Genomic DNA, 53,752 nt, shown 5'->3' with positions numbered 1-53,752 from the left:
CCAGGCGCTGGCGGCGATCTTCCTCATCGCCAACATGGTGCAGATCGCCGCGTACTCGCGCCGCACGGAGGTCGAGATCATGCGCATGGTCGGCGCGACCCGCTGGTTCACCCAGGCGCCGTTCGTGCTCGAGGCGGTCATCGCCGCCGTCATCGGCGGCCTGCTGGCCGTCGCGGGGCTGTTCATCGGCAAGGCCGCGGTCATCGACCCTGCCATGGATGGCTTGTACCGGGCGCAGCTCGTCGCCCCCGTCACTGCGACGGACATTTGGTTGGTCGCGCCGATCATCGTCGCCGTCGGCGCCGTGTTCGCAGGCATCACGGCCCAGCTGACGCTGAGGTTCTACTCGAGGAAGTGACGCGGCCCGGCTACTCGGGCTGCTCGGTGACGATGATCGGTTCGTCCTTCGTCACCACGATGGTGTGTTCCCGCTGCGCGGAGCGGCTGCCCGGCGTGCGCAGCGTCCAGCCGTCGTCCTCGTCTTCGTCAGCCCAGGTGGCGGTCTCGGAGACGAACGGCTCGATGGCCAGCACCATGCCCTCCCGCAGCCGGGTGGTGGCGGTGCGGTCGGCGTAGCCGAGGATCTGCGGCGGTTCCCACAGGTCGGCGCCGACGCCGTGGCCGCAGAGGTTCCGGACCACGTGGAAGCCGTGGCGGCGGATGACGCGCTCGCATGCGGAGCCGATGCGCCACACCGGCTTCTTCGCCCTCGCGGCGGCGATGCCCGCGGCGTTGGCCTCGTGCGAGGCGGCGACGAGCGCGAGTACCACCGGGTCGGCCTCGCCGACGGCGAAGCTCTCGCCGTTGTCCGCCCAGAACTCGCCGAGCCTTCCGGAAATGTCGATGTTCACGATGTCGCCGGAGCGCACGATCGTGTCGGGGGAGGGGATGCCGTGGGCGGCGACGTCGTTGATGCTGATGCACGTCGCGGCGGGGAATCCGCGGGTCGGCGGTGCGGGCGCGACGCCGAGGTCCTCCATCATCTTCACGCCGATCCGGTCGAGTTCCGCGGTGCTGATGCCGGGCTCGGCGGCCTTCTTCATGGCGTGCAGGGTGGCGGCGACTGCCGCGCCGGCGGCCTTGAGGCCTTCGAGCTGGTCGGCGTCTTCGATGATCATGGGCCATCTTTCGGTTGGGCGATGCGGAGACGTTCAGACTATCCGCCGCCCGGGCAATCTCACAGGCGCGGAAGTTCCGGGCGCCGCGGCTCGGCGGGTAAACTTCCGGTCATGACCAACGACGACGTGCAGCGCCCGCCGAAGCTCAAGAAGAAAGCCTACGAGAAGGAGCTCAAGCGCCTGCAGGCCGAGCTCGTCGAGATGCAGCAGTGGGTCGTCGAGACCGGCGCGCGCGTCGTGGTGATCATGGAGGGCCGCGACGCGGCGGGCAAGGGCTCCGCCATCAAGCGCATCACGCAGTACCTCAATCCCCGTACCTGCCGCATCGAGGCGCTGCCGGCGCCGACGTCGCGAGAGTCGGGCCAGTGGTATTTCCAGCGCTACGTGGAGAAGCTGCCCACCGCCGGTGAGATCGTCATCTTCGACCGCTCCTGGTACAACCGCGCCGGCGTGGAGCGCGTCATGGGCTTCTGCACGTCGCAGGAGTACCGCCGTTTCCTGCATCAGGCGCCGATCTTCGAGCGCCTGCTGGTCGAGGACGGGATCATGCTGCGCAAGTACTGGTTCTCGGTGTCCGACGAGGAGCAGGTCCGCCGCTTCGAGTCTCGCCGCGAGGACCCGCTGCGCCGGTGGAAGCTGTCGCCGATGGACCTGGAGTCGATCACGCGGTGGGAGGACTACTCGCGCGCGAAGGACGAGATGTTCATCCACACCGACATCCCGTCGGCGCCGTGGTACACGGTGGAGTCGGAGGACAAGAAGCGGTCGCGCATCAACGTGATCAACCACCTCCTGTCGACCATTCCGTACGAGCACATCGAGCGCGAGATGCCGGAGATCCCGGAGCGCCCGGCGTCGGAGGCGTCCTACGAGCGCCCGCCGCGGACCGAGTTCCGGTACGTGCCGGACGTGGCCAGCAAGTTCGAGGAAGACGCGCCCAAGGCGAAGAAGTCCGCCAAGAAGGGCGGGAAGTCGGGCAAGGCCAAGGCGGAAAAGTCGAAGTCCGGCAAGAAGTAGCCCGGCCCACCGGCCAACGGGTGGAAGTAGGGGTCCCGCCGGCTAACGGGTGGAAGTAGCCCGGCCCACCGGCTAACGGGTGTAGTTTCCGCGAATCGCGGTTAACTTTCTGTGGCGGGGCACATGTGTCGTGTGCCACACTGGTCGGCATGACTGATTCGGTGATCAAGGATGTTTCCGGCCGCACGGGCCGACTGACCCTCAACCGCCCCAAGGCGCTCAACTCGCTGGACCTGGGCATGGTCCGGCAGATCAACGAGGCCCTCGACGCCTGGCGCGACGATGACGCCGTCGAGCAGGTCGTCGTGGTGTCGGAGCACCCGAAGGCCTTCTGCGCCGGCGGCGACGTGCGCCAGGTGCGCGACGCCCAGGTGGCGGGAAATTCCGCCGAGGGTGATGCGTTCTTCACCGAGGAGTACGAGATGAACGCCGCGATCGCGGAGTTCCCCAAGCCGTACGTCGCGGTCATCGACGGCATCGCCATGGGCGGCGGCCTGGGCGTGTCGCTGCACGGTTCGCACCGCGTGGTCACCGAGCGCGCCTCCGCCGCGATGCCGGAGATGGCCATCGGTTTCCTTCCCGACGTCGGCATTTCGTGGTTCTCCCAGCACGTCGCCACCGCCTCCGGCCACCCGGAGCCGGCGATCGCGCGTTTCCTGGGCCTGACCGGCTACCGCCTCGACGCCGCCGACCTGCTGTGGGCGGGCTGGGCCACGCACTTCGTGCCGCAGGATTCGCTGGAGAACTTCCTGCGCGCGGTCGACGCCGACGGCATCGAGGCGGCGCTCGTCGAGTTCGCCGAGGATCCCGCCGAGGCCGGCGAGTCGAAGCTCGCGGCGTTCGCGCCGTGCGCCCGCCAGGTCTTCGGCTTCGACACGTGGCGGGAGATCGAAAACGCCCTCGACGGCGGCAAGTGCTCCGGCGAGGAGCGCCGCGTGATCAACGACCTGCTGCGCTCGGCCGCCCCGACGTCGCTGGTCGCCGGCGCCGAGCTCTACGCCGCCAACGCGGCCGAGGGCGTCGATCTGCGCACGGGCCTGCGCAACGAGTACAACGTCGGCCGCATCCTGCGCCACGACCCGAACTTCGCCGAGGGCGTCCGCGCCGTGCTGGTGGACAAGGACCGCAATGCGCAGTGGCAGCCGAAGACGACCGGCGAGGTCGATCCGACCCCGTACCGCCGGGCGGTGGGCCAGTAGCCCCGAAGTAGCCTGGAGGGCATGCCCGAAGGTCATGTCATCCATCGTCTCGCGCGTGATCTGAACGCGCGGTTCGCGGGTCGGCCGCTGTCGGTGACCAGCCCGCAGGGGAGGTTCGCGGCGGAGGCGTCGCTTCTCGACGGCCATGAGCTCGCCCGCGCCGAAGCCTGGGGCAAGCACCTGTTCGTCGAGTTCGACGTGCCGCGGCCCGACGCCATCGTGCACATTCACCTGGGGTTGATCGGGCGCCTGAGGTTCGAGGGCCCCGATGACGTCGGCGGCCAGGTGCGGCTGCACGTCTCCAACGGCGAGGAGTCGGCGAATTTGCGGGGCCCGCAGTGGTGCCGCCTGGTGACCGATGAGGTCCGGGCGGCGGCGATCGGGAAGGTGGGGGAGGATCCGCTGCGCGCCGACGCCGACCCGGGTGCGATCGTCGGCCGGGTGCGCCGGTCGCGCCGGCCCATCGGCGCGCTGCTGGTCGACCAGAAGCTCTACGCCGGGGTGGGCAGCATCTACCGCACCGAAACCCTGTTCCGCCTGGGCATCCACCCCCTGACGCCCGGCGCCGAGCTGAAACCGGCGACGCTCGACGCGATGTGGGTCGATCTGCGTGAGCTGATGGAGGACGGCGTGCGCGTCGGGCGCATCGACACCGTCCGCCCGGAGCACACCCCGGAGGCGATGGGCCGCGAGCCCCGCGAGGACGACCACGGCGGCGAGGTGTACGTCTACCGCCGCACGGGCCAGCCGTGCCACGTCTGCGGCACCCCGGTGGCGGAGACGCAGATCGAGGGCCGGCGGGTTTTCTACTGCCCGTCGTGCCAGGCGTCGTAAAGCCCGCGTTCGAGCCATGCGCGGTCAGCGGTGCCGGCCTCCAGGCTGGGCGAAGTCGTCGGCGATCATGGCGGCCAACTCCCGGTAGGCCAGGCGCGTGGCGGGGCGCAGCAGGTCGATGTCGATGTCCGCTCCGCGCGCGATGTGCGGGTCGTGCGGGATCACCTGCACGGCCCGGCAGCGCTGCCCGAACAGGTCGCGCAGGGAGTCCGCGTCGGCGCCGACGTCGGTGAGCTGGTTGACCACGACCACCGTCGACGACACCAGGTCCGCCCACCCGTGCGCGGACAGCCAATCGAGCGTCGCCCACGCCGACCTCGCGCCGTCGAGCGCGGGCGTGGCCACCAGGACCAGGCAGTTCGCGTGCGCCAGGATCGCCCCGACTGTGTCGTGGACGATGCCGGTCCCGCAGTCGGTCAGCAGGATGTTGTAGTGCCTGCGCAGGATGCCCAGGGCGCGGTCGTAGTCGGCGGCGGAAAACGCTTCGCTTATCGACGGGTCCCGTTCACTGCCCAGGATCTCCAGCCGCGAGGGCGCCTGAGTGGTGTACGAGCGCACTTCGGCGTAACGGTCGGTCGACGGGGCGCGGAGAAGGTCGCGCACCGTGGCGGGGTTCGGATCGGCCACCCGGTGGGCGAGGGTGCCGAAGTCGGGGTTGGCGTCGATGGCGATGATCCGGTCGCCGCGCAGCGACGCGAACGTCGCGCCGAGGCCGATGGTCGTGGAGGTCTTGCCCACGCCGCCCTTCACGCTGAGCACCGCCACGCGGTAATCGCCGATGACGGGGCGGCGGATGCGTTCGAGGAGCTCGCGCTCGTCGCGTTCGGCGGGCGACTCGCCGGGGTTGAGCCGCCCTCCCGACGCCCGGTGCACCGCCGCGCGCCAGCCCCGGCCGGGGCGGGGCCGTTCGGCGACGAGGCCGGCGATGTCCCCGACGGTCAAGGGCCTGCCGTCGAAATCGGGTGCGTCGTCGCGCGCGCTTTCCCGCGCGCCCTCCTGTGCTTGCCGCGATGGTCGCCGGGTGGGCAGCGCATGCGTGCGCACGGTCGGGTCGAAGATGATCTGCTGAGACGGCGCCGACGCGCCGTATGAGTCCCCCCTCATGCCCGGCAAGCTACCCCAGGCCCCGGTTGTGCGCGACCGCAGTGCTCGCGTCAGCCCCGTCAGAGCAGGGCGACGATGACGACGAGCACCGTGTTGGCGGCATCGAGCAGCCCCACGGTCTTGGGCTGCCACGGGCGTTCGCGCCGGGCACCGGTGACGGGCATGAGCACAGCCCGCGCGAGCAGCACGACCGCCACGGCGATCGCGAGCGGGTGCACCGGGTCGCCGTCGGTGATCCGCACCGCCGCGATGGCCGCCGCCAGCATCGCCACGTGATAGGCGACGGACCCGATGAACCATGGCTTCGACCCGCGCTCGCGGATGAGCGTCTTCACGTACGGCACGGTGCCCGCGAAGAACGCCAGGTACACGCCGAACGCCGCCCATGCCCGGCCGTCGAGGCCCCCGCCCGCCCATGCGGCGACCGGCAGGATCAGGCACGCCGCGACGACGGTGGACAATCCCGACAACAGGGACCGCGGGCGGCGCTTCCACGCCTCGTAGACGGCCACCGCCACCAGCGGGGCGAACGCCGGAACCCACGTGAGCAGCCGCCAGTCGAACAGCAGCGTCGTCAAGCCCGCCGCCGCGGTCAGTGACCCGTAGACCAGCACCGGCGGCCGGTTGCGGTCGCGGAAGCGGGAGCGGATCCACACGCTGCCCGCGAAGAACGTGAAATAGCCCAGCCACCAAGTCAGCAGCAGGGGAATCGCGGTCCATGAGGGCGCGAGGATCACGCCGGTGACCGCGGGGACGGTGACCATGAACCAGGCGCCGTGCTGATCGGGCACCCAGCCCGGTGCGCGGCGGCGTGAGCGGGGTTTGGCCATGCCCCACAGCCTACTAATGCGAATGGCAAATGGGCATTAAAGTGAGTTTTTCCACCCATTCGGGGACCGCCGCCGCGCATCGCTGCTAACGTCGTCGGCACAAGTTCTCAGGGCGGGGTGGAATTCCCCACCGGCGGTGACGCCGGGCCATGCGTGGCCCGGACGAGTCCGCGAGCGCTCCCGCGAGGGAGGTCAGCAGATCCGGTTGGAACCCGGAACCGACGGTCATAGTCCGGATGGGAGAGAAGGAGATTCACCGTGGATTCCGTCATGTCCGCGCTCGCCGGTTTTCTGACCGCGCAGCTGACCATCGGGGGCGTGCCCATTTTGGTGCGCGAGGTCGTAGGCAACGTATTCGGGCTGGGTTCGGCCTATTTCGGCATGCGCCGCCTCGTCTGGGCCTGGCCGGTGGGCATCGCCGGCAACATCCTGCTGTTCACCGTGTTCCTCGGCGGCGTTTTCCACACGCCGCAGGACCTCGACCTCTACGGCCAGGCCGGCCGCCAGGTGATGTTCCTGGTGGTCAGCGTCTACGGCTGGTGGCGGTGGGCGCAGACGCGCCGGGCCGCGGCGGGCGGGGAGGCCTCGCTTTCCGACGCCGCCGTGGTGCCCCGATGGGCGTCCGCACGTGAGCGGATGGCCATGCTCGCCATCGCCGTGGGCGGCACCGTGGTGTGCGCGAAGATCTTCGGCGCCCTGGGGTCGTGGGGCCCGTGGGCGGATGCGTGGATCTTCGTCGGTTCGATGCTGGCCACGTGGGGGATGGCGAAGGGCTGGACCGAGTTCTGGCTCATCTGGATCGCCGTCGACGTCGTCGGCGTGCCCCTGCTGTTCCTCGGCGGCTACTACCCGTCGGCGGCGCTGTACCTGTTCTATGCGGGCTTCGTCACCTGGGGTTTCGTCACCTGGCTGCGGGTCCAGCGCCGCGTCGGGCGGCGTCAGGAACGCACGGCGGCGGCTTCGTCCAGCAGCCTGTCCAGCGTGACGACGACGCCCGAGTCCGTGTTCGACGGCGCCAGGTAGTTCGACGCGGCCTTGATGTCCTCGTGGGCGTTGGCCATGGCGAAGGACATCTCGCCGGCGGCCATCATCTGCAGGTCGTTGAGGAAGTCGCCGAAGACGGCGGTCTGCGCCGGCGTGACGCCGAGGCGCTCCTGGAGCTCCGCGACCGCGTGGCCCTTGTGCCGGCCGGGAACCATCATGTCCACCCAGCACTGGCCCGACACCGCGACTTCGAGGCGGTCTCCGACCACGCTCTTCATCAGCGGCGCGGCGTCGACCTCGGAGCCGCGCGCGTCGTAGACGGCCAGCTTGATCGCGCCGTCGTTGACCTCGTGCAAGTCGTCGACGACGGCCCGCGAGTGGTAGTACTTCGCGGCCTCGTCGTTGAACCCCGGCTGGTCGATCTCCACGTAGGCGACCTCCGGGTGGCAGACGATCAGGCCCATCGGGCGGCCCTCGGCGCGGGCGGCGCGCACGGCGTCGATGACCTCGTCGACGACGGCCGGGTCCATGCCGTCGGCGGCCGACAACTCCCCGTCGCGGACCACGACGTTGCCGTTCTCCGCGATGAAGGAATCGACGGTCGCGCCGGATTCGGTGCGGACGCCGCCGAACATGTCGCGCAGCGTGGCGTACTGCCGGCCGGACGCCGGGGCGAACGTGATGCCGCCGGCCTTGAGCCGGTCGAGGATCCGCGGCAGATCGGCGGGCAGGTTGCCGTCGCCGTCGAGAAGCGTGCCGTCCATGTCCACGACCACCAGGCGCAGATCCGCCGGGGCTGCGGGGAAGTCGGAGGGCCGGGGATGCCGGGTGGAATCGGGGCGAGTGGGTGTTTCGCGCATGACCGCGACACTAGTCCCCGAACCGTATCGGGCATAAGCGGGCATCGGCGGCGGAGGTCATGTCCGGTGCCCGCCCGGAGTTCCTCCCCCCCCCGAACGCTCGCGCGCCCATCTCTCCGGCGGCGCTAGTCCTCGGGAAGCGGCGGCGCTAGTCCTCTGGCAGCGGCGGCTCATGGCGCAGGTCGCGGGCCTCGGCGCGGCGCACCTCGCGGGGCTCGTCCTCCCGCTTGCGGCCCGGGCGGTTCAACGGCCACGAGCTCAGGCCCGGCAGCTTCTCCAGGGCCTCGCGGCCGGCGTCGAGCGACCGGCGCAGCACCTCGCCGCCGACGTCGCGCGTGCGGTCGAAGGCGTCGGTGGCCAGATGCTCGGCCTTGCGCAGCAGCTCCTCGCGCTTCTCCTCGCGGCGGCGCTTCAACTCCGCCGCATCGGACTGGCGGTCCCTCTCGCGGGCGAAGGCCTCCGCGTCGCGGGCCTCGGCGTCGGAAAGCCGCTTGGACGCGGCGGCCGCGGCGTCCCAGCTTTCCTCCAGGCTCTCGGCGAGGTGGAGCATCGCGTCGATGCGGCGCTCCATGTCGCGCATCTTCTCGCGGTACCCCGCCTGGATGTCGTAGCGGCGCAGCAGGCGGCGGGCGCGGGCGGCGTCGTCGCGCCACGACGCGATGGGGCCCTCGACGATGGAATCGTCCGCGATGAAACGGTGCTCCCACGGGTCGACGTCGGGCGACGACAAATTCGAGCGCAGGCGCTCATCGCGATCCAGCACCTCCTGCACCAGCAGGCGTGCGCGCTCCTCGGCGTGGGAGGCGCGGGCGGAACGGGAATTGTCGGATCGGAAAGTCACGCGGCCCATCCTACGGACGGGCGCGGACAACGTGGGCCGATCGGGTGGGGCGCGGGTCGGTGCCGCCGCATGCCCGCTCCGCCGCCTCACGCAGCTAACCCACCCTGAATTGGGCAACCCACCCGCTGTAACGGGTGGGTCTGCGCATTCGGGGTGGGTTGGCGGGAGGTGGGGTGGGAGGCAGACCCCGCCGGGCGCTGCCGCCGGACCAGCCTCGCCGGGTGCTGCGCCTAGAACAGGCCCGTCGGGTCGGTGGCGTAGCTGACCAGGAGGTTCTTGGTCTGCTGGTAGTGCGAGAGCATCATCAGGTGGTTCTCGCGGCCGATGCCGGACTTCTTGTAGCCGCCGAACGCCGCGTGCGCCGGGTACACGTGGTACGCGTTGCACCACACGCGGCCAGCTTGGATGGCGCGGCCGGCCTTGTACACGTTGTTGTTCGACCGCGACCACACGCCGGCGCCGAGGCCGAACATGGTGTCGTTGGCGATCTTCACGGCCTCGTCCAGCGACTTGAACGTGGTCACGCCGAGCACCGGGCCGAAAATCTCCTCCTGGAACAGGCGCATGTCGTTGACGCCGGAGAAGATGGTCGGCTCGATGTAGTAGCCGCCGGACAGGTTGCCCTCCAGCTTCGCCTGGCCGCCGCCGAGCTCGAGCTTCGCGCCCTCGGTCTTGCCGATCTCGATGTACTTCAGGATCTTGTCCAGCTGCTCCTTCGACGCCTGCGCGCCGACCATGGTGTCGGTGTCCAGCGGGTCGCCGCGGCGGATGTTGGACACGCGCTCGATGCCCAGCTGCACGAACTCGTCGGCGATGGACTCGTGGACCAGCGCGCGCGACGGGCAGGTGCACACCTCGCCCTGGTTGAGGGCGAACATGGCGAAGCCCTCGACGGCCTTGTCGCGGAAGGAGTCCTCGGCGTCCATGATGTCCTCGAAGAAGATGTTGGGCGACTTGCCGCCCAGCTCGAGGGTGACGGGCACGAGGTTGTCGGCGGCGGCCTTCATGATCGTCGAGCCGGTGGTCGTCTCGCCGGTGAAGGCGACCTTCGCGATGCGGTCGGAGCCGGACAGCGCGGCGCCGGCTTCCTCGCCGAATCCGTTGACGATGTTGACCACGCCGTTCGGCAGCAGATCCCCGATGATGCCGATCAGGTGGAGGATCGAGGCCGGCGTCTGCTCGGCGGGCTTGAGCACCACGCAGTTGCCGGCGGCCAGCGCGGGGGCGAGCTTCCAGGTGGCCATGAGGATGGGGAAGTTCCAGGGGATGATCTGCCCGACGACGCCCAGCGGCTCGTGGAAGTGGTAGGCGACCAGGTCGTCCTGGATCTGCGACAGGCGGCCCTCCTGGGTGCGGGCGGCCGCGGCGAAGTAGCGGAAGTGGTCGATGGCCAGCGGGATGTCGGCGGCGAGGCACTCGCGGATGGGCTTGCCGTTGTCCCACGTTTCGGCGACCGCGATTTCCTCGAGGTGCTCTTCCATGCGGTCGGCGATCTTGTTCAGCACCTTGGCCCGCTCGGCCGGCGGCGTCGACCCCCACGCGGGCGCGGCGGCGTGGGCCGCGTCGAGGGCCTTCTCGATGTCCTTTTCGTTCGAGCGCGCGACTTCGGTGAACACCTCGCCGGTGACGGGGGAGATGACCTCGAAGTAGTTGCCGTCGACGGGGTCCTGGAACCCGCCGTCGATCCAGTTGCCGTAGCGGGGCTCGAACGACATCTTCGCGCCGTCGGATCCGGGGTGGGCGTAGGTGGTCATCGGTGTTCCTCCTGGTGGTGGGTGTGCCGCGGGGTCGGGCCGTCGTTGGTCGGGGCCCGTGGCGGCGGGGATCGTGGGGATGCGCGCGTGCCGCGCGGATCGCCGCAAAAAGTGATCCGCGCCACACGGTGCGTTGCCATCCGAACCTAACCACGGTCGGGGGTCGCGTCAATGCTCGCCGTCGTTCGCCGCCGCCGCGCCTGGTCACCGATACCCTGGCCGCATGCTGACTTCCCCCGAACTGCTCGCCCCCGTCGATCCCGGCGCCCCGTTGCTGGTCGTGGCCACCCGCGAGGAGGCCGAGCATCTCGGCGCCGACGTGCCCGTCCTGCTCACGGGAATCGGCCGCATCAACGCCACGGCCGCGCTGGCCGAGACGCTGGCCCGGGGGCCGCTTCCGGCGTCGATCCTGAACGTGGGCACCGCCGGTTCGCTTCACGACGGCCCGGCGTCCGGGCTCCACGGCGTCCACCGCATTTCCAGGGTCCTGCTCCACGACTTCTCGCACTCGGCGGTGCGCAGGCTGGCCGGCGCGGACGCCTATCCGCCCATCGACGTGGATGCCCGGGACGATGGGGTGCGCGGCGAAGGGCCGTCGTCAAGCGAAGGCGCGCCGGGGAAGGTGCTGGCCACCGGCGACCTGTTCGTGGAGGACTCCGCGACCCGCGCCCGCCTGGCCGAGACGGCCGACCTCGTGGACATGGAGGGCTACGCCATCGCGTGGGTGGCGCGACGGTTCGGGGTGCCGGTGGAGCTGATCAAGCTGGTGTCCGACCCCGCCGACGAATCCGCGGGCGAGCTGTGGACGGAGGGCGTCGCGGAATGCTCGCGGGTGCTGGGTGAGCACCTGGGGCGGCGGTTCGGCGGCCGCGCCGGGCGGTGATGCGGCGATGAGGGGCGACGGCATGCCGGGGCCGGGCGGCGGCCGCGAGTCGCTATGGCGCCGGGCCGTCCGGGAAGCGAAGCAGGCCGCCGGCGACAGAACGACGTTCCGCCCCATCCCGCTGTTGGTGGTGGCGTTGATCGTGTGGGCGGTCATCGCGTGGTCGAAGGGGATGGATGCCGCGCTGCCACTGCTCGCGGCGGTGATCGTGCTCGCGTACCCCGTGATGCTGCTCATTTGGGGGATCGTTTTCGTCGCCGTGTTCGGGGTCTCGCTGGTGCTGCTCCCGGTGGGCGACGCCGTCGACGCACACTTCGCGCGCCGGAGCAGGAACCGGCACGTGCGGCGAGACTGACGGGTGGTCGGGGTAACCGGTGGTTGGGGTAACTGGCGCCAGGCGAGGTCAGCGCCCGCGGGCGCGCTTCGCGATGGCGCGCTTCAACCCGCCGACGATCAGTTTGTCCCCGAGCGCCGGCGGCAGCAGATCGAGCAGCGCGCGACCCCGATGGTGGGCGACCTTCACCCGGATGGGCGGCTTGGCGGCGACGGCCGCGTCGAACACCGCGTCGGCGAGCAGGGCGGGGTCGGCGGCCTCGCCGTCGGTGCGGGCGGCGCTCTCACCCGCCACCGCCATTAGGTCGGCGAACGGGGAACCCTCCGGGGTGGCGTCGATGAACGCCTGCCGGATCCCCTTCGTCATGTTCGTGCGGAACGGCCCCGGCTCGATGATGGTCACGCCGATGCCGAGCAGGGCGAGCTCGCGTCGCAGAGCATCGCCGTAGGCGTCCACCGCATGCTTCGACATGGCGTACAACCCGTTGGTGGGCATCGCCTGCTGGCGGCCGGTCTCCGAGGAAATGACCAGCACCTGCGGCGAACGGCCCTCCCACCGCGCGGCCATGAGCAGCGGCAGCGCGGCCCGATGCACCCGCGCCTGGCCGGTGACGTTGAGGTCGAGGATGGCGGTCATGCGGTCGCCGGGGATGTCCGTCAGCGCGCCGATGCCCAGGGCGCCGGCGAATGCGGCCACCGCGTCGAGGCTGCCGCCGGTCAGCCGCGCGACCTCGTCCATGGCGTCGGCGACGGAGGCGTCGTCGGTGACGTCGACGACTAAACCCGTCACTCCCCGGGTGCGCAGGTCCTCCGGGAGCTCATCGCGGTCGGCGCCGAAGACCGCCCACCCCTCGTCCGCGAACTTCCGCGCCGTCCGGGCGCCGAGCCCCGACGCCGCCCCGGTGATGAAAATCGACCTCATGGCACCAGGGTACGGAGGGGCGCGGCGGCTAGTCCGCGACCAGCGTCTCCAGCGTGAACTCCGGGTGCTCCTTCTCGATGAACTGCAGCTTCCACTTGTCGCCGAACAGCGCGATAAGCGCCCCGTCGGAGCGGGTGAAGATCTCCACCCCGCGCTGCTTGGCCAGCGCCGGCGCGGTTTCGGCGTCGGTGCGGCGCGCGACGGAGTAGGGGATCGGGTCGGCGACGGTCTCGACGTTGTACTCGACCTGCATGCGCGCCTGCATGACCTCGAACTGCATGGGGCCGACGGCGGCCATCACCGGGGCGGCGTCGCCGCGGGCGTCGTTGCGCAGGATCTGCACCACGCCCTCGGCGTCGAGCTGTTCGATGGCCTTGCGGAACTGCTTGTACTTGCCCAGCGACTTCGCCCGCAGGGTGCGGAAGTGCTCCGGTGCGAACTGCGGCATCGGCTTGAACTGCACCTTGCGGCCCGCGTAGATGGTGTCGCCCGGCGCCAGCGACCCGGCGTTGACCAGGCCGACGATGTCGCCCGGGTAGGCGGTTTCGACGGTCGACCGGGTGCGGCCGAACACGGTCAGGGCGTACTTCGTCGAAAAGCTCCGGCCGGACTGGGCGTGCGTGACCTGCATGCCGCGGTCGAACTCGCCGGAGACGACGCGCATGAACGCCAGCTTGTCGCGGTGGTGGGCGTCCATGCCGGCCTGCACCTTGAACACCACGCCGGCGAAATCGTCTTCGGGGTTGCGGATCTCGTCGATCGCGCCCTGCCCTCCGGCGGCCGCGGCCTCGATGGCGGCGGGGTCGGATTCGCGGGCGGCGGGCGCCGGGGCGAGTTCGCAGAGGGTGTCCAGGATCTGGTGGACGCCCCAGTTGAGCATCGCGGAGGCGAAGATCACCGGCGAGGTGTCGCCGGCCAGGTACAGCTCCTGGTCGTGGTCGGCGCCGTCGGCGGACAGCAGCTCGGATTCCTCGGCGGCGGTTTCCCACGTTTCGCCCTGCTCGGCGGCGGCCTCGTCGGGGGTCAGGTGCGTTTCCTCCGCGATGGTGGAGCCGCCGGCGGTGCGCTCGAAGCGGATGAACTCCTCCGCCTCGCCGTCCTCGCCGCGGCGCAGCAGGCCGCGGAAGTCGCCGGCCTCGCCGACGGGCCAGAACAGCGGCGTCGGCTGCAGGCCGATCTCCTCGACGATCTCGTCCATGAGCTCCAGCGGCGCCTTGCCCGGGCGGTCCCACTTGTTGATCACCGTGACGATCGGGATGCCGTTCGACTTGCACACGCGGAACAGCTTCAGGGTCTGCGGCTCCAGGCCCTTTGCGCCGTCGACGAGCATGACGGCGGCGTCGACGGCGGTGAGCACGCGGTAGGTGTCCTCGGAGAAGTCCGCGTGGCCGGGGGTGTCCACCAGGTTGATCATGTACGGCTCGCCGTCGTGGCCCTCGGGCGCGTACTCGAACTGCAGCGCCGACGAGGCGATGGAGATGCCGCGGTCCTTCTCCATGTCCATCCAGTCGGAGACGGTGGATTTGCGGCCGGCCTTGCCGTGCACGGCGCCGGCCTCGCTGATGACGTGCGCGTGCAGCGCCAGCGCCTCGGTCAGCGTGGACTTGCCGGCGTCGGGGTGCGCGATGACCGCGAACGTGCGGCGGCGTGCGGCCTCATCGGCGAGGGTGCTCATGGGTTCCTTTGCTGGTCGTTTCCCTGCGGGTGGCAGGTGGTCAAGGATAGTCGCGGTGCTTTGCGACGCCGACGCCGCTCCCGGTTCAGACTTCGTCCCCGCCGGACCCGCTCTTGCTGAGCCGCTCGGCGTAGGCGCGGATCTCGTCGTCCGGGTCGAAGCGGCGGTCCTGCAGTTCCTCCGGCCACGTGTCGGGGTCGGGGTTCTTGACGGCGGCCGCGTACGGGGCGAACTCCTTGACCGACCGGAACCGGATGGCGGTGGCCGCGCCGGGGTCGTCCGGGAGGGGAGCGGAGACGCTGACGTCGTGGACCGCCCGCGGCAGACCGGTGATGGGGTTGGTCGGCCATTCCACGCCGAAGGTCACGGTCGGCGCGGCGTCGACGGCGGCCGGGTCGGACGGGAACAACAGGAATTCGACCAGGCCCGAGTCCGGCGCGAAATACCAGCCGTGCTCGTGGAGCAGCGCGCGCAGTTCCAGCGCCGCCTTCAGGCACCGGTCCATGCCCGTGCCCTCGTAGGCGTCCAGGGCCTCGTCGACCTCGCCGAGTGCGTACTCGCCGTCCAGCAGCGCGGCGACGACGTCCGCGTCGCCCGCCGGGATCGACGCGGTGGCGAGGACCTTCGGCGCTTTACCTTCGTCGTTGCGGGTCATAGTGGGCAGTCTATCCGCCGCGGCGGACCGGCCCGAACGCGCTTCGGCCCATGCGCGAACGGCGTGACCGGTGGCACGATGGGGGTGGACGCGCCGAGCGGCGCCGACCGGCGGCTGCGGAGGCCGTCGCAAAGCCCCCGCACCCGCGCCGGACCAAGACGGATGGAATCGGAAGGAAAGGGCATTTACATGAGCATCAGCGACATCGGACCCAAGCCGAACGCCTTCGACATCGAGACGGAGACCCGCGACAACGCCAACTACCGCACGGTCGCCTGGACCGGCAAGTACCTGCAGGTCACCCTCATGTCCATCGAGCCGGGCGGGAACATCGGCCTGGAGGCGCACCCCGACACCGACCAGTTCCTGCGCGTCGACGCCGGCAAGGGCGTGTGCAAGATGGGCCCGGCCGAAGACGACCTGAACTTCGAGCAGGAAATTTCCGACGGCTGGGCCATCGTGGTGCCCGCCGGCGCCTGGCACGACGTCGTCAACACCGGCGACGAACCCCTGCGCCTGTACTCCGTTTACGCCCCGTCGCACCACGCCCAGGGCATCGTGCAGGCCACCTTCGAAGACGCCGAGCGCGACGAGGAATCCGGCGAGGACGTCCCGCCGGAGTGGACCGTCCAGCCCGAGAACCAGGCGGACGACAAGCACGCCTGATTCCGCCGAAGAACGGCGCGACCGGCCACCCGCGGGGCGGCCGGTCGTCGTGTTTGGGGAGGGGTTGCCCGGGTTGGGAAAGAGCGGGGCAGGGGTCGGGGAGGTTACTCGCGGCGGCGGAACCGCGCCACGGACAACGGCATGAACACGGCGGCGATGGCCACCGAACCGATGATCACCGCGGGCACCGGGTGCTGCATGGTCCACACGTCGGGCACCGGGCCATCGGGCAAGTTGCCGAAAAGGCTGCGGGCGGCCTGGACCAGCGCGGACACCGGATTCCATTCGGCGATGACCCGCAGGACAGTCGGCAGGGTCTCCGACGGCACGAATGCGTTGGAGATGAACGTCAGCGGGAACAGGATGATGAACACCGCGTTGTTCAGCGTCTCCGGCGTCGACACCATCAGGCCGACGAACACCAGGACCCACGAAAACGCCCACGCGAAGAACAGCAGGATGGCCACGCCCGCCAGGAAATTCGGCAGACCGTCGTGGAAACGCCAGCCGACGGCGAGGCCGGTGAGGATCATCACCGCCATGGACACCGCGTTGATGGCCAGGTCCGTGAAGGTGCGGGCGAAAAGCACCGCCGACTGCGACATGGGCAACGTGCGAAAACGGTCGATGATCCCCTCCTTCAGATCCTGCGCCATGAACGTGCCCGAGAACGTCGCGCCGAAGACCACCGTCTGCGCGAAGATGCCGGCCATGAGGAAGTCCGTGTAATTCGACCCCGGCACCTGAATCGCGCCGCCGTAGACCTGGCTGAACAGCAGCACGAACATGATCGGCTGGAACAGCGCGAAACCGATGACGTCGGGGGAGCGCCTCAGGCGCGAGAAGTTGCGGCTCATCACCGCGGCGACGTCGCCGAACCAATTGCTCATCGCGCATCCTCCCCGCGGTCGCCCGTCATGGACAGGAACACTTCGTCGAGCGTGGGACGGCGCAGGCCGGCGTCGTGAAGCTCGATGCCCTCCACCTCCGACAGGAACCGCGTCAGCGACGCCGCCCCGTCGGCCACCGGGGCCTTCAGCGACGGGCCGTCGACCGTCACCGGTCCGATGGCGTGGCGGGCCAGCGCATCGCGCAGCGCGGCGACGTCATCGCCGCGGGCGGCCGTGACCTCGACCTGCTGCCCGCCGACGGTCGCCTTCAGTTCGTCGGCCGTGCCCTCGGCGATGATGTGGCCGTGATCGACGACGCTGATGTCGTCGGCGAGCTGATCGGCCTCCTCCAGGTACTGCGTGGTCAGCAGCACCGTCACGCCGCGGCTGACCCGATCGCGGATGACGTCCCACAGTCCGATGCGGGCCTTCGGGTCCAACCCCGTGGTCGGCTCGTCGAGGAACAGCACCTTCGGTTCCGCGACCAGCGCGCCGGCGAGGTCCACGCGGCGGCGCATGCCACCGGAGAAGCCCTTCACAGGTCGGTCGGCGGCGTCCGCGAGGTCGAAGGCGTGCAGGAGCTCGTCGGCGCGCTCCTCCACGCGCGAACGGCTCAGGTGGTACAGGCGGCCGATCAGGCGCAGGTTCTCGCGGGCCGTGAGCTGCTCGTCGACGGCCGCGTACTGGCCGGATGCCCCGATGACGTCGCGCACCCTGGAGGGCTCGGCGAGCACGTCGATGCCCGCCACGCGCGCCGATCCGGCGGTGGGGCGGATGAGGGTGGTCAGGATTTTCACGGTCGTGGTCTTGCCGGCCCCGTTCGGGCCGAGAATGCCGCGCACCGTGCCCTCCTCGACCGCCAGATCCAGCCCGTCGAGCGCGCGGACCTCTCCGGATGCTGCGGAATAGACCTTGGTCAGGCCCTCCGCCTCGATGATTGGCATTGGCGTCCTTCCTTGGCATCGGACGCCGATGTGACGCGCCGATGCGGTTCGCGCCCGATTTGGGGGCGCCGGGGAAGGGTACATGCATTTCCGGATCGGCGTCATCGCCCACCGGCCCGATGCCCGTTTCGGGCGCCGCGGCACACCCGATGGGGCGTGCCGGAACGCGACGACGTAGTTTTAAAGGAGGACTCTTCGAACCGAAAAGTACCTCGCAGCCCGTGAAACGAGCTCCCCGGGGGCCGACCGCGGGCCCCATTGACTGCCCCCATCAACGCCCCTTGAACCCAGGAGGATCCATGGCGACGCCGGCACCGATCAACCACAGCGACTGGAACGAGCGAGTCGTCCTCGCGGAGAAGATGATTCCGCTGCTCGGCCAGCTGCGGCGCGAGAAGAACGTCGTCACCTCGATCTTCGGCCGCCTGCTGGAGAACCCGACCGAGACGTCGATCATCAAGTCGCACCGCTACGCCCGGCGCATCACCTCGCAGGAGCTGCCGCTGTCACAGACCCTGCCGATCATCGAGCAGCTGGTGCAGATGGACCTGGGCACCGCCTCCATCGACCTCGGCGCCCTGGCCACCAAGTTCGAGGAGGAGGGCGGCGACCTCGCCGAGTTCCTCGCGCGCGAGCTCGCCGACGTCATCGGCACCGCCCACGAAACCCCGCAGTCCGACGTCGTGCTCTACGGCTTCGGCCGCATCGGCCGTCTGCTGGCCCGCATCCTGCTGTCGCGACAGGCGCTGTTCAACGGCGCCCGCCTGCGCGCCATCGTCGTGCGCAAGAACGGCGACGAGGATCTGGTCAAGCGCGCCTCGCTGCTGCGCCGCGACTCCGTGCACGGCGCGTTCGACGGCACCATCACCGTCGACCGGGACAACGACATCATCTGGGCCAACGGCACCCCGATCCAGGTCATCTACTCGTCCGACCCGGCCACCGTCGACTACACCGCCTACGGCATCGACGACGCCCTGGTCATCGACAACACCGGCCGCTGGCGCGACCGCGAGGGCCTGGGCCAGCACCTGAAGTCCAAGGGAGTGTCCAAGGTCCTGCTGACCGCCCCGGGCAAGGGCGACATCCCGAACATCGTCTACGGCATCAACCACAAGGGCATCGACCCGGAGGAGAAGATCCTCTCCGCCGCGTCCTGCACCACCAACGGCATCACGCCGGTGCTGAAGGTCGTCAACGACAAGTGGGGCGTCGAGCACGGCCACGTCGAGACGGTGCACTCGTTCACCAACGACCAGAACCTCATCGACAACTTCCACAAGGGCACCCGTCGCGGCCGCGCCGCCACGCTGAACATGGTGCTCACCGAGACCGGCGCCGCGAAGGCCGTGTCCAAGGCCCTGCCGGAGTTCGAGGGCAAGCTCACGGGCAACGCCATCCGCGTGCCCACCCCGGACGTGTCCATGGCGGTGCTCAACCTGACGCTGGAGACCGAGGTCGACCGCGACGAGGTCAACGAGTACCTCCGCGAGGTTTCGCTGCGCTCCGTGCTGCGCCAACAGATCGACTACATCCACTCGCCGGAGGTCGTGTCCACCGACTTCGTCGGTTCCACCCACGCCGGCATCGTCGATGGCCTGGCCACCATCACGCAGGGCAAGCACCTGGTGCTCTACGTCTGGTACGACAACGAGTTCGGCTACTCGAACCAGGTCATCCGCGTCGCCGAGGAGGTGCTGGGCACCCGCCCGCGCATCTACCCGAAGCGCAAGCACCTCGTCGACCTGTAAGTCAGCGGCTCGTCAGTCGCCGGCACCGCAATTCGCCGACCCGAAAGCCGTCGACCCGTAAATCGGCGGCCCGAGGGTCGGCGCCCGCGGCAATCGTCGACGGGCGGCGCCCGGGGCAATTAGGTGAACCTGACCGTAGTGATGTTGTTTAGGTGGAACGTATGCTTTCATTGAGGGCATGCACACTTCCTTGATCAATGTTCGGTGGTCCGCCGGGCGGGTCGCCGCGGCACTCGCCCTCGCGCTCGGGCTCGTCCTGTCGCTCGTCGCCTGCTCGTCGGACTCCGGGGGAGAAAAGACCGGAGACGGCGCCGGGGCCGGCTCCGACCAACTCCGCGTCGTCGCCCTCGATTGGCGCTACGAGGAGATCCTCGTCGCCCTCGGCGTCACACCGGTGGGCACCGTCGAGATCGGCAAGTCCGCCGAACCGCAGACGCTGAAGGGGAAGCTCGACGGCGCGACGTCGGTGGGGCAGGCCAAGCAGCCGAACCTCGAGGTCATCCAGTCCCTCGAGCCGGATCTGATCCTCGCCAGCCCCACCCGGCATGCCGCGATCCTCGATCAGCTCAAGGGCATCGCGCCGACGGAAACCTACGCGGACACCTCCTATGTCGACGTGCTCAACGCGATGGACGCCATCGCCGCGAAGCTCGGCAAGGAGAAGGAAGCCGGCGAGGTGCGCTCCCGCATCGACGGCAAGATCGCCGAAGCGAAGAAGGCAGTGAAGCCGGGCACCCGCGCCGCCGTCATCGGCTGGTCGAAGGACACGCTCTACACGTGGATCGCGAAGTCCTTCTCCGGTTCGCTGCTCACCGCCGTCGGGTACGAGTACGGCTACGACGGCGAGAAGTCCGCCATCGAGTCGAAGACCGACGTCGCCGAGCTGACCGGGGACAAGCTGCCGGGCATGAAGCTCGACGTCGCGTACCTCTACAACGACACCGAGGGCTTCCGCGCCAGCCCCTACGGCGGGGTCGTGGACAAGGTCATCGACGTTGAGCAGGACACGTGGTCGCGGTCGCGCGGCCCGCTCGCGGCGGAAGCGATGCTCGACCAGATCATCGCCGAAGCGAAGTGACCCCGGGGCCACGCACGCCGGCGCCCCGCCCCTCCCGTTCCCGCCCGTCCGGCTCCGCGAAGTTCTCCTCGGGGCCGGCTAACCGCCCGTCCCGCCACCGTGCGGCGGGCATCATCGCCGCGCTCGCCGGCGGAGCGGGACTCATCGCCGCCCTCGCGTGGGGGCGGCTTTCGGCCGTCGCGGCTCCGGAGGGTGCGGAATGGCTCGGCGCCGAACTGCACTCGGTCGCCGTCGACCGGCTGACGGCGACGGTCGTCGTCGGCGCCTGCCTGGGCATCGCGGGCGTCCTGTTGCGCACGGCCACGAAGAACCCGCTGGCCGACCCGGAAATCACCGGCGTCAACTCCGGCGCCGCCTTCGGCGCGGTGTTGGCGACGACGGTGACCGGCTCCGTCGGCGGCGCCGCCCTGCTGCCCGGCGCACTCGCCGGGGCGGTCGTCGCGGCATCTGCGACGATCACCTTCGGCATGCGCGGGAGGGCCGCGACGTCCTCGGCGATGGCCGTGCAGCGCATGGTGCTGCTCGGCATGGCGGTCTCCGCGCTGTTCAGCGCGTTGACGGCGATCATCCTGGTTCTCGACGAAGCCCAGCTGTCTACCGTGTTGTCCTGGTTGTCGGGGCGTCTCGGCGGAGTGCGCATGGCCGACGTCGTCCCGGCGATGATCGTCGCCGCCGTCGTGGCCCCCGCCGTGATCGCGGGTGCCCGCGGGCTCGATGCGCTCGTCGTCGGCGATTCGGTCGCCACCGCGGTCGGGGCGCGTCCCCGGCTGACCCGGGTGCTCGCCGTGGCCGCGGCGGTGCTGCTCATCGCGCCGTGCGTGGCCGCCGCGGGGCCGATCGGTTTCCTGGGGCTCATGGCGGCCGTTGCCGCGCACCGCGTGTGCGGCCCCCGCCATCGCTCGGCCGTGCCCGTCGCCGCGGTGCTCGGCGCGGCCGTCCTGCTCGTGGCCGACACCGTCGGGCAGTGGCTGTGGGCGCCGGCGGAAACTCCGGTGGGCATCGTGACGGCCCTGATCGGCGTCCCCGTCCTGCTGTGGGGCATCGGCTCCCTGCGCGGCACCCGCAACGGCGGCGCCCCGAACCGCGCGGCATCGAAACGCGCGGCGTCGAATGGCGCCACGCCTGAAACCCCCACGCTTCCGCGCCCGCTGAATGGACGCTTCGCTTCCGGGGAGGGATCGGCATGATGGCGAGGACGGCTTCGTCGCAAAGCACGCCCCGCACCCGCGCCCGCACGGCCGCCATCGTGGCGGTGCTCGTCGCGGCGCTTGCGGCCGTGGTCGTGCTGGCGCTGGGCATCGGGGCGGTCCAGGTGCCGCCCGGCGATGTGGTGGCCAGGCTGGTCGGCGGCGACAACTTGATCTGGAAGTACCGGCTGCCGCGAATCCTGGTCGGCGCGATCGCCGGCGTCGGCATGGCGGTGGCGGGGTGCCTGCTGCAGGTGGGGCTGCGCAATCCGCTGGCGGCGCCGGACACGGTCGGCATCACCGCGGGCGGTGGCCTGGCCGCGGTCGCGGCGTTGCTGGGCGCGGGCGCGCTGCCGGCGCAGGCGCTCACACCCGTGGCTTTCGTTGGGGCGCTGATCGGCGCCGGGGTGGTGCTCGCGCTTGCCGGGCGCGGCATCGGCGACCCCGTGCGGCTGGCCCTGACCGGCGTGGCGGTGTCCGTCGGGCTGGCCGCTGCGACGCAGCTGCTGCTCGTGCGCGCCGCCCCCGAGGCGGGCGCCGCGATGACCTGGCTGAAGGGCTCGCTGTACGCGCGGACGCTTTCCGACGCCGCCGTCGTCGCCCCCGTCGTGGCCTTCGGCCTGGTGGCGGCGCTGATCGTGTCGCGCCACCTCGATGCGCTGCGCCTGGACGACGCCGTGATGGCGGGCATCGGCGTGGTCCCCGTGCGCTGGCGCGTGGTCGCGGTGGTGCTGGCCGTCGCGTGCGGCTCGGGTGCCGTGGCGGCGGCCGGGGTGCTCGGGTTCGCCGGCCTGATCGTGCCGCATGCCGCGCGGCTGCTTGTCGGCGGGCCGCTGTCCCGGCAGATCCCGGTGGCGGCGATGCTCGGCGCCACGCTGGTGGTCGGGTGCGACGCCGTCGGGCGATGGCTGTTCGCGCCGACCGAGATCCCGGTCGGCGCGCTCATCGCCATCGTCGGCGCGCCGTATTTCGTGTTCCTGTTGTTGAGATTGACGAAGGTGTGACGTGATCGTGAAAACTCCGCGGAATCGGAAAGCCCCGGAAAAGGGCCTGTCCGGCGTCGGCCTCGTGGTCGGCTACGGCGGCGAACCGGTGCTCGACGGGGTCGACGTCGCCATCCCCGACGGTCGCGTGACCGCGCTGATCGGCCCGAACGGGTGCGGCAAGTCGACGCTGCTGAAGACCCTGGGCCGCCAGCTGCGGCCGTCGGCGGGCCAGGCGCGCCTGGGCGGGGCGGACGTCGGCGCATCGTCGGCACGCGCGTTCGCGCGGGAGGTCTCCTTCCTGCCGCAGCAGCCCGTCGTGCCGGAGGGCATCACGGTGCGGGAGCTCATCGCCTTCGGCCGGTACCCCTTCACCGGCGCGTTCGCGGCGCTGTCGGAGGTCGATCACCGCGCCGTGGAATCCGCCGCCGCGCGCGTCGGGGTGGCGGAGCTTCTCGACGCGCCCGCCACCGCGCTGTCCGGCGGCCAGCGGCAGCGGGCGTGGATCGCCATGACCGTCGCGCAGGAGGCGGGGATTCTGCTTCTCGACGAGCCGACGACCTACCTCGACCCCGCCCATCAGCTGGCGACGCTGGAGCTGGTCCGGGGGCTCAACGCCGAGGGGCGCACCGTGGCGATGGTCCTCCACGACATGACGCAGGCGGCCCGGTTCGCCGACCACGTCATCGCGATGTCCGGTGGCGCCATCGTCGCCGAAGGGGAGGCGGGGGAGGTGCTCACCCGTGACCTGGTGCGCGACGTTTTCGGCGTCGATTGTCTGATGGTGCGCGATCCGGAAACGGGAAGGGAATTGCCGATTCCGCATGTCAACCTTCTTGTTAAAGGTTAGCCTCACCTTCATGGTTTTCGATCTGGAGTCCAATGCACGTGAACACCGACGAAGACTCGTCGGTTCGACGAACGGTGATGGAGCGGGGGAGGAAACGGGGGATGGCGGCGCGGATCCCGGCGCGCGTGCCGAGATCGTCGAGCGCCTGCTCACCGCGCTCGACCGGGAAAGGTTGCTCGCCCCGCCGCTGACGGAGCGGGAGGCCGATGAGTTCCGGGCAGCCGGAGAACCGGCGGAAATCGTCGGCGAACTCGCGCGAGCGGGAAGATTCGCCGGCCCTGTCCCGAATCTGCCTCGGCTCCTCGAAGAGCTCTCCGATGGGGTGACGGGATTGGCGCGGGCACGGGCCGGTCTGCGCGAACGGTGGGCCGTCGCAAAGCAGGCGAATACCGCCGGTCGAGCCTCGCAGGAATCGGGCTTCGATGCGCTGGTCCGGGAATGCCGGCGGCGGTGCCTTCCCGGGGACCGTGGGCCGTCGGCCCTCCTGGCGCGTTTCGAGCAACTCGTGGGGGAGGGGCACCCGGCCCACCCGTGCGCGAAGACGAGCCTCGGGCTCGGCGACGGCTACCGCGACGTGCTGCCGGAGCAGGTCGAACGGGTGACCCTTCGATTCGCCGCCGTCGACCCGGCGAAGGTCGTCGAGACCGGAAGGCCGATCCTCGAGGCCCTCGGAGCGAGGCTGCCGGCGCTGGCCGGTGCCATCCGGGAGGAACTCGACGCCCGGAACATCGCCGGATTCGCGGTCATCCCCGTGCATCCATGGCAGTGGGAGCAGGTCATCTCCACGGAATTCGCGGCCGAGATCGACGCCGGCCGCGTCGTTTTGCTGGACGCGACGGCGTCCGCCGAACCGCTGATGTCGGTGCGCACCGTGCGGGTGGGCGCCGACGACGGCTCGGGTGCGGTCCACGTCAAATTGGCCCTGGAAGCCCAACTCACGGGAGCCATCCGCGGCATCTCCCGCGGAGCGCTGGCGGGGCCGGCGGTTTCCGGCTCCGTGCGGCGAGCCCTCGCCCTCGACCCCGGCTTCATCCCCCGCACCGGCGACGACGCGCCCGCGTTCCACGTCGCCGACGACATGGCCGGCGTCGGGTTCCGCGCGGAGGAGGGGATCCGGGCCCATTGCTTCGGGGCCATCGTCCGCGATGATCCCGCGGCCCCGGCCATTGGGGAAGACGTGCCCCTGCCGATCGCCGCGCTGCAGGCGTCCAACCCGCTGACCGGGCGTCCGATCCTGATCGACGTCTTCGAATCGATCCGCGGGCGTGCGGCCGTGCCCATGACTGTGGCGGAGGTCGCCGAGGCATGGTTCGCGGCGCTTGCCGACGTCCTCGTCGCGCCGTCCATCGCGCTGCTCGCCCGGTGGGGCGTGGCGCTGGAGCCGCATCCCCAGAATGCGGTTCTCGTTTTGCGCGACGGCATGCCCCGGTGCGCGGTGGTCAGGGACAACGGCGGCGCCCGCGTGGTGGCGGGGTCGCGATTGGCCGGAGCAACGGCGGCCGACGAGTTGATGAGCAGCCTCGAGGGGACGGCGCTCGTCGCCGGCGACCGCCGCGCCGCGGTGGACAAACTCTCCTACCCGCTCCTGATGAACACGATCGTCGGACTGGCCCGCGTGGCCGAAGACGCGTCCGTTCCGGCGTCCGTGCCATACGGGGTGGTCGCGGAACGCATCGCCGAAGAAGCGGCGCGGTGCTCCGGAGCGTTTTCCGGCCTTCCCGGCGATGGCCGTCTCGGCGACGCGGAGGCGGTGTTCGAGGCGATGCTCGGACCGGAGCTGCCCCTGAAACGGGTGCTGGCCATGCGCCTGAGCGGTGCGGTGACCGACCAAGAGTACGTCCGCGTCGACAACCCGCTGCATGGGGCCGCCCCGGCCCGGCACCGGGCCGACGACGGCGAGGCGCGCCGGATCGTGGCGGACCGGCTCGAAACCAGCGCGCGAATCGAGGGCGTGGCCCCCGATCGTTTGGCCGCGCTGGCCCGGGACACGTCGAATGCGTCCGACAACCTCGCCCTGACCGCAGCCGCCGTCGATCGGCGGCTGCGCGGAATGCGTCTGCGGGAGAAGGCGGCCGGCGGCGCGGGGCGGCACTGGGAAACGCTGGGGACGGCACCGAAGCAGTTGGCCGGCCCCCTGGCCGATTCGCTCGTCGTCGCCGGCCACAACGTGCACCCCCTGGCGAAACTGCGCAGGGGGTTCTCGCCGGCGGATTCGGTCCGCTTCGGCCCGGAGCACGGGCCCGTCGTCGAGCTGCTGCTGGTCGCCGTGTCGGAAGGACTGGTCGAAGAGGTCGGGGTCCGGGGCGTCGAGGGCGAATTGCGCCGCTGCTACCCGGACCTCTTCGACGCCGTGGACGCCGAAATCGGTGCGCGCGCTCCTCACTTGATCGGGGCATCGCGGATCATCCCCGTTCACCCCTGGCAGTACTCGTCGATCATCGCGTCCGAGTTCTCCCGCGAAGTCGAGGAAGGCCTGATCGTGCCCGCCACGACGGCGACTCTTCCGGTCCGTCCGACGATTTCGCTGCGGACCTCGGTTCCGGTGGCACCCGGGATCGATGGCAGGCGGCCGATGATAAAGACCGCCCTCGACGTGACGCTGACGTCGACGCGGCGGTCCATCTCGCAGGAGTCGGCCCTGGGTACCCCGGCCGTCGCGGATCTGGTCCGCACTCTCGCCGACTCCGTCGCCCGGCGGGAGGAACGACCGACCATCATCGTTCCGGAGATCGCGGGCGTCGCCTATCGCGGACCTCGGGACGAACCGGCCGTCCGCCGCGGCCTGTCCTGCCTGATCAGGGAAGATCCCTCCGCGCTGGCGGGCGCGGATGAGATCGTCGTCGGCGCGAATTCGCTGCGCGGGCTTCCCGCGGGCGAGGAAAGCCCGGTCGCGGCGCTGGCGGAGTCGGATCCACGTGGTTGGCTGCGCGCCTACGCCCGGGATCTGCTGGGACTCGCGCTTCCGTTGATGTGGCGGCACGGCGTCGCCCTGGAAGCGCACCTGCAGAACACGATGGTGCGCGTGGCCGTCGACGGGGGAGCCGTGCGGTACCGGGGGCTGATGCTCCGCGATTTCTCGGGGTTGCGCATCTTCCCGCCGCGGCTCCGCGAATCCGGGTTCGCGGTTCCCGCCCGCGACGGTGCGGTCACCGTGACCGACGATGTGGCGGAGTTCCGGCGCAAGGGGCATTACGCCCTGTTCTTCGGCAACCTCGACGGGATCGTCGAGGAGTTGCGGAGGGTCTTCGGCGGTGACGCGGCCCAGTGGTGGGCCGTGGTCCGCCGGGTGGTCGACGATCTTCTGGACGAGCACCGCGGTCACGTGCCCGACGGCGACGCGGAGGCTCTCCTCGGCCCGACGCTCGACCAGAAGGCCTTCGTCACCATGGCCCTCGGAACTTCGGGCGGCGACGATTACGTCGCGGTGCCGAACCCGCTGCTGGCCCCGTCCCACGAACGCGAACGTGCGGGGGTCGTCGGCCGATGATGCTGCGTCGCAGGGCCGATGGCTCCGCGGCGCCGCTGAAGCGGTTGCTCACGTCGGCGGCCGCGGTACGGTTCGCGGGTGCCGCGGAGTTGGTGGTGCTCAATTGGTGGGTGCTGGCCGTCACCGGTGATCCCCGGATGATCGGGGTGGCCACGGCCGCCCGACTGGTGCCGCTTCTCTTCGCCGGCCCCGTAGCCGGGGCGATCGCCGATCGGGGCAATCCCGCGCGACTGCTCTTGTGGATGGGGTGCGCGGCGACGGTGGCGACGGTCGGCATCGCGGCGATCATGGCGGCGGCTCCGGCTGTTCCCACGGACCCGTCCTCTGCCGCGCCTGCGGCGGCCACGGCGGCCACGGCGGTCGCTCCTGCTGCTCCGGCCGCGCCGTGGGCGTGGGCGGCCATCGGGATCATCGGTGCGCGATCGTTGCTCACGGCCCCGGAACCCGCCATCCGGCAGATCGCGGTCACCCGCGCCACCGGCGAAGGGGGCATGGTCCGCGGCATGTCCGACTTGGCGACCATCGGCACCCTCAGCCTGATCGTCGGGCCGATGGTGAGCGGCCTGCTGCTCGCGGCCTCGGGTCCGGTCGCCGCCATGATGCCCGTGCTCGTCGCGCATGCCGCCGGCTCCGCGGTGATCCTCGGTTCCGTCGAGCGGGCCGCTGCGCGCGGCGGCGGGTCCGTCGTCAAGCGCGACCGGGAGTCGCCGCGGGGTCTCCGTGCCGCGCTGCGTGCGGAGCCGCTCCTGGGGCCGCAAATCGCATTGGCCATCGGGCCGATGCTGGCCGTGTTCCCCTACACCGCGATGATCCCCGTGGTGTTCGCCGATGGGGCATTCGGGGCGAGGGGCGTCGGTGCCGCCGCGGGGTCGGCGAGCGCCGCCCTCGGCGCGGTCGCGGCGACGTTGTGGCTGCGGAAAAGGAAGGTCCGCGACCCCGGCCGGTGGGCCGCGGTGTCCGCCGCGGCAGTCGCGGTCCCGGTGCTCGTAGCGGGCGGCGCGCTCGTCGTTGCGGGGCAGCCGCCGTCGAAGGGCCATCTGCTCGCGGCGCTGGCCGCGTTCGCGGTTCTCGGCGCGATCGGGCAGATCTACCGGACGACGAACCGGTTGGCCGTCATCGCCCTCAGCCCGCCGGACAGCCGTGGCGCGGTGCTCGGTTTCGCGTCGGCCGATCGCGTGCTCATCCCCGCGGGCGCCATCGTCTGCGGGGCGATCGCGGCGGCCGCGGGGCCCGGGATGATGCTCATCGCGATGGCGGTCGCGGACCTGGTCCTCGTTGCGGCGGTGGGTGCCGTGATGCTGCGCCGGGGACGTTCGGCGGGGCACCGCCCGTGAACGAACGGCGCACCTGAACGTCGGGCGCCCGGCCGCCCCTGAACCCCTACCTCCCGCTGAACGCCGACCGCCTCCGAGCCCCTACCGCTGGTGCACCTGGTTCTGCGCGGCCTCCAGGCCGTGGCGGGCCAGCAGGTCGACCGCGTCGGCGGCGTCCTGCAGCCAGAACGGCAGGTCGCGCCGCTCGGCGGTGGAAAACGGGCGCAGCACGAAATCGGCCGGGTCCTGTCGCCCCGGCGGGCGGCCGATGCCCACGCGCACCCGCAGGTAGTCCTTGGTGCCCAGCGACTTCGACGTCGACCGCAGGCCGTTGTGCCCGCCTTCGCCGCCGCCGCGCTTCAGGCGGATGACGCCGGGGTCGAGGTCCAGCTCGTCGTGCACCACGATGACGTCGCCGGGCTCGACGTTGAAGAACTTCGCCAGCGCGCTGATCGGCCCACCGGAGACGTTCATGTACGTCCGCGGCTTGGCCAGGATCACCTGCCGCTCGACTGCCTCGTCGCCGGCGCCGACGGTCCAGCGCGTCTGCACGATTTCCGCGTTGGAGCGCTTGTGCGCCGAGAACGTCGACGGCATGGGCAACGTCCGATCGGCGAGTTCGTCGAGCACCATCTGCCCGACGTTGTGCCGCGTGTCGGCGTACTTCGGGCCGGGATTGCCCAGGCCGACGACGAGGATCGGCGGGGCGTCGGAGGGGGCGGGGGAGGGCTTCGAGCGACCGAACATGTCCGCCATCATCCCACAGCAGCTTTACGACGACCCCCGCGGGCGATGCCCATCCGGTTCCACGGCGGCTTCTCCCGCGGTTTCCCCGCCAGCCCCCGGCCCGCCGTCGACCAGCGCGGGGAAAGGATCATTGCCCATGGCGTACCCGATGGAGCTGTTCAGCAGCGCGGTCAGCGGGACCGCGAACAGCGCGCCGGCGAGGCCGAACAGGTAGGTGCCGGCCGCGACGACCACGATGACGGCCAGCGGGTGGATGCTGACGGCGTGGCCCATCAGGAACGGCTGCAGCACGTGGGTCTCCAGGAAGTGCACGCCGACGACGATCGCCAGCATGATCAGCGCGGCCATCGCCCCCTTGTCCACCATCGCGATCAGCACCACCACGGCGCCGGAGACGATGGCGCCGACGATGGGCACGAAGGACGCCAGGAACACCAGAATGGTCGACGGGATGACCAGCGGGATGCCCATGATCCAGGCGCCGATGCCGATGCCGGCCGCGTTGATGGCGGCCACGCCGATCTGGGTGCGGCTGTAGTTGCCCAGGCTCACCCAGCCGCGCCGCATGGCCTCGTGGAATTCGGCGCGGGCGCCGCGGGGGACGAAGCGCAGGCAGAACCGCCAGATCCGGTCGCCCTGGTGCAGGAAGAAGAACAGGGAGAGCAGGCAGATCAGCATTCCGGCGATGACGTCGACGGCCGTCGCGCCGATGCTCAGCGCCCCGGACGCCAATGCGCCCGACGATTGCCCGGCCCAGTCGCGGATCCCGGCGGTGACGTCGGTGCCCGGGTCGATGGACAGGTGCAGCGGGCCGGTGCGCAGCCACGCCATCACCTGGTCGATGCCCTCGCGGGCGCCCTGCCGCAGCTGCCCGAATCCCACCGCCAGGCGCTCGGTGGCCAGCGCGAAACCGCCGACGAAAACGCCGAGCAGCACGAACACCGACGCCAGCGCGGCCAGGGCGCTCGGGAACCGCAGCGTCCGCCGCAGGAACCGGGCCAGCGGCGAGAGCATCGCGGAGAACAGCACCGCCACCGCCAGCGGGATGATCACGATGAGCAGCTTGCCCACCACCGTCCCCGCCACCCACGCCGCGCCCGCGATGAGCACCGCGCACGCAGCCCACGCCGCCGCGAGGACGACGGGATAGGGGAGATCGCGGGCCAGCCGATCGCGCATGCGGTTCATGAGCGGAAATGCTACGCCCGCCCGGGCAAACATGGAGCGGACGTTCTCCCACGCCGTCGCCCCCGCCCCTCGGACACGGCGAAGCCCCCGCCGGAACCGAATCCGGCGGGGGCTCGTCGCAAAGCAGGGGCAACCGGTCGGGGACCGGCGCGGGGGAGGAATTACTCCTCGCCCTCGCCCTCCTCGGCCTTGGGCTCCTCGGGCAGCTCGGCGTCGCCCATGCCCTCGATGTCGGCGTCGACGTCGCCGGCCGGGTCCTCCTCCGGCTCGACGATGTTGAAGATCAGCAGCTCCGGATCGTCGGCGAGCTCCAGGCCCTCCGGCAGGGTGACGCCCTCGGCGTGGATCTGCGCGCCCACGTCCAGGCCCTCGACGGACACGGTGATCTCTTCCGGGATGGACAGCACCGGGGCGAGCACCAGGATGGTGTCGGCGTCCTGCATGAGCAGGGCGTTGCCCGGGGCCAGCTCGCCCTCGGCGACGACCGGGACCTCGACCTCGACCTTCTCGCCGCGGTGGATGCCCAGCAGGTCGGCGTGGTCGATGTTGAGGGTCAGCGGGTTCTGGTCCAGGGCCTTGACCATGGACAGCTGCGACTCGCCCTCGATGTCGAGGTCGAGGACGGCGTTGACGCCGTAGTTGCGGATGACGCCGTGGAACTCGATCGAGTCGACCAGGACGTGCTTCGGGGCGTCCAGGTCCTTCGAGTAGATGACCACCGGGATGTCGCCGGCCACGCGGGCGCGGCGGGCGGCGCCCTTGCCGAACTCGGTGCGCTCGCGGGCTTCCAGCTTGATGATGTTGGGCTTCGCCATATCTGACTCCTGCAAATCGTCGGGGTTCGGGAGTCGATCACGTGGCACGCGTCCGGGTCGGCCGCGGTTCCCCGGTGGGGAGCGGCGGGCGCCGGGTGCTGCATGCGTCGCGTCGATAACGGGGCCGTTGCCGCGGGACCGTTCCCGCGCCTCGGGCCACCCTCGCCGAGACATAACTCGTGGAATGGTACCCGATGGGTTGCGGCGGGCGAAATCGCCCGGGTTGGTTTTGCGCTGCGGCGTGGGCTTCTCTTGCGTGGCGGCATGGGTGTCGGCGTGCTTGACGGCTTGGGTGCCGACTCGCTTGACGACGGCCCACCAGCCCCGGTGCACCCGCCGACCTGTTTAACGCCGTATGGGCCGATTTGCACGCGGAGCAGGCGCTGGAACCGGCTCCACCGCCGCATCATGAAACTCCTCCGCCAAATGCGCCCGTTGCATGCAGATGCGCCCGTTGCAACAGGCGCATCTGCACGGAACTGGCGCATCTGGGAAAAGTCGGCGGGAACTGGCGCATCTGGGAGCGCCAGCGGCGGCATTCGAAGTGGGCGGGCAGCATCCCCGTAGGTTCGGCCCGCCGAAATGAACGGCGGCGGGAAGCGTCACCGCCGGGTCGGTGCCGGAGCCGGTTTCACGGTCCCCGGATTCGCCGCCCCGCTCACCGCCGCAGTATGAGGTACCTCCGCCAAATGCGCCCGTTACATGCAGATGCGCCCGTTGCAACAGGCGCATCTGCACGTAACTGGCGCATCTGTGGGAGGGTTGGCGACATGCGTGGCGGTGCCGCACGGTCGAGGCGGAACCGGGGCCGAAGTCTTGGGGGCGGGGCGGAACCGGGGTCGAAGCCACTGGTGCGGGGCGGAACCGGGGGCCGAAGCCGTCGGAAAGCGAACCTCAGAAGCGGTACAGCATGGTGTAACCGCCGGCCCCATCGTCGCCGTCGCCGACGAGCCCGAAACCGACCTTTTTGTACGAGCGGATCGCCCGCTCATTGCCGACCTCCACCGACAAGCACACCCCGGGCGCATCCCGCTCCCGCGCGACGTCGAGGATCCGCCGCATGAGCTCGCCGCCGAGACCCCGGCCGGTGTGCTCGGACTCGAGGGCGATGGCGACCTCGGGGTATTCGTCGGCGACGTAGCCCCAACCGGGGTTGTCCTCGGTGAAGTGGCGCAACCAGGCGCCGCCGGCGACCTCCCCGCCGATCTCGACGATGATGCCGCCGTCGGCTTCGGCCGACCACTGGTCGACGTAGCGCACCTCGTCCTGCTCGAAGCTCTCGCCGCGCTCGGCGGGTTCATCGCCCCACGCGTCCGCCAGCTCGTGGAAGCGGCGGATCAGCGGGCGGTCGGCCTCGGTGGCGGGGCGGTACACGGGTGCGTCGGTGCTCATGATTCTCCAAAAGGTTGCGGTGGACGGGGTGAGCAGTTGTGGCCGGGTCAGATGTGGAGCGCTGGCGACGAATGGTGCACCGGCGACGAATGGTGCGCTGACGATAAGCGGGGCCAGGTCAAAAGCGCTGCGCGGGCGAAAAGAAATCCCGGCCGCGCATGGCGTGCGGCCGGGACGTCGTGAAGCGGAACGGGAAACTACGCCTGGCCCTCGAAAAGGGTGGTGACGGAGCCGTTCTCGAAGATCTCGTGGATCGTCTGCGCCAGCAGCGGCGCGATCGGCAGGACGGTCAGGTTGTCCCAGCCCTCCGTGCTCTGCGGCAGGGTGTCGGTGGTGATGACCTCGCGCGCGCCGCATTGCGACAGGCGCTCCGCCGCCGGGCCCGAGAACACGCCGTGCGTGGTGGCGATGATGACGTCGGCCGCACCGGCCTCGCGCAGCACCTTCACCGCGCCGGCGATCGTGCCGCCGGTGTCGATCATGTCGTCGATGAGCAGGCACACGCGGCCGTCGACGTCGCCGACGACGCGGTTGGCCACGATCTCGTTGGCCACGTCCACGCTGCGGGTCTTGTGGATGAACGCCAGCGGGGCATCGCCCAGCGTGTTCGCCCACTTCTCCGACACCTTCACGCGGCCGGCGTCGGGGGAGACCACGCAGAGGTTCTCCATCGAGTAATTGGCCTTGATGTAGTCCGCCAGAATCGGCATGGCGTGCATGTGGTCCACCGGGCCGTCGAAGAAGCCCTGGATCTGGTCGGTGTGCAGGTCAACCGACACGATGCGGTCCGCGCCGGCGGCCTTGAGCAGATCCGCGACCAGGCGGGCGGAAATCGGCTCGCGGCCGCGGTGCTTCTTGTCCTGGCGCGCGTAGGGGAAGAACGGCAGGATCGCCGTGATGCGCTTCGCCGAGCCGCGCTTCAGCGCGTCGATCATGATCAGCTGCTCCATGAGCCACTTATTCAGCGGCGCCGGGTGCGCCTGCAGGACGAAGGCGTCGCAGCCTCGGACGGACTCCTCGAAACGCACGAAGATCTCGCCGTTGGCGAAGTCCCGGGCGGTCATCGGCGTCAGCTCGACGCCCAACTCCTTCGCCACGGCCTCGCCCAGTTCCGGGTGCGCGCGCCCGGAGAAGATCATGAGGTTCTTTCGGTTTTCGATCCACTCGCCGGTCATCTAGTCGGCCTGGCCTTCCTGGTCGTTCTTCGGCTTACGCGGAGGCGTCGGGGTTGTCGCCCGGGACACCGTCGGAGTCGGAGGAGGATTCGCCCGCCGCGGCCTGCGCCGCTTCGGCCGCCTCCGCCGCCGGGGTGCCCGGCCGCTTCCGCTGGACCCACCCCTCGATGTTTCGCTGGGGGCCACCGCTGACCGCCAACGCCCCGGGGGGAACGTCGTCCTTGATTACAGTACCCGCCCCGGAATACGCGCCGTCACCGACCTTTACGGGGGCGATGAACATGGTGTCGGAGCCGGTGCGCACGTGGGACCCGATGACGGTGCGGTGCTTGTTCACGCCGTCGTAGTTGACGAAGACGCTGGACGCGCCGATGTTGGAGTGCTCGCCGATCTCCGCGTCGCCGACGTAGGTCAGGTGCGGGACCTTCGAGCCGCGGCCGATGACGGCCTTCTTGGTCTCCACGAAGCCGCCGAGCTTGCCCTCCTCGCCGAGCACCGTGCCGGGGCGGAGGTAGGTGAACGGGCCGACCTCGGCGCCGGCGCCGATGACGGAGTCGGTGCCGTGGACGCGGAAGACCGTCGCGCCCTCGCCGACGGTCACGTCGCGCAGGGTGGTGTCCGGGCCGACGGTGGCGCCGTCGGCGATCTTGGTGGCGCCCAGCAGCTGGGTGCCGGGGAGGATGGTGACGTCGCGGCCGATCTCGACGTCGACGTCGATCCACGTGGTGGCCGGGTCGACGATGGTGGCGCCGCCGCGCATCGCCTTCTCGGTGAGGCGGCGGTTGAGCTCGGCGCCCAGGTTCGCCAGCTGCACGCGGTCGTTGACGCCGGCGACGACCATCGCGTCGTCCAGGCGGTGGCCGCGCACGGAGCGGTCGGCCTCGCGGGCGATGCCGATGACGTCGGTGAGGTACAGCTCGCCCTGCGCGTTGTCGGTGTTCAGCTTGGTCAGCGCGTCGCGCAGCGTGGCGGCGTCGAAGGCGTAGACGCCGGAGTTGACCTCGGTGACCTGGCGCTCGTCGTCGGTGGCGTCCTTTTCCTCGACGATGCGCAGGACCTCGCCGTCGGAGTTGCGGATGATGCGGCCGTAGCCGTGCGGGTTCTCCGCCGTGGACGTCAGCACGGTCACCGCGGCGCGCGGCTTGCGGTTGTGCTCGGCGAGCAGCGCGGACAGCGTCGGGGCGTCGAGAAGCGGCACGTCCGAGGTGGTCACCAGGACGGTGCCCTCGAACTCGGCGAGCGTGGCGTCCGCGAGGGCGCACTGCACGGCATGGCCGGTGCCGTTCTGCTCCTCCTGGTGGGCGATGCCCACGCCGTTGGGCAGCGCCCCCTCGGGCTGGTCGGCGGTCCACCCGGAGATGGCGTCGATGACCTTCTCGCGCTGGTGCCCGACGACGACCGCGATCTCGGCCGGGCCGACGCCGTGGGCGGCATACAGGGCATGCTCCAGCATCGTGCGCCCGCCGATCGCGTGCAGCATCTTCGGGGTGTCCGACTTCATGCGGGTGCCCTGGCCTGCGGCCAGGATGACGACGGCGGTCGGCGTGCCGGTGCCGTTGCTCATGTGAGCCTCCTCGTGCGGTTCGTCGTGGGACGTGCGGTTCGTCGTGGATCCTCCGGAAACCCTACCCGCCGCGCCGCCCCGCCACGGGTCAGGCGTTGGCCGACACTTCCGGCAGTGCGCTGGCCATGGCGACGCCGATGAAGCCGAGCAGGGCGAAGAAGCCGAGCGCCCACATGGTGCCGAGCGTCGCCAGGCCTCCCGAGATCGCGCCGGTGGCCAGCAAAATGACGCCCATCGCCGAGTTCGCCACGGCGACGTAGGTGGTGCGCTGGTCGCCTTCGGCCATGTCCACGACGTAGGTTTTGCGGGCCACGCGCACGCCGGTGTGCGTCAGGGTGATCAGGAAGTACGCGACCGGCAGCGCCCAGCCGGACCAGCTCTCGGCGAAGGTCACCTGCGCCATCACGGCGAGCAGGATCACGGAGGCCAGGCCCGCGCCCCAGGTCATGGTGCTTTTCGACGACTTGTCGCTCAGCTTGCCGGAGACCTCGCCGCCCAAGATGGCCGCGGCGCCCGAGGCGATGAGGAAGGGGCCCAGCCCGGAGAGCTCCCCGCCGCCGCGTTCGGCCGACAGCGACACGAAGAAGGCCGGTGACAGCGCGGAGACGAGCAGCAGCGAGCGGACGATGACGAAGTTGCGGAACGGCGCGTCGCCGGCGAGCAGGTCCCACGAGTCCTTCACCCACGATCCCGCGGATTCCTCGGACGTCTCGCCCGCCGGTTCGGTGACGCGGTGGAAAATGACCGCGCCGATGAACCACGTCAGGGCGGAGGCGGCGATCATCCACGTCAGCACCGATTTCGGCAGGTCGTCGCCGCCGAGCCAGCGGATGCCCAGTCCGAGGGTGATGGCGACGACGCCGGACAGGACCGTCGCCAAGCCCGTGATCTGTCCGCGCTGGCCCTTCGGGATGGTGCGGCCCTGGACGTCCTTCGAGCCGATCGAGCACATGGAGCGCCCGAGCGCGAAGACGGCCAGCGCCGCGAGGATGGCCACCGCGGCGACCGTGCCGTCGAGCACCGCCGCCGCCAACGCGATGATCAGCGCCATCGCGCCCTGCGTCACCGAACCGCCGACCCACACCGACTTCCGGTGGGCGCGGCGCTTCACCCACGGCGTCATCGCGGCCTGGGGCAGCATCGACAGCGACTCGCGGACGGGGACCAGCAGCGCGATGGCCAGCCCCGGCGCGCCCTGGGCCGTCAGCAGCCACGGCAGCACCGTCTTGGGGTTGATCACCTGGTCGCCGGCGTTCTGCAGGCCGTTGGCGGCGATGAACTTCATGCCGTTGGCCGGGATGTCGCGGGCGACCTCGTCGGGCATGTCCGAGGTGTCGGCGGGGGAGACCAGTTTGTCGTAGAGCGCCATGCCTGCAGGTTATCGGCCTGCACCCCGACATTTCGACCGAGTGTTCCCTAAGTCGAACCGGATTTGACGAATTCGCGTGGCGCGCGCGGGCGCGGTGCGGCGGAAAGAAGAGGGCCCGGTCCGGTGCAAAGAAACGCGCCCGGTGCGATGGATGGAAAAGCTCCCCCGCCAGGACTCGAAGCCGGATGTGATTAGGCCAAAAAACACCTCTGACCTGCATACAAAAATGGGGAACGGTGGCTCGTGGCTCACTTTTGGCTCACTTTGCTACGCGCGTTTCGCCTCGTCGGGTGCCGGCCGCAGGGCGCCGAGCCCGTTGTGGATTTCCTCCATCGTGTCGGCAACAGCGTCGAGGTCACCGTCGAACAGGTCCGCGTACACGTCCAGAGTCATCGCCGCCGACGAGTGCCCCAGCTGCCTCTGGACGACCTTCACGCTCGCGCCCGCCGACACCAGCAGCCCCGCGGCGACGTGCCGCAGCCCGTGGATCGTCACTCGCGGGAAATCCGGGTCATCGGCCATCGTCCGATCGCGGGCCCCGTGGAACCACGTCTTCTTGCCGATCAGGACGAGTGGCTCGCCGTTTGCCCGTTCCCACACCCACGCGCCCCGTGGGCGCCCCTCCACGAGCGGGGCGAGCAGGTTGCACACGAAGGCGGGGATAGCCACGCTGCGGGCCTCGTGGGACTTCAGCGTGCCCACCTCGACGCGTCCGTTGACGGTCACGGCCGCGCGCTGCAACCGCGCCCGCCGCCGCTCGAGGTCGAGATCACCGACCTGCAGCCCCGCCAGCTCCGACCACCGCATCCCCGTCGTCGCCAGCACCCAGATGATCTCCGACTTCACCGTGCAGTGCTCGGCCAACGACCGCACCTGTTCCATCGTCAGGTACACCTTCACGCCCTTCGACCGCCGCGGAAGCGTGATCCCCCGCGCTGGATTCACCGACAGGCACCCATCAGCCACCGCCATGTCCAGCACCTGCGCGAGGCACGAGTGGGCGCGCCGGGCGGTGGAGGCGGAGGTGTTGAGGCTGGCGACCCATTCCTGAACTTCGGAGCGCCTGATGCTGCCTACTGTGCGGGCTCCCCATCGTGGCTGCACGCGGATGCGCCACGCCTGTTCGGTTACCGCTGTCGTGGAGGGCTTGAGGTGGGTCTGTGCGGCGAGCCATCGGGTGCCGATGGCTTCGATGGTGGTCTGCTCCCGTGCAGGGTCTACCCAGGTGCCGGCGCGTTTGGCGTGGCCTTGGTCCTGTTCCCAAGCAGTGGCGTCGGCTTTTGTGGCGAAGCCGCGTTTCTTGCTTCTGGTGCCGTCTGGCTTTGTGTACTGCACCTGCCAGCGGCGCCCGGACTTTGTCTTGTACGGGGTGATCGACGCCATGCCGTATCCTTCGTGTCAGCGGGCCGCCCACGCGGCGGCACCGTATCCCCGGCCCTGCCGCGTGTCACTGCCCAGGTGAGCGGCAGGGCCGGCGTTTTTGCTTCTGCCGGTCAGAGGACGAGGAGCAGTAGGAGGAACAGGATGGCCCCGATCACAACGATCAGGCCTGCGGTGCTCTCACCTGACTTGTTGTCTTCGGTCGGGTTGGCCGCCCTGGTGATTTCGCGGTCTCGCTTCTCTTGCTCCAGGCGGCGCCGTTGTGCCTCGCGCTGCCGGTCGCGGTCCGTGAACGCGACGTCGCTGGGCCGGGGCGCACCGAACTTCTCAGACGGTGCCGAAAGCCGCGGCTGGCTCGATGAACTCTTGCGCGGCGCGCCGGCGGTCTTCCGGTACGCGCCGGGCACGTCGTAGCTGTCTGCCTTCGCGACGAGTCCAGCTGTGGAACCGAGACCGCGGTCTCCGGCGAGGATGAAGAGGCTCACTTCGTGGAAGTCGCCGCTGGAATGGTAGATCTTCGCCTTTGCGGTCGGGGTCTTTCCGCTTGCGACGATGCGGCACACGTTGTTCCAGTAGCGGCCGGTGCGATCGCGTGGAACGTAGGCGATCACGTTGCCTCGGTAGCGGACGCTGATGGCGTGCGAGTCGTAGGGGTTGTCGGGTTCGGGGATCAGCTCAACCCATACTTCGCCGCCGGGGACGTTGCGTAGCGCCGGTTTGTAGGCGTGCTCACCTACGGCGGCGACGGTGGCGCTTTTGCTGGCGGCCATCCGGTGGTTTCCACTCATCCTCCAGTCCTTTCATGTTCTCCGCGCCACACGCGGATCAGGTGAGGGGTGACGTCGAGTGCGTGCGCGAGGCCGGCGATCGACGGCCCGTGGAGCTCTTCGGCCAGGGCGTACTCGACCGGCGAGATCAGAAGCAGCGCCGCAAACGCGTCGGCGCGGCGCTCTGCCCTGCTATCCAGCGAGTCGAACCCGCTGCGGACGTCGCGGTGGTGGGCGTGCCCGAGCTCGTGCGCCAGCACGCACCGGCGGGTAACGCGATCGAGCCCGTACCGCAGGATGATCTGCCGCCGCTCCGGCACCCACAAGCCGTGCGGCCATCCGTCATCGAGGGGCACTTCGTCGACGCGCAGCCCCATGCCGGCGGCCAGCTGATCGGGAACGTCGAGCAACGGTGTCCTCCTCGTCATGGCGTCGGGTTGTCTTCCTCCAACGGCTCGGTCTGCGGATGCGCCGCGTACCTCGTCGGATCGATGCCGGCCGTCGGATCGTCATCATCCACCACGTTCCGGATCGAACGGACCTCGCTGTTCGAATCGCGCCGTGCGGCGAGCTCATCGCTTGCGGATTCCTGCTCATCGATCAGCTTCTCGACGTCGATGCCCCGTGCCTTCAGTCGCTCAACGATCTCCCACGCCAGCCGCGCTCGCTCCTCGACGGGTAGGTGCGGGGTCAGCTTGTCGAGGAGAATGGAACCGGCGGTGTCGGAGGCCCGCTTGAACGTGGACACAATGTCCTTGGGCACTCCCGCGGCGGTGACGGCGTCGAGCATCGATGGCCAGATGATGCCGCTGAGATCGATGGATGCAAGCGGACTTCCGATCGTGTCCACACCGCGTTCCAACCCTGCAGTTTCGGAATCTCCAACCAACGACGCGCCGGGCGCGCCGCGACCCCTGGGAAGAGGCCCGGCCGGGCCACTCAGAACACTGCCGCTATGCGACAGTCCGGGCCTCGCCAACTCGACAGGCTCACCGCCTTCCTCGTAAACGCGCCGGGCGCTGCCGGGTTCCCACTCGAGCGCGACATCGAGTTTGGCCAGCGTTTTCGCTGAGACGCTTTTCGCGTTACCGCGTTCGAGGCCGGTCATGACGCTGTTCGACGGTCCGCCGGCCTTCCAGACGTCGATCTGGCTCATCCGAAGCCCCTCGCGGCGGCGAAGAACATGGATTCCCAAGCGTTCCACAGATCGTGTCATGCCTTCAGTGTGCCGGAAAAGTTGAGCAAACCAAAGGGCGGAACGGCGAACAACAACGCTGTGAGCTGCGCAGACCTTGAAAATCAAGCTTGTGTTTCTGCATTTCATCGACAGATATCCAAGCTTGGGCTTGACAACGCTTTGGATTGCGGTAGGTTTGCAAGCATGGAAACCAAGGAACCCAAGGGTCTCGTGCAAGAGTCCTTCGAAGATCGACTTCGGAATGATCGGGTCCCGATGCTCTCGATCCGGAGCCTCAGACTGGCAATCGGCATCACCATCGACGAGCTGCGCGCCCGCATCTTCGAAATGACTGGGCACCAGTACGGCCGCGGGACTATCTCGGCCGTCGAACTCGGCCACCGCGGAGCCAGCGTAGAGCTGCTCGGACATCTCGAGCGCGCCTACGGGCTCGAGGCTGGATCGCTTGAAACCGCTTATCCGCCCAAGCGGCAAAAGGCTGTCGCGCCGGGCGTCGCGAAGCGGGAAGCGGGGGCCGCGTGATGAACGACCTCGTCCAGACCAACGCCAACGGCATCCCGACGACGACCAGCGAGGTAATCGCGGCTGGGACCGGGCTGCAGCACGCCAGCGTGATCAAGCTGATCCGCACCAACCTCACCGACTTCGAGGACTTCGGAAGGGTCGGATTTGAAATCCGACCCTTCGAAACGGCGGGAGGAACGCAGAGTCGAGAAGTCGCCGTCCTCAACCGCGAGCACGCGATGTTCGCGATGACGTTGTTCCGCAACAACGCCGTCGTCATCGAATTCAAGAAGGCCCTCATCCGCGCGTTCACCGAGATGGAGAAGCGCCTCGCCGCGCCGCCCATCGACGGCGCGTCGATCACGCGGATGGAGCTCATCCAGATCGCGATGAACGCCGAGACCGAGCGGCTCCAGCTCGAGGCGAAGAACAAGGAGCTCGAGCCGAAAGCCGAGGCATACGACTCCTTCCTCGACGCCACCGGCAAGTACTCGGTGGGCAACGTCGGAAAGATGCTCGGAATCGGCCAGAACCGGCTGTTCCGCGAGTTGCGCAACCGAGGCGTGTTCATTGCGTCCGGCAGCAAGCGCAACACTCCATATCAGAAGTACATGCACCACTTCGAGGTTATCCCGCACGAGTTCGAGAAGAAGAACGGCGACGTTGGCTGCTCGTACACGACGTACGTGCAGCCGTCGGGAATCAACTTCATCCGCAAGAAGCTCGGATTCGAGCGAATCGATCCTCCGCTGCCTGGCGTCGACAAGCGGAAAGCGGGGGCCGCGTGATGGAAGACGCACGTATCTGGCTGACCACGCAGATCCGCCGCCGCGCTGCCGCCGTCCTCGGCGACGACTGGGCCGACCGCTGCTACGTCGAGACCGTCGCCGACGAGATGCTCGCCGACGGCATCACCGACATCAATCAGCTCGACGCGGCGGACGCTGACGAGTGGATCGTCCGCGGCTCCCTCGGGCCGACCACCGACGATGAGGTGGCGTGATGAGCGGCATCAAGCCAGGCGACGTCGCCATGAACGGTCGCCGCTACGCACCCGAGGGGCTTCCGCTCCTGGAGTACTTCACCGCCTACCGCGTGCTCGTCCGGATCCGCGAACAGGTCCTGTCGGGCCGGCCGTCAGGCCGCGTCATCAACGAGGCAATGGACGAGCTGCTCGACCTCGCCGGCAGGGGAGGGCGGGGCGATGGGTAGGTCAGCTTCCCATCCCCGGAGGCAACGCTGCGTTTACCGCCGCGATGCCGATCTGCTTGCTTGCAGCACCAGCCACGCCCCCAACGAAAACGTCGCCGAACCAGCCCTTGAATTTCGCCCAGAAGGTTTCGCCTTCCGGGTCGGCTTCCGTGAGCAGCACGATGATGCTTCGCAGCTCGATCAAGGCCTTCTGCAGATCAAACTCGCCCCGGAGCGCAAAGTCGTCCAGGCACAACTGGAGGTGCGCAATGACGTAAGTCAGGTGGCGATTCAGGTCGTGTGGAACGTGTTCGGCCCGGTCTCGTTGAGTCTGGCGAACCTCGTCCAGCCTGGCGTTCATTTGCTCGACGCCTTCGGACGTGATCTTCGGTTGCGTCATCCGCAACATTGTGCCGAGCATCGCCAGCATTCGAAGCGATTGAGGATCGATGCTGCTGTTCGCGGTGTTCCACCCGTTGGGATATGCGAAGACAGCTCTGCACCAATTCGGGAACTCTTTCTTCCACTCGGACACGTCGAGCTCGCCGGTTGTCGCGTACTCGTCGAGAAGCGTCTCGATCGCGCCCAAAAGTTCGACAGCCGTGCGGTGAGAACGCCACTGAGGGTCTTTAGCCAGCTCCCTGCCGACGGCCGTCGTCTTCGAGTTGTCATGGTTCCACGCCGTGAGTTGAGCGTGAAGAAGTTCTGCCGGATTCGCCATGTTCCCAGCATACCGGCAGGTCATGACGCGAAGACGCCCCGCTTCGGCGGTGGCGCGGCCCGACTGGCCGACACCGGGGTTCGAGTCCCCGGCGGGCACCGGGACCCGGGGTTGCTTCCCCCGCGGCGTCGGCTGCCGGTCCCACCCCGGGGCCACCGATGCACACCCGGGCCCCATCTAGCCGGTGCGTCAACGCGGTCTTTCTTGTTCTTCGCCGTAAAGCCCGCCCCATGGCCTGCGCGTTTCCGGCGCTCTCCTCAGGCCGGCAGGGCTGCGCACCACCAATCCACCCATACGAAAAAACGGCCCGCACCTGCTGCAACAGGTATCGCGGACCGTCCAGTTCGAAAGGAACTGACATGCATCCTACCCGATCTCGATCCAATCCCCGAGGGGTGTTGACGATGGCCGATCACGTCACTCAGCCCGTCACCGGCCGCCGGACCGTATCCGTCGCCGAATTCGCGTCGATTTTCGACATCGACGTCCAGCGGGTCTACCGCTGGTGCCAGTGCGGCCGGCTCCGCACGATGCCGAAGCGCGCGGGCTCCCGCGAGCACTGGAAGATCCTCGCGGCCGAGGTCGACCGCGTCATGGTTGAGGGTTTCCCCGTCGACCCGAGGCAGGTGGCCTGATGGGACTCCGTCAAGACCTGCGGGGCATTCGCCCGCCGACGGCCGAGCCGATGTCCGTCGTGATGTGGACGGCGCCGAACTGTCCGCAGTGCCGCCGCACCCAGGCCATGCTCACCCGGCACGACGTTCCGGTCACCGTGAAGGCGCTCGACGACAGCATTCTCGCCTTCGCCGAGGAGGCCGGATTCCGCGAGGCGCCTGTCGTCCTTGGCGTCCGCCCGGATGGCACATCCGAGTGGTGGTCCGGCATGGATTTCGAGCGCATTGCCGAGTTCGTCGGCCTGGCCCGGAAGGCGGCCAACAATGCCTGATCTTCCGCACTGGGTCTCCGTCGACTTCGACGCCGAGCACGAGCTCGCCGAAGCGCTTTTCCCGAATCGCTACCGCGGCGCGTACCGCGCGGTGTGGGATGCCCGCGACCGCATCGCCACCGTCGGCCGGCTGCTTTCCGTCTCCGCCGGCGTGATGGCCGTCCACGCGCTGGTGCAGACCGCCGTGACCGCGTCCGAGACGCTCAACGCTGTGCCTCTGCTCTGGGGCGTCGGCGTTGTGGGTTGGACGTGGGCGGCCCGCGAGCTGTGGTGCACCGCCCGCCGGATCGAAGAGGTCGTGCCATGACGACCCAGCTCCTCGCGCGACTGCGGTATCCGGCCGCCGGCGGCCGCCTGGTGATGGTGACGTGGGTCGACCCCGCCGCCGAGCCCCGCCGCGTCGACGCCCTTCACCTCGGCGACGTCTGCGACGTCATGCCGCGCGCGTTCGTGATTCCCCGCCGGGCCACTCTGCCGCGGCCCCCGCAGGTTGGCATGGGCCGCTTCGTGCCCCTGGCGGACCTACGCACCTGGATTGATGACCAGCCTGACCAGAAAACCCGCGCCGCCCTGGCGAACTTCATCGCTTGGGCCGACGCCATTGACCACGATTCGGAGTCCACACGATGACCACCCACCGTTCGTCCCGCCGCGCCGAAGACGGCCCCGTCACCCCGACGTGGTTGTCGACGGCCCGGATGCTCTACGCCGACCGGGTGCCGCGCACCTACGGCCCCCGCCCGCGTCCGCGGCATCGCCGGCGCCGCCGCATCACGGGCGACGCCACCGTCGTGGCCATCGTCACCGGTGTGATCGTCGCCGTGCTGGCCATCGCGTGGCTGGTGCTGCTGGCGGTGGTCGCGTGACCATCCTGACGACTCGCCGTCGTGCCGAGGCGCCGCGGAGGCCGAGCATTCGTGCGTGTGCGTGGATCGCCGTCCGCGAGACCGTGGGGCTGCTGGTTCCGAGGCGGTGGCGCTGATGGCACCCCGCGGCCCGGACGAGGCGTACTGCCGCGATTGCGGCGACCCGATCATGTGGCGCGAAACCACGACGGGAAAACGCCTTGCGCTCGATGCGTCGTGTGATCCGGCGGGCGTGGTCCGTCTGGTCGCCGGCCGCGCCGAGGTACTGGGCCGCCATGACGCCGAGGAGCGGCGCGCCGCCGGCGAGCTGCTCTTCCGCCCGCACGTGGTCTCCTGCGTCGCCCGCCGCCCGCACAGTGGCGTCGGCATGCCGCCGGAGCACCGCGAGCGCATCCGCCGCCGGCGGGACCCGGCGGAGCGCATCCGCCTGGAGATGGCCAAGCGCGGCTCGCGCCGTCGGCATCGGGGGAGGGGCGAATGACCGCTGAGGACGACGACCGAGAGGCGTGGCGGTGGTGGGAGTCCCTGCCGCCGGGGCGCCGCGCGGGTATCCACCGCTGGATCGAATCGAAGAAGCACGAACCCGACGAAATCCCTGGCCAGCTGGCCATTGAAATGAAGGAGGCGCAACAATGAGCGCTGTTGAAGAGCCAAAGTCCGCGATCTCACGGATCCAGGCGCAGGCCCCGGCCGAGCAGCTGGCCCGCGCCCTGATGTCGGTGGCGCATATCGCCGACGCCCGCGATGAATCGGCGACGTTCGACACGGTGCGCATCGAGGTGTCCGACACCGGCGCGATGGTGGTCACCGCCCGCAATCCGCAGACGATGGCGGCGTGCATCGTTCCCGAGGCCGATGCGATCTCGGCCGGCGCGGTGGAGATCACCCCGGCCACGGCCCGCGAGTTGGCGAAGATCTGCCGTCACAAGGTGTCGAAGGACAACCCGGTCGAGGCACTTCTGACGCACACGGCTGATGCGCTGGAGCTCGAGCTGCTCTATGGGCTGCCGATCTGCACGCACCGCACCCGCCGCCCGGCCCTGTCCTGGCGGCAGAAGGAGGGCGCTGTGTTCGCGGCGATCCGCGAGGTCGCCGTGGAGGTCGAAGAGATGCACGACGCGGCGATGGCCGCCGCCGATGGTTACGGCGATGAAGCCGGCCCTGGTTTCGCGGATACCGCCGTGGAGATGACGCCGACGCAGGCCTCCGAGCTGATGAAAGCCGCGGCGTCGCTGGGCGAGGTGCTTCGCCTCGAGGCCACGGAGATCGGGGGCCGGTTCTTCGCGCGTGCCGGCGACTTCGCCGCCGTGTGGGTGTGCCGCCGCGACGACGCCGACGAAAACGACGGCGAGGACGACGGGGACGGCACGCCGCCGGGCCCGATCGTCGACGGAGCCACCGGCGACGTCGAGAGCCATGGCCAGGAATCGAGCCCAGCCCTGCGGGTCGTGAGTGCCAAGCCGATCGGGGGCCTGTCGTGACCCCGCAGGAAGCCGATGACGCCCTGGCCCGAATGGACCAGTGGCAGGGCATGAGCAACGACGAGGCCCACGACCTGCTGCGCACCGTGCTCGAGGACCAGGCGCAGATGCGCGCGGAGTACGGCGTGGCCTACGGCGAGCAGGGCCGGCCCCTGTGGGAGCCGTGGACGTGGCACGAAACCATCGCCGCCGCCCAGCGCGAGGCCACCCGCGTCATGGAGGACGCCGACGTCGTGCAGATCGTCCGGCGTCTGGTGTCCCCGTCCATCCCGGTCGAGGACGGTGCGGAGTGATGATCACCAACTACGCCATCACGCCGTGGGCGATGCTCGTCGCCGCCGGCCTGACCCCCGAGGACGCGGACTGGTCGATCATGCAGCTGCCGATCATCGGCTACCGCGACATTCCGGCCGCCGCCACCGTCCTCGCCCGCACCGCGCAGAACGGGCAGATCGCGGAGGCCGACCTGATGTGGCTCCGCATGGCCCAGGGTGTGCGCCGCTCACCGGCCCGCGCCCCGCTCGATGAGCTTCAGCCGGGCGCATCCGTAGCCGAGGTGCGCGCAGCACTGGACGAAGCGGAGCAGATCCGCCTCGCCGAGTGGGGAGTGGTGCAGCGATGACCGAGAAGAGCACCCGCATCGATGTCTACGGCTTCGTCTGGCGCCGCCGGGAAGACGGCCTGTGGGAGTCCGCCGTAGGCACTGTCCGCCCGGATCCTCGATTTACCTGGGACGGCGATACCCAATGAGCCGAGACCCAGATGCCCAGATGATCGCCGGCGTGATCGTCGGCTCCGAGACCCGCACCATCACTGAGCGTGGCCGCGCCGGCGCATACCGGCGCGTCTACGCCACGGTCCTGAACGTAGAAATCGACACCCGAGACCTCGCCCGCGTAGACCTCTCCCGCCCGGTGACCATCCACCAGGAGGCAGACAATGCTTGACCAGCTGTCGCTGTTCGACGACCCGAAAGAAGCCCCGACCTGGCACCAGATGCCCCAGACCTGCCCCATCTGCGGAATGACCGAGCGCGCAGGCTTCCTGCTGCAGTCCAACCACGGATTCGGCGAAGACGGCACCATCGCGGGATTCCCCTTCCGCGAGCACCCCATCTACGGCGAGAAGTGCTCGAAGCAGTACTACCGCGCGGGCCACTACATCCGCGCCGTGCAAACCGGCGAGGACACCACCAAGTACGAGGAAAGGTGCCGGGAAGCCGGCCTCGACCCTGCCGCGGTTCTGGAAGAGGCCCGCGACCGCTATCGGACCTACGACGGAGTGCGAATCGCGCCGGGCAACACGGTGATGGTCGTCAAGAACTGGCAGCCGAAGCGCGGCGCTCCGCACATCGTCTACGTGGACATGGGCGACGAGACCCCTGAGCAGTGCTTCGAGGACTTCGCCGCGAACCGAACAGGCCTGGAAACTACGACGATTACTCGCGCAACAACCTGGTACATCGTCCACCACCCCGACGTTTCGGGCCCCTACCAGTACGTCAGCTGGGAGATCGTGCCATGACTGCACTCGTCCTTGATGCTGCCGCCGGCGCGAATCAGATCCTCGGGGTTCTGCGCCGCCTGCGGGCCCGCAAGCGCGACGCCCTCATCAGGGCAGGTGACGCGGCATGACTCGTCATCCACGAATGTCCCCGGAGGCTGCGATGGCCGCGGCACCGTGCCGCACATCTCCGGAAGCCTGGGACTCCCAGCACGAGGGCGAGGACCATCGCGTGGTGGCACGCCGCCACCGCACCGCGATCCTCCGCTGCCGCCGCTGTCCCGCTCTCGACGCCTGCACGCGGTACCTGCAGGACAAGGAAGCGGATGGCGAACCGCTCGACGGCATCGTCGCCGGCCGCCGCTGGCGCCGCCTGCGCGTCACCACACCGGAGGTCCCCTCGTGTCGGGACTGCGGCATCGCCATGACGCTGAGCCACGCCCCGCTCCATGAGCGACTCGCAGACGACGGCACACTGCTCGCCCGCCACGCGGGTCGCGGCCTGTGCCAGTCCTGCAGTGCCCGGCACAAGCGGGCCGGCACCATCGGCCAGTTCCCGACGCTGCGCCGCAGGAAGCGAGACGCATCATGAGCGCGCCGCAGATGGAGCTCATCCCGCGGACGCTCATCTCGCCAGCGCCCGCCGTCGACTGCGGAGAGCAAGTCCCCGCCGACGACGGCAAGGGCTTCCGCAAGCCCGACTACTCCGCCAGCTTGAGCACCAGGCATCTGCACGACCCGCGATGGTGGGGCCGGTTGATCTGGTGCCGCCCCGAGACACAGGCAGCGCCTACCGCCGTGCAGTGGCGCCGCCTGGTCCGAGCCTACTCGGTACCCCGGAATCCAGACTGGCCGGCTGGCGGCTCCGATGGCTGGACGGAGCGCCGCATCGTCGTCGAAGACCCAGACGGCACCGAGCACGTCTGCTCCGTCGCCCAGTCCTGCGCGATCGCCGCAACGCGCCGCGAGTGGGAGTCCGGCTCAATCCCGCTGCCCGAGATCCCCGACTACCGGGCCCTCGACGAATAGGAGACCACCATGCGATGCCGCGACCCCTAGACCACGCCCCACCGATGATGACCGCGCTTGATGACCAGCAGATGGAGACCACAATGCCGCCGCACGCAGACCGACACCACGTCGGGCAGCCCCGTTCCGGGAGTGATGCCTGATGCCATGGGTCAAGTCCAGCGACGACGCGCTCACCAACCCCCGCCTGCTGTCCATCGCCGCGCGCCGAGATATCCACCCCGTCTACGCCCCGGCCGCCTACGGCTTCTACATGGGCCTGGTCACCCTCACCGCCGGCCACCTCACCGACGGCGTCGTCGGATTCGGCGAGGCCATCATGGCCGCCTTCGGCGACCGCGCCACCGCATCCCACCTCATCGGCATCTGCGAACGCGCCGGGCTGATGACGAGGATCGACCAAGGTGGCGACGTCGAGCAGTGGAAGCTGCTCAAGGACGTGGAGTTCGTGGATTTCAAGGAGGCATGGCAGGTCGAGAACGACCGTCAGCGCAAGCGCGACAACCGCGACGAGGAACTCATCGCGCACGTCCGGCACCGCGACGGCGATTGCTGCCGATGGTGCGGCGTCTCCGTCGAGTGGGCCGACCGCCGAGGCAACCGTGGCGCGACCTACGACCACCTGCGCCGGGGCGATGATCTCGGCCCGGACGACATGGTCGTGGCGTGCCGCAGCTGCAACTCGAAGCGTAACGATGGCGACGCCAACGGATCGGCCGGGCTGTGGTTGCTGCCCGCCCCGAACCGCCCCCGATACACCGACAGCACCCGCGCCTTCTGGGCGCGCAAGGGATGGGCCGAGATGTTCGGCCTGTCCCTGGACGAAGACCCGCGCCAGGAGCAGCTGCCCCTCGCGCACCCGAGACCCGGCAACCAGCCGGGCAACCCGGAGCGACCCGGCAACCAGTCGGATACCGCTATTCAACCGCGACCCGGCAGCCAGCCGGCGAACGCAGAGCAGCCGCACCCGGCTAGCGACCTCGCCTCCAGCGGGAGCACGCACATGCCGGGTGCCCACCACCAGGGCAGCGACCTCGCCTCCAGCGGGAGCACGAAGCCCACCACCGAATGGGACGACGACGTCGCCGCCATTCCCGAATGGGCTAGCGACCCCGCCGCCAGCGGGAGCACGCATATGCAGCATCGACCCGGCAGCCAGCCGGCGCACGAGCACTCCGACCGTATCCACCCCAGGGCTAGCGACCTCGCCGCCAGCGGGAGCACGCACAAGCCCACCGATGCACAGCTGCCGCGGCCTGCCCCACCGCCGCCGGCGGCCGCGGCGCCGGATGATCCGCCGCCGCCTCCGGATCTAGATCTGGGATCTATCCCGGATCTAGATCGCAGGGCTGACAGATCTGGACTGTCCGGGACGGGCCGGGTCGGGTCGGGTGGGGCTGGGCCTGTGGAGGGCCGGGCAGAGCCTGGCCGCCGCATGCCCTCTTCCCGGAAGAAGACCAGGGGTTCGAGATCGAGAAGGAAGCGCAGGCGCTGATGGAGAACTACTTGACTGAAGTCGAGCAGGACATGCTGGGCCGTGACCTGCACACGCTGGAGGTCCTGGGCCCGTTGCTCGCCGACATGCTGGAGCCGACGACTCCCTCTTCCGGGACGAACGCTGGCCGCCCTGCCAAGCGCCCGGGCTCCCGCCCGCCGGCGGTACTGCGGGTGATGCAGGTGCGCATGGACGTCGGCGTGCGCATGGCCCGGTGGTGCATGCGCCTGGCCAGCACTGCCGGGGTTGGCGCGCCGGGCGGCAACGAGATGCACGTGGTGGCCGCGCACCTGCATGCGCAGCTCCCGGTCATCAGCGAGATGCCGTGGGCTCGTGAGCTCGCCGGACATATCGCCCAGTCCGCCCGCGAGGTGGCCGACCTGGTTGACCCGCCGGCTCCGGCCGCTGCACCGGATGCGCCACCACGCACACCCGTCGCCGAGCAGTGGGGCACGGAGCTGGAGATGGCCAGGGCCTGTGAAGTGTTGGGCGTCCGCGTGTCCCGCCGCAGCATCAGGAGATGGGGAGAGCAGGGCGCCATCGGCGTACGGCACGACGATGACGGCGGCCGCAAGTACCGGCTTGCCGAGGTCGTTGAATGGGCGCGCGGCATGGACGAGCGGACTGCGGCGACGCGCGCGACCGATCATGGTGCAGCGCTGTGACCAGCGGTGCCCACGTTGTGTGGTACGCTGCGCTTGATCGTCGCGGCTGCCCGGATACGGGAGGCACGCGGCGTTTGTCGTTGCACCACCCTTCACTGGGATCGGGGCGCTGATGGCCCGAGCGAGGACCGTCTGCTCGGAGCCCGGGTGCCCGGAGCTTGCGGTGTCCTTCGGGCGCTGCCGCCGGCACCTTGCCGAGTACGAACGCTGGCAACGGGCAACCGTGCCGACCAAGCGCACCCGCGATTGGGCGGAGCGCAAGCGCCGCGCCGCGACCGTCCGGGCATGGGTATCCGTCAACGGGTGGTGGTGCCCCGGTTTCGGCCGGGCGCCGCACGCGGTTTCCGAAGGAGACCTCACCGCTGAGCACTCGCACGCGGTGGCCGACACCGGGGAAGGTGCCGGCCCGCTGACGGTACTGTGCCGGTCGTGCAACTCCCGCCACGGGCAGGCCACCGGACAGAGGTACCGAACGTGAAGCCCGGGTGAGTAGCGCAGCCGCAGCCCCAGGCCCCAGGGGGGTGCACCGACCGGCCCGGCGGCCTGCGCCGCGCCGGAGGTGAGAAAAGGGTGCGCATAGTTCAAAAAACAGCAGGTCGGGAGGTGTTTTTGAATGGGTGGAGTCGGATCTGGCGGAGCGCGAAACCGCTCTGGCCCGGCCCCTGATCCGACCTCGAAACGGTCGGACGCCCGCGGCTTGCCGGACGGATTCACCCGGCTCCCGGCTTCCGGCTACGACGGCAAAATCCCGAAGTGGCCACTGCCCACCGGTTCCCCGCGAGAGCGCGCGATCTGGAAGCGCATGTGGAGATTCCCGCAAGCGGCAGCCTGGGTGCACCAGGAATGGCGGTGGCTGACGATCGCCCACTACGTCCGCTGGGCGGTGAAGTCGGAGGCCTCCGACGCCTCGCCGTCGACCATGACGCAAGTGCTCCGCCTCGGCGACTCCATCGGGCTGTCGCCGGCCGGGCTTCGCGAGAACGAGTGGGTCATCGTGGACGACCAGGGCAAGCAGCAGGAAGGACCGGCGGAGCCTGCGCCCCGCCCGTCTTCACCGCAACGCAGGCTCCGCGCCATCGACGGTGCATAGCGACTCCGACGACTGGGTCGTCGATTTCCCCACCCTCGGCGACCTCTGGGACGCCTGGGTCCAGTACTACTGCCGCATCCCAGATGGGTATGACCGCGGCAAGCCCTTCGTCTGGTCCGATTGGCAGTTCTGGTGCTCCGCAAAATTCGGCCAGATCCGCGCCGGGCTGGAATGGGACGGGGCGCCGCTGCGAAATCAGGCGTTCGAGTACCGCCGCCAGCTTGTCGTCGGCCCTCAGAAGACGGGGAAGGGGCCGTGGATGGCGTCGATGCACATCCTCCAGGCGGTCGGCCCGGTCGAGTTCGATGGGTGGGCGGAAGAGGGTGAGGTCTACGAGGACGATTACGGCTTCCGGCACGAGTACTTGCCGGGCGAACCGAAGGGCCGGCCGCACCCGTCGCCGCTGATCCAGATGACGGCGACGTCGGAGGACCAGGTGGACAACACCTACCGGCCTTTGCGGTCGATGATCCAGCTCGGCCCGCTGCGCCATCTGCTCGCCGACCGCGGCAACTTCGTCCGCGTCCTTGGGCATGAGGGCGGTGAGGACGCTGACCGCATCGACGTGGTGACGGCGAATGCCAATTCTCGCGTCGGCAACCCGGTGAGCTTCGTCGGCCAGGACGAGACGGGCCTGTGGACGAAGTCGAATCGGATGGAGGCTGTCGCCGACGCGCAGCGCCGCGGCTTGGCCGGCATGGGCGGCCGCGCGATCGAGACGACCAATGCGTGGGACGCGTCGGAGAACTCGGTGGCCCAGCAAACCTACGAGCGAGCGATGGATGACGTCCACGTGTTCTACCGCCGGCCCCCGTCTGGGCTGCGGTGGAGCCGCGTCGAGGAGCGGCGAAAGATCCTCGAGCACGTCTACCGCGGTTCTCCGTGGGTCGACATCGATTCGATCTTGGCCGAGGCCGCCGACATCTCCGCGAAGGACCCGCAACAGGCCGCGCGGTTTTTCGGGAACATCATCACCTACGGCCGCGGCTCATGGCTGCCCGATGGACTCTGGGAGGCTCGCTATGCAGGACGTGTTGCCGAGGTGGCTGCCGAATCCTGACCCGCAAACGACAATCTGCCTGGGGTTTGACGGCTCGGAGTCCAACGACTGGACCGCGATCCGCGGTGAGACGTTCGACGGCCTGTCGTTCACTCCGCGGTACGGCCCGGACAGGCGGCCGACGATCTGGAACCCCGATGAATGGGGCGGCCAGATTCCCCGGGACGAGGTCCACGCCGCCGTCGACGAGCTGTTCGCCACGTGGTCGGTCGAGCGGATGTACTGCGACCCGCAGGATTGGCGGTCGGAGATCGGCGACTGGGCCCTGTCCCACGGCGAAGATCACGTCCTGGAGTGGCCGACGAACTCGGTACGACGCATGCATCCGGCGTTGGAGCGTTTCGGCACGGACTTGTCCACCGGTCGCATCCGACACGATGGCTGCCCACTGACGACGTTGGCGGTGGCCAACGCGAAAAAGGCGGCCAAGCCAGGGCAGAAATGGGTGCTGGCCAAGGCCAGCGAAACACAGAAAATCGACCCCGCCATGGCCACGGTGTTGGCCCACGAGGCGGCGATGGACGCACATGCGGCGGGCTGGCGCCCGAAATCGGACACGAAGGTACTGGTGTTTGGCCGGGGAAGGAGGTAGCTGGTGCTCACGAAGGACGAAACGCGGCTGCTGCACGAGCTCCACCTCGAGTGGATGAAGCAGCGTCGTGAGGACGAGGAAAACGAGCGCTACTTCGACGCCCAACAGCGCGTCCGGCAGCTGGGAATCTCCATCCCCCCGGAGATGGAGGCGTTTGCGTTCCCCATGTCCTGGTGCCGTACCTGGGTGGAGACCATCGAATCGCGGATGGAACCGCGGCTGCTGTTGCGCAGCGGAAGCACGACCGAGGACAAGGACCTGCGCATCGACTGGGACGCCAACAACCTCGATTCCGAGTCGCAGCTGGCGCACCGGGACCTCCTCGTCCTGGGCCGCGCCGTCGTTTCGGTCGGCTGGCCCGACCGCGAGCACGGCCAGACTCGCCCGGTTATCCGGGTGGAGTCGCCGCGAGACTTCGCCGTGAAGGTCGACCCCCTGACGCGCCGCATGGTGGCCGCCCTGCGGGTCTACACCAACGAGGACACGGGGCTGATGGAACACCTGACCCTGTACCTGCCCGACGAGACGATCTACATCTCGCGGCAGAAGGGCAAGTGGGCCGATGACGAGCGGCGTCGCCACAACTTGGGGCGCGTTCCCATCGTCGTGGCCTACACCCGCCGCAGGTCGGGCCGGTGGAAGGGCACGACGATGATGGCCGACGTCAAACACTGGACGGACATGGCCTCCCGTATCGTCCTGAATCTGCAGGTGGCGATGGAAGCCCTGTCCACGCCGCAGAAGATCGCCTACGGGCTGACCCGGCAGGACTTCGTCGACCCGGATACCGGCGAACCGTTGGACGAGTGGGACACCTACCTCGGCGCGATCTGGGCGATCTCCGCGTCGAAGAAGG

The 53,752-nt window shown here is 69.7% G+C and carries 63 protein-coding genes and 1 riboswitch (2 of these 64 running past the window's edge); of the genes, 40 read left to right on the top strand and 23 right to left on the bottom strand.

The features are described from left to right. Positions 1-358, top strand: the 3' end of a protein-coding gene (gene ftsX / locus CHAN_RS10630; RefSeq protein ID WP_290289626.1) for a permease-like cell division protein FtsX. Its footprint begins 545 nt before the window's first position; the window shows 358 of its 903 coding nt (coding positions 546-903); the start codon falls outside the window, past its left edge; the stop codon is at positions 356-358. 10 nt (positions 359-368) lie between these two features. Here ftsX and map read toward each other — a convergent pair whose 3' ends face one another. Beyond that, the gene (gene map, locus CHAN_RS10625) at positions 369-1,118 is read right to left on the bottom strand and encodes a type I methionyl aminopeptidase (protein ID WP_290289624.1); all 750 of its coding nucleotides are present in this window, start codon (positions 1,116-1,118) and stop codon (positions 369-371) included. A 111-nt stretch (positions 1,119-1,229) separates the two neighbouring features. Between map and ppk2 the strand changes: the two genes are divergently transcribed. The 3 genes from ppk2 to CHAN_RS10610 all read left to right on the top strand — a co-directional run bounded on the left by ppk2 (position 1,230) and on the right by CHAN_RS10610 (position 4,168). Continuing rightward, positions 1,230-2,135, top strand: a complete 906-nt coding sequence (gene ppk2, locus CHAN_RS10620) for a polyphosphate kinase 2 (RefSeq protein ID WP_290289622.1) — start codon at positions 1,230-1,232, stop codon at positions 2,133-2,135. A gap of 149 nt (positions 2,136-2,284) precedes the next feature. Further along, a complete protein-coding gene (locus CHAN_RS10615) occupies positions 2,285-3,334 on the top strand; it encodes an enoyl-CoA hydratase/isomerase family protein (protein ID WP_290289620.1) in 1,050 nt (349 codons plus the stop codon). Positions 3,335-3,355: 21 nt separating this feature from the next. Then, positions 3,356-4,168 carry an Fpg/Nei family DNA glycosylase gene (locus CHAN_RS10610; protein ID WP_290289618.1) on the top strand — a complete coding sequence of 271 codons (813 nt, stop codon included), beginning with the start codon at positions 3,356-3,358 and terminating at the stop codon, positions 4,166-4,168. 24 nt (positions 4,169-4,192) lie between these two features. Here the strand turns inward: CHAN_RS10610 and CHAN_RS10605 are convergent, their stop codons facing one another. Then, positions 4,193-5,272 (bottom strand): MinD/ParA family ATP-binding protein, encoded by a 1,080-nt coding sequence (locus CHAN_RS10605; protein WP_290289617.1) that lies wholly within the window; start codon positions 5,270-5,272, stop codon positions 4,193-4,195. A 59-nt stretch (positions 5,273-5,331) separates the two neighbouring features. Further along, a complete protein-coding gene (locus CHAN_RS10600; protein ID WP_290293474.1) occupies positions 5,332-6,111 on the bottom strand; it encodes a YwiC-like family protein in 780 nt (259 codons plus the stop codon). 90 nt (positions 6,112-6,201) lie between these two features. Further along, a riboswitch (FMN riboswitch) is annotated at positions 6,202-6,354 on the top strand. Positions 6,355-6,372: 18 nt separating this feature from the next. Here CHAN_RS10600 and CHAN_RS10595 point away from each other — a divergent pair. Further along, a complete protein-coding gene (locus CHAN_RS10595) occupies positions 6,373-7,125 on the top strand; it encodes a nicotinamide mononucleotide transporter family protein (RefSeq protein ID WP_290293472.1) in 753 nt (250 codons plus the stop codon). On the opposite strand, the gene CHAN_RS10590 is transcribed toward CHAN_RS10595, so the two are convergent. The 3 genes from CHAN_RS10590 to exaC all read right to left on the bottom strand — a co-directional run bounded on the left by CHAN_RS10590 (position 7,041) and on the right by exaC (position 10,541). Next, positions 7,041-7,946, bottom strand: coding sequence for a Cof-type HAD-IIB family hydrolase (locus CHAN_RS10590; protein ID WP_290289615.1), 906 nt, complete (start codon positions 7,944-7,946; stop codon positions 7,041-7,043). The genes CHAN_RS10595 and CHAN_RS10590 overlap by 85 nt on opposite strands. A gap of 148 nt (positions 7,947-8,094) precedes the next feature. Next, positions 8,095-8,796 carry a hypothetical protein gene (locus CHAN_RS10585; RefSeq protein ID WP_290289613.1) on the bottom strand — a complete coding sequence of 234 codons (702 nt, stop codon included), beginning with the start codon at positions 8,794-8,796 and terminating at the stop codon, positions 8,095-8,097. 221 nt (positions 8,797-9,017) lie between these two features. Next, positions 9,018-10,541: an acetaldehyde dehydrogenase ExaC gene (gene exaC / locus CHAN_RS10580; protein WP_048741307.1), complete on the bottom strand. Its 1,524-nt coding sequence runs from the start codon at positions 10,539-10,541 to the stop codon at positions 9,018-9,020. Between the two features lie 223 nt (positions 10,542-10,764). Between exaC and CHAN_RS10575 the strand changes: the two genes are divergently transcribed. Both CHAN_RS10575 and CHAN_RS10570 read left to right on the top strand, forming a co-directional pair. Continuing rightward, entirely contained in the window at positions 10,765-11,424 is a 660-nt protein-coding gene (locus CHAN_RS10575; protein WP_290289611.1) for a nucleosidase, read from the top strand. Continuing rightward, positions 11,381-11,779, top strand: coding sequence for a hypothetical protein (locus tag CHAN_RS10570; RefSeq protein ID WP_290289609.1), 399 nt, complete (start codon positions 11,381-11,383; stop codon positions 11,777-11,779). Before CHAN_RS10575 ends, CHAN_RS10570 begins: the two co-directional genes overlap by 44 nt. Before the next feature lie 48 nt (positions 11,780-11,827). Here CHAN_RS10570 and CHAN_RS10565 read toward each other — a convergent pair whose 3' ends face one another. The 3 genes from CHAN_RS10565 to CHAN_RS10555 all read right to left on the bottom strand — a co-directional run bounded on the left by CHAN_RS10565 (position 11,828) and on the right by CHAN_RS10555 (position 15,009). After that, the gene (locus CHAN_RS10565; RefSeq protein ID WP_290289607.1) at positions 11,828-12,679 is read right to left on the bottom strand and encodes an SDR family NAD(P)-dependent oxidoreductase; all 852 of its coding nucleotides are present in this window, start codon (positions 12,677-12,679) and stop codon (positions 11,828-11,830) included. A gap of 28 nt (positions 12,680-12,707) precedes the next feature. Beyond that, on the bottom strand, positions 12,708-14,354 hold the full coding sequence (locus CHAN_RS10560; RefSeq protein ID WP_048741316.1) for a peptide chain release factor 3: 1,647 nt from the start codon (positions 14,352-14,354) through the stop codon (positions 12,708-12,710). A gap of 85 nt (positions 14,355-14,439) precedes the next feature. Then, positions 14,440-15,009: a hypothetical protein gene (locus CHAN_RS10555; protein WP_290289602.1), complete on the bottom strand. Its 570-nt coding sequence runs from the start codon at positions 15,007-15,009 to the stop codon at positions 14,440-14,442. Positions 15,010-15,198: 189 nt separating this feature from the next. On the opposite strand from CHAN_RS10555, the gene CHAN_RS10550 reads away from it, so the two are divergent. Further along, positions 15,199-15,675, top strand: a complete 477-nt coding sequence (locus tag CHAN_RS10550; RefSeq protein ID WP_290289600.1) for a cupin domain-containing protein — start codon at positions 15,199-15,201, stop codon at positions 15,673-15,675. Positions 15,676-15,779: 104 nt separating this feature from the next. On the opposite strand, the gene CHAN_RS10545 is transcribed toward CHAN_RS10550, so the two are convergent. After that, positions 15,780-16,565, bottom strand: a complete 786-nt coding sequence (locus CHAN_RS10545; RefSeq protein WP_048741330.1) for an ABC transporter permease — start codon at positions 16,563-16,565, stop codon at positions 15,780-15,782. Further along, entirely contained in the window at positions 16,562-17,509 is a 948-nt protein-coding gene (locus CHAN_RS10540) for an ATP-binding cassette domain-containing protein (protein WP_290289597.1), read from the bottom strand. Before CHAN_RS10540 ends, CHAN_RS10545 begins: the two co-directional genes overlap by 4 nt. 299 nt (positions 17,510-17,808) lie before the next feature. Between CHAN_RS10540 and CHAN_RS10535 the strand changes: the two genes are divergently transcribed. The 7 genes from CHAN_RS10535 to CHAN_RS10505 all read left to right on the top strand — a co-directional run bounded on the left by CHAN_RS10535 (position 17,809) and on the right by CHAN_RS10505 (position 28,179). After that, a complete protein-coding gene (locus CHAN_RS10535; protein WP_048741341.1) occupies positions 17,809-19,260 on the top strand; it encodes a glyceraldehyde-3-phosphate dehydrogenase in 1,452 nt (483 codons plus the stop codon). Positions 19,261-19,438: 178 nt separating this feature from the next. Further along, entirely contained in the window at positions 19,439-20,338 is a 900-nt protein-coding gene (locus CHAN_RS10530) for an ABC transporter substrate-binding protein (protein WP_290289593.1), read from the top strand. A 113-nt stretch (positions 20,339-20,451) separates the two neighbouring features. After that, positions 20,452-21,525 (top strand): FecCD family ABC transporter permease, encoded by a 1,074-nt coding sequence (locus CHAN_RS10525; RefSeq protein ID WP_377748483.1) that lies wholly within the window; start codon positions 20,452-20,454, stop codon positions 21,523-21,525. After that, complete coding sequence (locus tag CHAN_RS10520; RefSeq protein WP_377748482.1) at positions 21,525-22,529, top strand: FecCD family ABC transporter permease; 1,005 nt, start codon at positions 21,525-21,527, stop codon at positions 22,527-22,529. The genes CHAN_RS10525 and CHAN_RS10520 overlap by 1 nt, the downstream gene beginning before the upstream one ends. A gap of 7 nt (positions 22,530-22,536) precedes the next feature. Continuing rightward, a complete protein-coding gene (locus tag CHAN_RS10515; RefSeq protein WP_290293467.1) occupies positions 22,537-23,358 on the top strand; it encodes an ABC transporter ATP-binding protein in 822 nt (273 codons plus the stop codon). Between the two features lie 10 nt (positions 23,359-23,368). After that, a complete protein-coding gene (locus tag CHAN_RS10510) occupies positions 23,369-26,845 on the top strand; it encodes an IucA/IucC family protein (protein WP_290289588.1) in 3,477 nt (1,158 codons plus the stop codon). Beyond that, entirely contained in the window at positions 26,842-28,179 is a 1,338-nt protein-coding gene (locus CHAN_RS10505; RefSeq protein WP_290289586.1) for an MFS transporter, read from the top strand. The genes CHAN_RS10510 and CHAN_RS10505 overlap by 4 nt, the downstream gene beginning before the upstream one ends. A gap of 81 nt (positions 28,180-28,260) precedes the next feature. Here CHAN_RS10505 and pth read toward each other — a convergent pair whose 3' ends face one another. The 11 genes from pth to CHAN_RS10450 form a co-directional block, all read right to left on the bottom strand. Continuing rightward, positions 28,261-28,905: an aminoacyl-tRNA hydrolase gene (pth, locus tag CHAN_RS10500; RefSeq protein WP_290289584.1), complete on the bottom strand. Its 645-nt coding sequence runs from the start codon at positions 28,903-28,905 to the stop codon at positions 28,261-28,263. A gap of 24 nt (positions 28,906-28,929) precedes the next feature. After that, positions 28,930-30,093 (bottom strand): AI-2E family transporter, encoded by a 1,164-nt coding sequence (locus CHAN_RS10495; RefSeq protein WP_290289583.1) that lies wholly within the window; start codon positions 30,091-30,093, stop codon positions 28,930-28,932. Positions 30,094-30,254: 161 nt separating this feature from the next. Then, positions 30,255-30,908 carry a 50S ribosomal protein L25/general stress protein Ctc gene (locus CHAN_RS10490; RefSeq protein WP_290289581.1) on the bottom strand — a complete coding sequence of 218 codons (654 nt, stop codon included), beginning with the start codon at positions 30,906-30,908 and terminating at the stop codon, positions 30,255-30,257. A gap of 894 nt (positions 30,909-31,802) precedes the next feature. Next, positions 31,803-32,300, bottom strand: coding sequence for a GNAT family N-acetyltransferase (locus CHAN_RS10485; protein WP_290289579.1), 498 nt, complete (start codon positions 32,298-32,300; stop codon positions 31,803-31,805). A gap of 197 nt (positions 32,301-32,497) precedes the next feature. Beyond that, positions 32,498-33,475, bottom strand: a complete 978-nt coding sequence (locus CHAN_RS10480; protein ID WP_048741356.1) for a ribose-phosphate diphosphokinase — start codon at positions 33,473-33,475, stop codon at positions 32,498-32,500. A 34-nt stretch (positions 33,476-33,509) separates the two neighbouring features. Then, a complete protein-coding gene (gene glmU, locus CHAN_RS10475; protein WP_290289575.1) occupies positions 33,510-35,039 on the bottom strand; it encodes a bifunctional UDP-N-acetylglucosamine diphosphorylase/glucosamine-1-phosphate N-acetyltransferase GlmU in 1,530 nt (509 codons plus the stop codon). Positions 35,040-35,127: 88 nt separating this feature from the next. After that, entirely contained in the window at positions 35,128-36,408 is a 1,281-nt protein-coding gene (locus CHAN_RS10470) for an MFS transporter (RefSeq protein ID WP_290289573.1), read from the bottom strand. Between the two features lie 267 nt (positions 36,409-36,675). Next, on the bottom strand, positions 36,676-37,791 hold the full coding sequence (locus tag CHAN_RS10465) for a site-specific integrase (protein ID WP_290289571.1): 1,116 nt from the start codon (positions 37,789-37,791) through the stop codon (positions 36,676-36,678). Between the two features lie 110 nt (positions 37,792-37,901). Further along, complete coding sequence (locus CHAN_RS10460; protein ID WP_290289543.1) at positions 37,902-38,558, bottom strand: HIRAN domain-containing protein; 657 nt, start codon at positions 38,556-38,558, stop codon at positions 37,902-37,904. 14 nt (positions 38,559-38,572) lie between these two features. After that, entirely contained in the window at positions 38,573-38,983 is a 411-nt protein-coding gene (locus CHAN_RS10455) for an ImmA/IrrE family metallo-endopeptidase (protein WP_290289542.1), read from the bottom strand. Beyond that, complete coding sequence (locus CHAN_RS10450) at positions 38,980-39,711, bottom strand: hypothetical protein (RefSeq protein WP_290289540.1); 732 nt, start codon at positions 39,709-39,711, stop codon at positions 38,980-38,982. The genes CHAN_RS10455 and CHAN_RS10450 overlap by 4 nt, the downstream gene beginning before the upstream one ends. Positions 39,712-39,936: 225 nt before the next feature. On the opposite strand from CHAN_RS10450, the gene CHAN_RS10445 reads away from it, so the two are divergent. The 4 genes from CHAN_RS10445 to CHAN_RS10430 are packed head-to-tail and all read left to right on the top strand — an operon-like array spanning position 39,937 to position 41,469. Continuing rightward, positions 39,937-40,275: a hypothetical protein gene (locus CHAN_RS10445; protein WP_290289537.1), complete on the top strand. Its 339-nt coding sequence runs from the start codon at positions 39,937-39,939 to the stop codon at positions 40,273-40,275. After that, positions 40,275-41,045 carry a phage regulatory protein/antirepressor Ant gene (locus CHAN_RS10440; protein WP_290289535.1) on the top strand — a complete coding sequence of 257 codons (771 nt, stop codon included), beginning with the start codon at positions 40,275-40,277 and terminating at the stop codon, positions 41,043-41,045. The genes CHAN_RS10445 and CHAN_RS10440 overlap by 1 nt, the downstream gene beginning before the upstream one ends. After that, complete coding sequence (locus CHAN_RS10435) at positions 41,045-41,260, top strand: hypothetical protein (RefSeq protein WP_290289533.1); 216 nt, start codon at positions 41,045-41,047, stop codon at positions 41,258-41,260. Before CHAN_RS10440 ends, CHAN_RS10435 begins: the two co-directional genes overlap by 1 nt. Continuing rightward, positions 41,260-41,469 carry a hypothetical protein gene (locus CHAN_RS10430; protein ID WP_290289532.1) on the top strand — a complete coding sequence of 70 codons (210 nt, stop codon included), beginning with the start codon at positions 41,260-41,262 and terminating at the stop codon, positions 41,467-41,469. Before CHAN_RS10435 ends, CHAN_RS10430 begins: the two co-directional genes overlap by 1 nt. Position 41,470: 1 nt before the next feature. Here the strand turns inward: CHAN_RS10430 and CHAN_RS10425 are convergent, their stop codons facing one another. Next, complete coding sequence (locus CHAN_RS10425) at positions 41,471-42,169, bottom strand: hypothetical protein (RefSeq protein ID WP_290289529.1); 699 nt, start codon at positions 42,167-42,169, stop codon at positions 41,471-41,473. 404 nt (positions 42,170-42,573) lie between these two features. On the opposite strand from CHAN_RS10425, the gene CHAN_RS10420 reads away from it, so the two are divergent. From CHAN_RS10420 to CHAN_RS10320, 21 genes are all read left to right on the top strand, one after another. Next, on the top strand, positions 42,574-42,804 hold the full coding sequence (locus CHAN_RS10420; RefSeq protein WP_290289527.1) for a helix-turn-helix domain-containing protein: 231 nt from the start codon (positions 42,574-42,576) through the stop codon (positions 42,802-42,804). Continuing rightward, on the top strand, positions 42,804-43,115 hold the full coding sequence (locus tag CHAN_RS10415) for a glutaredoxin family protein (protein ID WP_153251653.1): 312 nt from the start codon (positions 42,804-42,806) through the stop codon (positions 43,113-43,115). Before CHAN_RS10420 ends, CHAN_RS10415 begins: the two co-directional genes overlap by 1 nt. Further along, a complete protein-coding gene (locus CHAN_RS10410) occupies positions 43,108-43,422 on the top strand; it encodes a hypothetical protein (RefSeq protein WP_290289522.1) in 315 nt (104 codons plus the stop codon). Before CHAN_RS10415 ends, CHAN_RS10410 begins: the two co-directional genes overlap by 8 nt. After that, complete coding sequence (locus CHAN_RS10405; RefSeq protein WP_290289520.1) at positions 43,419-43,745, top strand: hypothetical protein; 327 nt, start codon at positions 43,419-43,421, stop codon at positions 43,743-43,745. The genes CHAN_RS10410 and CHAN_RS10405 overlap by 4 nt, the downstream gene beginning before the upstream one ends. Then, positions 43,742-43,981, top strand: coding sequence for a hypothetical protein (locus CHAN_RS10400; protein ID WP_048744729.1), 240 nt, complete (start codon positions 43,742-43,744; stop codon positions 43,979-43,981). Before CHAN_RS10405 ends, CHAN_RS10400 begins: the two co-directional genes overlap by 4 nt. Before the next feature lie 115 nt (positions 43,982-44,096). Then, complete coding sequence (locus CHAN_RS10395) at positions 44,097-44,462, top strand: hypothetical protein (protein ID WP_290289517.1); 366 nt, start codon at positions 44,097-44,099, stop codon at positions 44,460-44,462. Beyond that, positions 44,459-44,617 (top strand): hypothetical protein, encoded by a 159-nt coding sequence (locus CHAN_RS10390; RefSeq protein ID WP_153251655.1) that lies wholly within the window; start codon positions 44,459-44,461, stop codon positions 44,615-44,617. The genes CHAN_RS10395 and CHAN_RS10390 overlap by 4 nt, the downstream gene beginning before the upstream one ends. Beyond that, complete coding sequence (locus CHAN_RS10385) at positions 44,614-45,462, top strand: hypothetical protein (protein ID WP_048744737.1); 849 nt, start codon at positions 44,614-44,616, stop codon at positions 45,460-45,462. The genes CHAN_RS10390 and CHAN_RS10385 overlap by 4 nt, the downstream gene beginning before the upstream one ends. Next, entirely contained in the window at positions 45,459-45,755 is a 297-nt protein-coding gene (locus tag CHAN_RS10380) for a hypothetical protein (RefSeq protein ID WP_290289511.1), read from the top strand. Before CHAN_RS10385 ends, CHAN_RS10380 begins: the two co-directional genes overlap by 4 nt. Beyond that, positions 45,755-46,084, top strand: a complete 330-nt coding sequence (locus tag CHAN_RS10375; RefSeq protein WP_290289509.1) for a hypothetical protein — start codon at positions 45,755-45,757, stop codon at positions 46,082-46,084. The genes CHAN_RS10380 and CHAN_RS10375 overlap by 1 nt, the downstream gene beginning before the upstream one ends. Continuing rightward, positions 46,081-46,212 carry a hypothetical protein gene (locus CHAN_RS10370; protein ID WP_290289506.1) on the top strand — a complete coding sequence of 44 codons (132 nt, stop codon included), beginning with the start codon at positions 46,081-46,083 and terminating at the stop codon, positions 46,210-46,212. Before CHAN_RS10375 ends, CHAN_RS10370 begins: the two co-directional genes overlap by 4 nt. Then, on the top strand, positions 46,209-46,409 hold the full coding sequence (locus CHAN_RS10365) for a hypothetical protein (protein WP_290289505.1): 201 nt from the start codon (positions 46,209-46,211) through the stop codon (positions 46,407-46,409). The genes CHAN_RS10370 and CHAN_RS10365 overlap by 4 nt, the downstream gene beginning before the upstream one ends. Next, positions 46,402-46,986, top strand: a complete 585-nt coding sequence (locus tag CHAN_RS10360) for a hypothetical protein (protein ID WP_290289502.1) — start codon at positions 46,402-46,404, stop codon at positions 46,984-46,986. The genes CHAN_RS10365 and CHAN_RS10360 overlap by 8 nt, the downstream gene beginning before the upstream one ends. Positions 46,987-47,200: 214 nt before the next feature. Next, positions 47,201-47,557 carry a hypothetical protein gene (locus tag CHAN_RS10355; RefSeq protein WP_290289501.1) on the top strand — a complete coding sequence of 119 codons (357 nt, stop codon included), beginning with the start codon at positions 47,201-47,203 and terminating at the stop codon, positions 47,555-47,557. Further along, entirely contained in the window at positions 47,554-47,994 is a 441-nt protein-coding gene (locus CHAN_RS10350) for a hypothetical protein (RefSeq protein WP_290289500.1), read from the top strand. Before CHAN_RS10355 ends, CHAN_RS10350 begins: the two co-directional genes overlap by 4 nt. Before the next feature lie 142 nt (positions 47,995-48,136). After that, positions 48,137-49,489 (top strand): hypothetical protein, encoded by a 1,353-nt coding sequence (locus tag CHAN_RS10345; protein WP_290289498.1) that lies wholly within the window; start codon positions 48,137-48,139, stop codon positions 49,487-49,489. Beyond that, positions 49,489-50,154, top strand: a complete 666-nt coding sequence (locus CHAN_RS10340; RefSeq protein WP_290289496.1) for a hypothetical protein — start codon at positions 49,489-49,491, stop codon at positions 50,152-50,154. Before CHAN_RS10345 ends, CHAN_RS10340 begins: the two co-directional genes overlap by 1 nt. An 802-nt stretch (positions 50,155-50,956) precedes the next feature. Continuing rightward, the gene (locus tag CHAN_RS10335) at positions 50,957-51,244 is read left to right on the top strand and encodes a hypothetical protein (protein WP_290289494.1); all 288 of its coding nucleotides are present in this window, start codon (positions 50,957-50,959) and stop codon (positions 51,242-51,244) included. Further along, on the top strand, positions 51,237-52,304 hold the full coding sequence (locus CHAN_RS10330; protein ID WP_290289492.1) for a terminase large subunit domain-containing protein: 1,068 nt from the start codon (positions 51,237-51,239) through the stop codon (positions 52,302-52,304). Before CHAN_RS10335 ends, CHAN_RS10330 begins: the two co-directional genes overlap by 8 nt. Continuing rightward, positions 52,267-52,896, top strand: a complete 630-nt coding sequence (locus CHAN_RS10325) for a terminase TerL endonuclease subunit (protein WP_290289490.1) — start codon at positions 52,267-52,269, stop codon at positions 52,894-52,896. Before CHAN_RS10330 ends, CHAN_RS10325 begins: the two co-directional genes overlap by 38 nt. 3 nt (positions 52,897-52,899) lie before the next feature. Further along, positions 52,900-53,752: the 5' portion of a phage portal protein gene (locus CHAN_RS10320; protein ID WP_290289488.1), read on the top strand. Its footprint extends 530 nt past the window's final position; 853 of the gene's 1,383 nt are visible here — the first part of the coding sequence; the start codon lies at positions 52,900-52,902; its stop codon lies beyond the right edge, outside the window.

Origin of the sequence: Corynebacterium hansenii, from assembly GCF_030408795.1 — a bacterium.
Classification (GTDB): domain Bacteria; phylum Actinomycetota; class Actinomycetes; order Mycobacteriales; family Mycobacteriaceae; genus Corynebacterium; species Corynebacterium hansenii.
Note: the sequence above shows the minus strand (reverse complement) of the source record. Positions and strands in the feature narration are given on the sequence as shown.

Bases quoted from the DNA above. Each gene is read 5' to 3' on its own strand.
- CHAN_RS10590 (WP_290289615.1), bottom strand. From the start codon at position 7,946: ATGCGCGAAACACCCACTCGCCCCGATTCCACCCGGCATCCCCGGCCC.
- CHAN_RS10450 (WP_290289540.1), bottom strand. From the start codon at position 39,711: ATGAGCCAGATCGACGTCTGGAAGGCCGGCGGACCGTCGAACAGCGTC.
- CHAN_RS10410 (WP_290289522.1), top strand. From the start codon at position 43,108: ATGCCTGATCTTCCGCACTGGGTCTCCGTCGACTTCGACGCCGAGCAC.
- CHAN_RS10550 (WP_290289600.1), top strand. From the start codon at position 15,199: ATGAGCATCAGCGACATCGGACCCAAGCCGAACGCCTTCGACATCGAG.
- CHAN_RS10595 (WP_290293472.1), top strand. From the start codon at position 6,373: ATGTCCGCGCTCGCCGGTTTTCTGACCGCGCAGCTGACCATCGGGGGC.
- CHAN_RS10585 (WP_290289613.1), bottom strand. From the start codon at position 8,796: ATGGGCCGCGTGACTTTCCGATCCGACAATTCCCGTTCCGCCCGCGCC.
- CHAN_RS10530 (WP_290289593.1), top strand. From the start codon at position 19,439: ATGCACACTTCCTTGATCAATGTTCGGTGGTCCGCCGGGCGGGTCGCC.
- CHAN_RS10430 (WP_290289532.1), top strand. From the start codon at position 41,260: ATGAGCGGCATCAAGCCAGGCGACGTCGCCATGAACGGTCGCCGCTAC.
- CHAN_RS10345 (WP_290289498.1), top strand. From the start codon at position 48,137: ATGCCATGGGTCAAGTCCAGCGACGACGCGCTCACCAACCCCCGCCTG.
- CHAN_RS10370 (WP_290289506.1), top strand. From the start codon at position 46,081: ATGACCGAGAAGAGCACCCGCATCGATGTCTACGGCTTCGTCTGGCGC.
- CHAN_RS10540 (WP_290289597.1), bottom strand. From the start codon at position 17,509: ATGCCAATCATCGAGGCGGAGGGCCTGACCAAGGTCTATTCCGCAGCA.
- CHAN_RS10395 (WP_290289517.1), top strand. From the start codon at position 44,097: ATGGCACCCCGCGGCCCGGACGAGGCGTACTGCCGCGATTGCGGCGAC.
- map (WP_290289624.1), bottom strand. From the start codon at position 1,118: ATGATCATCGAAGACGCCGACCAGCTCGAAGGCCTCAAGGCCGCCGGC.
- CHAN_RS10400 (WP_048744729.1), top strand. From the start codon at position 43,742: ATGACCACCCACCGTTCGTCCCGCCGCGCCGAAGACGGCCCCGTCACC.
- CHAN_RS10510 (WP_290289588.1), top strand. From the start codon at position 23,369: ATGGTTTTCGATCTGGAGTCCAATGCACGTGAACACCGACGAAGACTC.
- CHAN_RS10340 (WP_290289496.1), top strand. From the start codon at position 49,489: ATGGAGAACTACTTGACTGAAGTCGAGCAGGACATGCTGGGCCGTGAC.
- CHAN_RS10375 (WP_290289509.1), top strand. From the start codon at position 45,755: ATGATCACCAACTACGCCATCACGCCGTGGGCGATGCTCGTCGCCGCC.
- CHAN_RS10615 (WP_290289620.1), top strand. From the start codon at position 2,285: ATGACTGATTCGGTGATCAAGGATGTTTCCGGCCGCACGGGCCGACTG.
- CHAN_RS10605 (WP_290289617.1), bottom strand. From the start codon at position 5,272: ATGAGGGGGGACTCATACGGCGCGTCGGCGCCGTCTCAGCAGATCATC.
- CHAN_RS10425 (WP_290289529.1), bottom strand. From the start codon at position 42,169: ATGGCGAATCCGGCAGAACTTCTTCACGCTCAACTCACGGCGTGGAAC.
- CHAN_RS10455 (WP_290289542.1), bottom strand. From the start codon at position 38,983: ATGACGAGGAGGACACCGTTGCTCGACGTTCCCGATCAGCTGGCCGCC.
- CHAN_RS10520 (WP_377748482.1), top strand. From the start codon at position 21,525: ATGGCGAGGACGGCTTCGTCGCAAAGCACGCCCCGCACCCGCGCCCGC.
- CHAN_RS10485 (WP_290289579.1), bottom strand. From the start codon at position 32,300: ATGAGCACCGACGCACCCGTGTACCGCCCCGCCACCGAGGCCGACCGC.
- CHAN_RS10480 (WP_048741356.1), bottom strand. From the start codon at position 33,475: ATGACCGGCGAGTGGATCGAAAACCGAAAGAACCTCATGATCTTCTCC.
- CHAN_RS10350 (WP_290289500.1), top strand. From the start codon at position 47,554: ATGAGCGCGCCGCAGATGGAGCTCATCCCGCGGACGCTCATCTCGCCA.
- CHAN_RS10335 (WP_290289494.1), top strand. From the start codon at position 50,957: ATGTGGAGATTCCCGCAAGCGGCAGCCTGGGTGCACCAGGAATGGCGG.
- CHAN_RS10490 (WP_290289581.1), bottom strand. From the start codon at position 30,908: ATGGCGAAGCCCAACATCATCAAGCTGGAAGCCCGCGAGCGCACCGAG.
- CHAN_RS10470 (WP_290289573.1), bottom strand. From the start codon at position 36,408: ATGGCGCTCTACGACAAACTGGTCTCCCCCGCCGACACCTCGGACATG.
- CHAN_RS10610 (WP_290289618.1), top strand. From the start codon at position 3,356: ATGCCCGAAGGTCATGTCATCCATCGTCTCGCGCGTGATCTGAACGCG.
- CHAN_RS10575 (WP_290289611.1), top strand. From the start codon at position 10,765: ATGCTGACTTCCCCCGAACTGCTCGCCCCCGTCGATCCCGGCGCCCCG.
- CHAN_RS10560 (WP_048741316.1), bottom strand. From the start codon at position 14,354: ATGAGCACCCTCGCCGATGAGGCCGCACGCCGCCGCACGTTCGCGGTC.
- CHAN_RS10435 (WP_290289533.1), top strand. From the start codon at position 41,045: ATGGAAGACGCACGTATCTGGCTGACCACGCAGATCCGCCGCCGCGCT.
- CHAN_RS10405 (WP_290289520.1), top strand. From the start codon at position 43,419: ATGACGACCCAGCTCCTCGCGCGACTGCGGTATCCGGCCGCCGGCGGC.
- CHAN_RS10385 (WP_048744737.1), top strand. From the start codon at position 44,614: ATGAGCGCTGTTGAAGAGCCAAAGTCCGCGATCTCACGGATCCAGGCG.
- CHAN_RS10565 (WP_290289607.1), bottom strand. From the start codon at position 12,679: ATGAGGTCGATTTTCATCACCGGGGCGGCGTCGGGGCTCGGCGCCCGG.
- CHAN_RS10505 (WP_290289586.1), top strand. From the start codon at position 26,842: ATGATGCTGCGTCGCAGGGCCGATGGCTCCGCGGCGCCGCTGAAGCGG.
- CHAN_RS10445 (WP_290289537.1), top strand. From the start codon at position 39,937: ATGGAAACCAAGGAACCCAAGGGTCTCGTGCAAGAGTCCTTCGAAGAT.
- pth (WP_290289584.1), bottom strand. From the start codon at position 28,905: ATGTTCGGTCGCTCGAAGCCCTCCCCCGCCCCCTCCGACGCCCCGCCG.
- exaC (WP_048741307.1), bottom strand. From the start codon at position 10,541: ATGACCACCTACGCCCACCCCGGATCCGACGGCGCGAAGATGTCGTTC.
- CHAN_RS10415 (WP_153251653.1), top strand. From the start codon at position 42,804: ATGGGACTCCGTCAAGACCTGCGGGGCATTCGCCCGCCGACGGCCGAG.
- ppk2 (WP_290289622.1), top strand. From the start codon at position 1,230: ATGACCAACGACGACGTGCAGCGCCCGCCGAAGCTCAAGAAGAAAGCC.
- CHAN_RS10390 (WP_153251655.1), top strand. From the start codon at position 44,459: ATGACCGCTGAGGACGACGACCGAGAGGCGTGGCGGTGGTGGGAGTCC.
- CHAN_RS10360 (WP_290289502.1), top strand. From the start codon at position 46,402: ATGCTTGACCAGCTGTCGCTGTTCGACGACCCGAAAGAAGCCCCGACC.
- CHAN_RS10545 (WP_048741330.1), bottom strand. From the start codon at position 16,565: ATGAGCAATTGGTTCGGCGACGTCGCCGCGGTGATGAGCCGCAACTTC.
- CHAN_RS10465 (WP_290289571.1), bottom strand. From the start codon at position 37,791: ATGGCGTCGATCACCCCGTACAAGACAAAGTCCGGGCGCCGCTGGCAG.
- CHAN_RS10325 (WP_290289490.1), top strand. From the start codon at position 52,267: ATGCAGGACGTGTTGCCGAGGTGGCTGCCGAATCCTGACCCGCAAACG.
- CHAN_RS10495 (WP_290289583.1), bottom strand. From the start codon at position 30,093: ATGAACCGCATGCGCGATCGGCTGGCCCGCGATCTCCCCTATCCCGTC.
- CHAN_RS10460 (WP_290289543.1), bottom strand. From the start codon at position 38,558: ATGGCCGCCAGCAAAAGCGCCACCGTCGCCGCCGTAGGTGAGCACGCC.
- CHAN_RS10420 (WP_290289527.1), top strand. From the start codon at position 42,574: ATGGCCGATCACGTCACTCAGCCCGTCACCGGCCGCCGGACCGTATCC.
- CHAN_RS10535 (WP_048741341.1), top strand. From the start codon at position 17,809: ATGGCGACGCCGGCACCGATCAACCACAGCGACTGGAACGAGCGAGTC.
- CHAN_RS10555 (WP_290289602.1), bottom strand. From the start codon at position 15,009: ATGACCCGCAACGACGAAGGTAAAGCGCCGAAGGTCCTCGCCACCGCG.
- CHAN_RS10440 (WP_290289535.1), top strand. From the start codon at position 40,275: ATGAACGACCTCGTCCAGACCAACGCCAACGGCATCCCGACGACGACC.
- CHAN_RS10365 (WP_290289505.1), top strand. From the start codon at position 46,209: ATGAGCCGAGACCCAGATGCCCAGATGATCGCCGGCGTGATCGTCGGC.
- glmU (WP_290289575.1), bottom strand. From the start codon at position 35,039: ATGAGCAACGGCACCGGCACGCCGACCGCCGTCGTCATCCTGGCCGCA.